Origin of the sequence: Erythrobacter tepidarius (genome assembly GCF_002155695.1) — a bacterium.
GTDB classification, from domain to species: Bacteria; Pseudomonadota; Alphaproteobacteria; order Sphingomonadales; family Sphingomonadaceae; genus Erythrobacter; species Erythrobacter tepidarius.
On sequence record NZ_MUYJ01000006.1, the window covers coordinates 110,070 to 166,008 of the forward strand.

Here is a 55,939-nt window from a genome sequence, read left to right on the forward strand (position 1 = left end):
AACGAATGGCTCGAGAAGATGATCGCCGCGGACGGGGAAGTCGACGAGCTCGAACGCCGCCTGATCGCGCGTCTGGCGGCGGAAATCTGAAGCGGCCCGCGCCGCTTAGACCATGAAGCTCTCGCCGCAGCCGCAGGTGCCCTTGGCGTTGGGGTTCTCGAACACGAAGCCGGCGGTGAAATCGTCCTCGCGCCAGTCCATCGTGCTGCCGACGAGGTAGAGCACGCTCGCCCCATCGATGTAGAACACTCCGCCCGGGGTGACGATCTTTTCGTCGAACTTCGCCTCGGTGGTGACGTAATCGACCGAATAGGCGAGGCCGGAACAGCCGCGCCGCGGGGTCGAGAGCTTGACACCGATGGCATCCGCCGGCGCCTTGCGCATCAGCTCGGCGATGCGGGCTTCGGCAGAAGGCGTCAGGGTGACGGCGGCCTTCGGAGCGGCGCGCGTGGTGGTGGTCGTCTCGGTCATGTCAGCCTCTTCTGCCAGAACAGCGCGTGCCCCGCGGCGGGATCGAGCTGGTAGTCGCCATAGCCGCAAGCGGCGTAAAGGTGCCGCGCCGGATTGCCGCTCAGCACTTCCAATGTGATCTTGCAGGCCCCGCGCTTCAAGGCTTCGGCCTCGATGGCGGCGAGCAAGGCCTTGCCGATGCCCGCACCGCGATGGCCGGGCAGCACCACGAGATCGTGGATATTGACCAGCGGCGCGGCGGCAAAGGTGGAATAGCCCATGAAGCAGTTGGCAAGGCCGACCGCCTCGTCATCGCGCCGCGCGAGCAGCGAGAAGGCGTGGCGGTTGGCTGCCAGATCATCGGTCAGCCGCGCCTTCACCGGCGCGGACAGAGGTTCGCCCCCGCCCATCGGATCGCGCGCATAGGCATCCAGCAGCGCGATCACGTCCGCCGCGTCGCGCGGGTCACGGTAGTCCGCCAAGGCAATCGTCAGGGCAGGCACGAAGTTCACAGCATCCCCAGTTCGAGCCGCGCCTCGTCGCTCATCTTGTGCGGACCCCAGGCCGGTTCCCATACCAGCACCACCTCCGCATCGCGGACACCGGGCACCGAAGTCACGCGCAGCTCGACCTCGCCCGGCATGGACTCGGCCACCGGACAATGCGGGGTGGTGAGCGTCATGGTGATGGTCACATCGGCGTTGTCATCGACCTCGACCCCGTAGATCAGCCCGAGATCGTAGATGTTGACCGGGATTTCCGGATCGTAGATCTCGCGCAGCGCCTCGATCACCGCGGCCTGCAAGTCACTGCCGGCACCGCCGACGGCGTCTTTCGCGGGCTTGGCGGCGAGGAAGCCCTCGAGATAGTCGCGGGTGCGCGGCGCCTCGACATCAGGGTCGATTGCGTCCTCGACGCGGGCGCGGGGGGGCTTGCTGACAGCGGTCTCGGCGTTTTCGGGTGAACGGTCCATCACTCAGGCCTTTCCAAAAATGCGACGGGTGCGGGCGATCCCGGCGAGCAGCGCGTCGATATCGGCGGCGCTCGAATAGAGCCCGAAGCTGGCGCGCGCGGTGGCGGGAACGCCGAGGAAGTCCATCAGGGGTTGGGCGCAGTGGTGCCCGGCGCGGATCGCGACGTTGCTCTCGTCGAGGATCGTGCCGAGATCGTGCGGGTGGATGCCGTCGAGCGCGAAGCTGACGATCCCCGCGCTATCGGCGGGGCCGAATAGCATCACATCGTTCATGGCGCCCAGCTCACGGCGCAGGCGGGCGACCAAAGCGCGTTCATGCGCGTGGATGCGGTCCGGGCCGATGGCGCTGACATAGTCGATCGCGGCGGCGAAGGCGATGGCTTCGGTGATCGCGGGCGTCCCGGCCTCGAAGCGTTGGGGCGGCGGGGCATAGGTGGTGCGCGCGAAGGTGACCCGGTCGATCATCGCGCCCCCGCCCTGCCAGGGGGGCATTTGCGCGAGGATCTCCGCCCTCGCCCACAGCGCGCCGATCCCGGTGGGGCCGTAGAGCTTGTGCGCGCTGAACACATAGAAGTCGCAAGCCAGCGCGGCGACATCGACCCCCATGTGCGGTGCAGACTGGCACCCGTCGAGCAGCAGCTTCGCACCCACCTTGTGGGCCAGCGCCGCCGCGCGCGGCGCGTCGAGCACCGAGCCGAGCACGTTCGAGACATGGGCAAAGGCGACCAGCTTGTGGCGCTCGGTCAGCATCGCTTCGGCAGCTTCCAGATCGATGCAGTGATCGGCGGTCAGCGGGCAGACATCGATCACCGCGCCGGTTTCCGCTGCGATCATCTGCCACGGCACGATGTTGGAATGGTGCTCCAGCTGCGAGAGCAGGATGCGATCCCCAGCCTTGAGGTTGGCGCGGCCCCAGGTCTGGGCGACAAGATTGATCGCCTCGGTCGCCCCGCGGGTGAAGATCACCTCGTCCTCGTGCCCGCCGATGAAGCCCGCGACCTTGCGCCGCGCCGCCTCGTAGGCGAGCGTCATCTCGGCCGAGCGAGCATAGACCCCGCGGTGGACGGTGGCGTAATCCTCGCCCAGCGCGCGGGCCATGGCGTCGATCACCGCGCGCGGCTTGTGCGCGGTGGCCGCAGTGTCGAGATAGTGCCATGGCTTGCCTTGCGCCGTGACCATGCCGGGGAAGTCGGCGCGAAGATCGCGTTCGAGGGTGACAGATGCGTTCACAGCCCCGCCCCCTCCAGCGCCGCCAGCGCAGCATCGAGCAGCGTCCCGCGCTCGGCCTCGTCCTCCAGCGCCACGAAGGCATCGCCGATGAAGGCCTGCACCAGCAGCCGCTGGGCGGTGGCGGAATCGAGCCCGCGCGCCATCATGTAGAAGCGCGCGCCCTCGTCCAGCGCGCCGACCGTCGCGCCGTGGGCGCATTTCACGTCGTCGGCGAAGATCTCGAGCTGCGGCACGGCATTGGCGCTGGCCCCGGCTTCGAGCAGCAGGCCCTTGAAGTCCTGCGCGGCGTCGGTCTTCTGGGCATGGCGCGCGACCTTGATCTCGCCGAGGAAATTGCCGGTCGCCCCGGCCCAGTGGACCGCGCGCACGGTCTGGTTCGAGGTCGCTTCTGGCTCGGCGTGGACAACCTGGGTCACGAATTCGCGGGTCACACCGCTGCCGCCGATGGTCACGCCGCCGAATTCGAAATGCGCGCCCCGCGCGAGCCGCACTTCCAGCTCGAAGCGGGTGTAGTCCGCGCCGCGATTGGTGACGAAGAAGGCGGCTTTGGCGCCCTCGCCGAGCGTCACCCGCATCCGGTGAACTTCGGGCGCATCCGCGCCGACCACAAGGCAGCGCGTCACGCTTTCGCCCGCGGCCACGTCCAGCGTCTGCCACGTATCGAGCGCCGCCGCGCCGAGCCGCGCGAGCGCGTCCATATCGGCATAGCGCCACGCTTCGTCGCGGCGTGTGGGGAGGGTCGCTGTCGTCACGCCATCACCGCGTCATAGCCTTCGGCCTCGAGCCGCAGGGCGAGTTCCGGCCCGCCGGTCTCGACGATGCGGCCGCCGGCGAGGATGCTGACCTTGTCGGGCTTCACCACATCGAGCAGGCGCTGGTAGTGGGTGATCAGCAGCACCGCCTTGCCGGGCGCGCGCATGATCGCGTTGATCCCCGCGCCGACGATCCGCAGCGCGTCGATGTCGAGGCCGGAGTCGGTCTCGTCCAGCACCGCGAAGGCGGGATCGAGAATGCCCATCTGCACCATCTCGGCGCGCTTCTTCTCGCCGCCCGAGAAACCGACATTCACCTGCCGCTTGAGCATGTCCATGTCCATCTTGAGCAGCGCGGCCTTGTCTTTGGCGAGCTTGAGGAAATCGCCACCCGACAGCGGTTCTTGCCCGCGCGCCTTGCGCTGGGCATTGAGCGCCTCGCGCAGGAACTGGACGTTGGAGACGCCGGGAATCTCGACCGGATACTGAAAGCCGAGGAACAGCCCCGCGGCGGCGCGCTCATGCGGTTCGAGCGCGAGCAGGTCCTGCCCGCGAAAGGTGACGCTGCCCGCCGTCACTTCGTAACCGGGCTTGCCGCCGAGCACGTTGGCCAGCGTCGACTTGCCCGCGCCGTTGGGGCCCATGATCGCGTGCACCTCGCCCGCAGGCACGTGCAGCGACAGGCCCTTGAGGATCGGCGTGTCGCCGACGCGGGCGTGAAGATCGGTGATGGTGAGCATTACTGGCTGTCCTTGTCCTGTTCGGCCGCAACAGCGGCACTCGCGTCGGTGCGGGCCTTGACCACGCTGGCGTCATGCAGTTCGATCACCAGTCCCTTGGGGCGACCCGCTTCGTAGGCAGCGCGAGCCGCCTCGGCCCCCGCGAGGCGCTGGCGGAACTGCCGGTCGAGATCGGCGCCGCGAGCGATGTGGATGCGGCCGATAGTGGCGAATAGCTGGTCGACCTCCTCGGGACTCATCGCCGTCTTGGCGCCCGCAAGGGCAGCGTTGGATTCGGCAATCGCCTTGGCGCGGCGTTCGGCGCAGCGGGGCAGATCGGCGGCGTGCTGCGCCTCGAAATTGGCGATGCCGGTGACGGTGCGGTTGGCGACCTTGAGGCAGCGGCGATAGTCCTGCACGAAAGGCTGGATCAGGCGCGGATATTCCACCGTCCAGGTTTCGGGGTTGTCGTTCTTGACCGCGACAACGGCCTCGCCGACGGCTTGGAGCACGAGCAGCGGGGCAATGAGCGTGGCGAACATCAGCTGCGGCTCCGGGGTTTGGGGCGGGAATAGGTCTGCTTGGGATTGGCCGCCTTGTGCGCGCGGGCGGCCTCCTTCTTCTCGGCGATGCGCTCGCGCATGGCGAGGGTAAGGCGCGCAAGCACCGCGTCGAGGTTTTCGAGGATGTCCCTCGCCGCGATGCGCAACACCTTGATGCCGACGCTTTCGAGGCTCTTGTCGCGGCGCCTGGCGAGGCGATCGTTCTGCCCCTCCTCGTCGATCGCGAGCGCGAGGCCAAGGTTGTGGCAATTGAAATCGACGATCGCCGAGCCGACCACGGCGTGGCGCTTGAAGCTGTAGCGGCCCAGATCAGCCTTGCTGAACTTCTCGGCCAGCGCCTTGTGCGCCGCGGTCGAATGACGGCGCAGCTCGCGCGCCTGTTCGTGCAGCGCATCGAGCCGCTTCGCCGAAATCTCCCACCCGCGCCCCTTCCGCTTGAGCGCGGGGGCTTGGGCAATGGCAGCTTCGGGGTTGAGGGCGAGGGTTTTGCGGGTAGTCACTTCAGCTCCTCCTCTCATGGGGAGAGAATCTGGCGCGCTTTGGCGCATCGCTCAGTGTCAGGATCATCCCACGCTCCCCTCAAGCGAAATCGCCAGCAGCTTCTGCGCCTCGACCGCAAACTCCATCGGCAGCTCTTTCAGCACGTCCTTGGCAAAGCCGTTGACGATCAGCGCCACCGCCTCCTCTTCGCCGAGGCCGCGCTGCATCGCGTAGAACAGCTGTTCGTCGCTGATCTTGCTGGTGGTCGCCTCGTGCTCGATCTGCGCGCTGGGGTTCTTGACCTCGATATAGGGCACGGTGTGCGCGCCGCACTGGTCGCCCAAGAGCAGGCTGTCGCACTGGGTGAAGTTGCGCACGTTGTCGGCGTTCGGTCCGACGCGCACCAAGCCGCGGTAGGTGTTGCTGCTCTTGCCCGCCGAAATCCCCTTGGAGATGATCGTCGAGCGGCTGCCGCGCCCGTTGTGGATCATCTTGGTGCCGGTGTCGGCCTGCTGGTAGTTGTTGGTGACCGCGACCGAGTAAAACTCGCCGACGCTATCCTCGCCATTCAGCACGCAAGAGGGATACTTCCACGTCACCGCCGAGCCGGTTTCGACCTGCGTCCAGCTGACCTTGCTCCGGTTCCCCTGGCACAGCGCGCGCTTGGTGACGAAGTTGTAGATCCCGCCCTTGCCCTCGGCATTGCCGGGATACCAGTTCTGCACGGTCGAATATTTGATCTCGGCATCGTCCAATGCGACCAGTTCCACCACCGCGGCGTGAAGCTGGTTTTCATCGCGCATCGGTGCGGTGCAGCCTTCGAGGTAGCTGACATAGGCGCCCTTGTCGGCGATGATCAGCGTGCGTTCGAACTGGCCGGTGTTCTCGGCATTGATGCGGAAATAGGTCGAAAGCTCCATCGGGCAGCGCACGCCTTCGGGGACATAGACGAAGGTGCCGTCGGAGAAGACCGCCGAGTTGAGGCAGGCGAAGAAGTTGTCGCGCATCGGCACGACGCGCCCGAGCCACTTCTGCACCAGATCAGGATATTCGCGGATCGCCTCGGAGATCGAGAGGAAGATCACGCCGGCGCGCTTCAATTCCTCGCGGAAGGTGGTGGCGACGCTGACAGAATCGAACACCGCGTCCACCGCGACCTTGCGCGCGCCTTCGACCCCGGCGAGCACTTCCTGCTCCGCCACGGGGATGCCGAGCTTGTCATAGACCGCCTTGATCTCGGGATCGAGTTCATCGAGGCTGGCGATTTTGGCCTTCTTCTTGGGCGCGGCGTAGTAATAGGCGTCCTGATAGTCGATCGGCGGATAGCCGACCTTGGCCCAGTCCGGCTCCTCCATCGTCTGCCACAGGCGGAAGGCCTTGAGACGCCATGCGAGCATCCATTCGGGCTCGCTCTTCTTGGCGCTGATGAAACGGATGGTGTCCTCGTTCAGCCCCTTGGGCGCGAACTCGGTATCGATATCGGCCGACCAGCCGTGCTCGTAATCGGCAACCTTCGCCGCAGCCTCGCGGGCTTGCCGGTCGAGTTCGGGGCGATCCTGGATTTCGATGTCTTCGCTCATGCCGGGTGTTCCTCGACGGTTTGGTGACTCGGGGCGGGGCTGCGCAGCTGGGCGAGGGTAACGCTGGCCAGCGCGCGACGCAGCGCGTCGTTGATGATCGGCCAGTGCGGCTTCATGCTGCATCCGGCCTCGAAATCGCACGGCGCATGATCGACGCAGGCGGTGAGCGCGATCCGGCCTTCGACCGCCTCGACGATATCCGCCACGGTGATCGCTGCCGCGGGCCTGCCGAGCTGCAGGCCGCCATGCGCCCCGCGCACCGAACGCAGCAGACCCGCCGCGGTGAGGCGCGAGACGAGCTTTTGCACGGTCGGCACGGGCAGGCCCGTTTCCGCCGCCAACTCGGCCGCGCTGACACGCCCGCTGCCGCAGTGGAGCGCAGCCTGGCTCATTGTAATCACTGCATAATCAGCAAGGTTCGAGAGGCGCATTGCGAACGGTTCTCAAATCGGACAAAATCGTTCCGATTTGTAATTACGAGCGAATCGTTCGGATTTCAACCGCTATCCCTCGCGCCTCCCGCGCAGCAGGCTTGCCGCATCGCCGTGCCCGTTGGGATCGAGCAGCCCGGTAGAGAGCGAGTTACCCCGCAACTGGGTCGGTGTGCGCCCGGTATAGCGCCGAATATCGTGGATCAGATGCGCCTGATCGAAGAAGCTTGCCAGCATTTCGTCGCGCAAGCCATCGGGCAGCGCCGGGTTGGCGAGCACCATCGCCGCGCGGATCGCCCGGAAGCGCTTGAGCACCTGCGCCGGTGGCACTCCGAAATAGCGGCGCGAGAGGCGTTGCAGCTGGCGCGGCGAAATGTCGACCATGGCATGGAGTTCTTCCAGCGAGGGATCGAACCCGCTGCCGAGCCAGCGCATGATCACCTCGATCACCGCGACATGCTCCGGGCGCAACCGGTAGCGGGGTACCGACAATATGGCCGCAAGCTCGGCACACAGATCGCGCACCGTCCTGCGACCGGCAGCGCAATCGGCGGCCATGGCTTCGAGCTTCCTGATATCGGCAACCGAAAGGACGGTGTCGGCCGGCAGCAGCCGATCATGCACGATGTCGGCCGGGAGATTGGCGATCGCTTGCCAGCCGGCCTGGGTCAGCGAGGCGCCGACGAGCAACGCCGGCCCTTCCAGAACACAAGGCGCGATGCCGAGCTGCGGGGCATTGATGGCCACGCGGCCGGCTGCCACGGGTGCATCATCGGGCCGGTCGAAGATCAGTCGCCCGCGGATCATCACCACCAGCTGCGCCGAATAGGCCGGTACGATCTCCTCGATCCGGGCATCCTGCGTCTCGATCACATAGAAGGTGTTGACCGGCGCGGCTGCCTCTGGCGGGGGCGCGATGATCTCAAGCTCGAACTGCAACTGTGCCCTGCCCGCTTGCGCGGCCCCCCTGCCATGCGGCGCGATACCTAGTTCTTGAGGCGGGCAGCGATCCACTGCCCGACATTCTCCTCCATGATCGACAGCGATACCGGCCCGCTTGTCAGGATCACATCGTGAAATTCGCGTATGTCGAATTTCGTTCCCAGTTCGGCCCGCGCCTTGTCACGCAGCTCCATGATCTTGAGCTTGCCGATCATGTAAGCCGTCGCCTGTCCGGGATAGACGATATAGCGCTCGACAGCCTTTTCGATATCTCCCTGCGGATTGGGCGTGTTCTCGGCGAGCCAGGCGATCGCCTGCGCGCGGCTCCAGCGCTTGTGATGGATGCCGGTGTCAACCACCAGTCGCCCGGCCCGCCACAGTTCCATCGCGAGCCGTCCGAAATCGGAGTAGGGATCGGTGTAGAAGCCCATGTCCTTGCCCAGTTCCTCGGAATAGAGGCCCCAGCCTTCCGAATAGGCCGTCACCCCGCCGAAGCGGCGGAAAGCGGGCAGATCGCCGAGCGCGCCCTGGATCGAGCGTTGCAAATGATGCCCGGGCAGGCCTTCATGATAGGCCAGCGCCTCAAGCTCATTTCTGCTCATGTCATTGAGATTGTAGAGGTTGACATAATAGGTGCCAGGGCGCGAACCATCGGGCGCGGGGCTCTGGTAGAAAGCCTTGCCGGCGCTCTTCTCGCGGAAGGCTTCGACCGGCTTGATCACCAGCGGGTCCTTGGGAAGCGTGTTGAAGAATTCGGACAGCTTGGCCGTCATCCGCGCCAGATGGCCTTCGGCCTCGGCGAGATAGGCCTCGCGGCTGGTGTGGAAGAAACGCGGATCGGTGCGGGTGTATCGGAAGAATTCCTGCAAAGTGTCGGTAAAGCCCACCTTGGCCATGATCGCGCGCATCTCGCCATGGATGCGGGCAGTTTCCTTGAGGCCGAGCGCGTGGATCTCGTCGGCGGTGAGATCGGTGGTGGTATAGCTCTTGAGCAGCGCGGCGTAGTATTTGTCGCCCCCGGCAAAGCGCCAGATGCCATCCTCGGTGGACGCGAGCTGCTGCTGGCGCTGCATTTCGGCAAGTAGCCGCGCATAGGCGGGGGCAGCCGATGCCTGCCATGCCGCAGCCGCCCGCGTCGCGAGCACGGCCTTGTCCTCATCGGCGATGTCGAGCGCGGCGAGCTTCTTGGCCAAGTCCTCCAGCACGGCGTTGGTCTTGCTGGCATCCAGCAGGTTCGCGATATCCGAGATGACGTAGGGATAGACCCATTTGGGCGGCATCACCCCCTTCTCCGCTTGGGCGCGCGACTGCGCGGTGAGCGCGTCGAGCAACGGGCCGAGCCCGGCGATCCGCGACACATAGGCTTCGGCATCGGCCGCGCTCGCAACCCGGTGGATGTTGATGAGGAAGGCGGGCAGATCGCTCTGCGCACCGTTCATCTGGTCGAAGATATAGCCGTAGTCGCGGTAGGGGCGCAGGCTCGCGCTGCGCGCGGCCAGCTGTTCGAACAGGCGGTAGGACAGCGCCTGCTGCGGCGCGAGCGAGGCCGGATCATAGCGCGCCCGCATCGTCGCCAGCGTCGCGTCGAGCAGGGCGTCGGCCCGGGCTTCGGCCTCGGCGGAAGGGTCGTTCCACTTACCGTAATCCGCATCGCGGATGCCGCGATAGGCCTTGCCTTCGGGCGACTGGGCAAGGCTGGCGGCATCATAGGCGGCGAAAAGTTCGTCAATGCCAGCCTCGGGCGCAAGATCGAGGACGGCCGGGGCCGGCGCAGGAGCCGCCGGCTGGGCGGCGAGCGGCACGCACCACGCGCTCGCCACTGCCAGCACGGATATTGGTTTGGCAAGCAAGCGGATGGATTTCATGATATTTCCCTGATTGCTCATGCATTGGCGACAGCCCTGAGGAAAGGGTTTAGCCCTGCCCGTGGCGGTCTGACAACTGCCGCAAGGGGGAGGAGGGATCGGGGCAAAAAAGGGGCGGCGATCCGAAACCGAACCGCCGCCCATCTGAGTTGAGGAACTCTTAGCATTGCTGCTCCGAGCCCTTCGGGTCGCACGCCATCCTATAAAGAGCGAATCGCCCAATGGATTGTATGCAAGCGACATGCCCAATCCCCGCGCAGGCCAAGCGATCAAGTGCTTGGAAGATATGGCTGATCGACCGCCAGCAAAGGTTTGCAAGGGAGCGATGCTCGACAGCGCCGCCCGCCTGCCATAGGCGCTGGTGACATGATCTTCCGCCTGCTCAAGCCCGCCCTGTTCGCGCTCGATTCGGAGACCGGACACCGTCTTGCCCTCACAGCGCTCAAGGCCCTGCCCCTGCGCGGTCCGAGGCCGCAGCCCGCATCGCTGGCGATCCGCGTGGCCGGGCTCGATTTTCCCAATCCGGTCGGCGTGGCGGCGGGCTTCGACAAGGATGCCGAGGTGGCCGACGCGCTGCTCGGCCTCGGCTTCGGCTTTGCCGAGGTCGGCTCGATCACTCCGCTGCCGCAAGCGGGCAATCCCAGGCCGCGCCTGTTCCGGCTGATCGAGGACGAGGCGGTGATCAACCGCATGGGGTTCAACAACAGCGGGAGCGAGGCGGCGCTGGCGCGGCTGCGGGCGCGCGCCGGGCGGCCGGGCATCGTCGGGGCCAATATCGGGGCGAACAAGGATTCGGCCGATCGCATCGCCGATTATGCGGTGATGGCGCGGCTGATGGCGCCGGTGGCAAGCTATCTGTGCGTCAACATTTCCAGCCCCAACACTCCGGGCCTGCGCGCGCTGCAGGACGAAAGCGCCTTGACCGGCTTGCTCGATGCGGTGATCGCCGCCCGCGACGCAACCGGAAGCGCCGCTCCGATCTTCCTCAAGGTTGCCCCCGATCTTGCACCTGCCGACATCGACGCGATCGCCCGCATTGCGCTGGACAAGGGCCTGGGCGCGCTGGTGGTTGCCAATACCACGATTACCCGCCCCGCCTTGCGTTCGCGCCATGCGGGGGAGACCGGGGGGCTTTCGGGCGCGCCCTTGCGCGCGCTGGCCACCCAGCGCCTGCGTGACTTCCGCAAGGCGACCGGCGGCGGGATTCCCCTGATCGGCGTGGGCGGGATCGCCAGCGCCGAGCACGCTTGGGAGCGCATCCGCGCGGGCGCGAGCCTCGTCCAGCTCTACTCGGCGATGGTCTATGAAGGGCCGGGCCTCGGAGCGCGGATCGTCAAGGGGATCGAGGCGCTGATGCAGCGTGACGGCTTCGCCAGCATTGCCGAAGCGGTGGGAAGCGGATAGCACGCCGGCCCATGCGCATCTTCCCTGCCCTGATCGCCTCGCTGGCGCTGACCCTTTCGGGCTGCGCGACCAGTCAGACCCTTTCGCGCGTCGAACCGGCTCCGGCGGCTGCGGTTGGCGCCGTCAGCAGCGCCGATCCGCGCGCGAGCGCAGCAGGCGAGGCGATTCTCGCGGCGGGCGGCTCGGCCACCGATGCCGCCATTGCCGTGATGCTGGCGCTGACCGTGGTCGAACCGCAAAGCTCCGGAATCGGCGGCGGCGGGTTCATGCTGCGCGCAGACGGCACGACGGGCGCACTGGTCAGCTATGACGGGCGCGAGACGGCCCCGGCGGCCGCCACGCCGAACCGCTTCCTCGACGAGAGCGGCACGGTGCTCCCGCGCGAGCCGCGCGTCTATTCGGGCCTCAGCGTCGGGGTCCCGGGCAATATCGCGCTGGCCGCCAAGGCCCATGCCGAGCACGGCACGCTGCCTTGGGCCAAGCTGTTCGAGCCCGCCATTGCGCTCGCCGAAGATGGCTTCGTGATGAACCGGCGGCTGTATGATTCGCTCGCAGGCAACAAGGGGCGCGCCGACAAGTCCGACACCGCGCGCACGGTGTTCTTCGGCGCGGATGGGGAACCCTTGCCGGTGGGAACCACCATCAGGAACCCGCAGCTCGCCCATACCCTCCGGGCGCTCGCGGCTGAAGGTCCGAAGGCGATGTATGGCGCCGCGCCCGCCGCCGCGCTCGCCGCCCATGTGGCAGCGCAGACCCCGCAGGACGGGCGCATGACTGCGGCCGATATTATTGCCTACCAGCCAAGGCAGCGCGATCCGGTCTGCATCCGTTATCGCATTTACCGCGTGTGCGGCATGGGTCCACCATCCTCGGGCGGAATCGCCGTGGCGCAGATGCTCGGCCAGCTCGAGCGCTTCGATCTCGCCGCGCTCGGGCCAGACAGCCCGGTGTTCTGGCACTTGCTGATCGAGAGCCAGCGCCTCGCCTATGCCGACCGCGAACTTTATACGGGCGACGCCGATTTCGTCAGCGTGCCGGTGGCGGGGATGGTGGACAAGAACTACCTCGCCGCCCGCTCGGGCCTGATTTCGCCCGATACGAGCCTCGCCAAGGCCGAGCCGGGCGTGCCGCCCGGCGCTCCGCTGGCGCGCGGCGACGGGCCGGAGGAGCCGGAGCACGGCACCACCCATTTCGCGGTGGTGGACGCGGTCGGCAATGCCGTGAGCTACACCTCGACCATCGAGGGCGCCTTCGGATCGGGCCTGTTCTTCGGCGGCTTCTACCTCAACAACGAGCTGACCGACTTCACCCTCATCCCCGAGGCCGGCGGCAAGCCGGTGGCCAACCGGGTCGAAGGCGGCAAGCGTCCACGCTCGTCGATGGCACCGACCATCGTCTATGACCAGAACGGCAAGGTGATGCTGGTGATCGGCGCGGCCGGGGGGCCGACCATCCCGGTCACCGTCACTCGCGCGATCATCGGCGTGCTCGATTTCGGCCTCGGCGCGCAGGAGGCACTCGCGCTGCCCTTCGCCATGGCTTTCGGCGACGCGCTGCTGATCGAGGAAGGCACCGCGCTGGTGGCGATGAAGGCGGATCTGGAACGGCTCGGTCACAAGGCAATCCGCATCGCTCCGGCACCGATCAAGGCCAACGCGCTGGGTCGCGGCGCCGATGGGACCTGGCAAGTCGCCACCGAACCGCGGCTCGCCAGCCTGGTTACGCCCTGATCCGGAGGCGGGGAACAGGTGCTCCCCGCTTGCCGCTACGGCACTGAGCCTCTAATCAAGCCCGATACGGGGTCGCACCTCAACCCCGCAAGACATGCTCGAAGGGATCAGGAGCCTTTGCCAGTGCATTCCCCCAGCCTGCCGCACGCCGGCCGCGCCGTGGTCAATCCGGCGGATGATCCGCTGCTGCAGGACATCGATGGCGCGCAGAACCTTGTCGAACTGTTCCTGAAGCGCGCCGATGCCAAGGGCGATGCGCCCTTTCTCGGCCACAAGACCGGCGGGCAATGGGTGACGCAAAGCTGGCGCTCCGCGGCCGAGCAGGTGTGCCTGCTGGCCGAATCGCTGCGCCGGATGGGGCTGCAAGCGGGCGACCGGGTCGCGCTGATCAGCGAAAACCGCCCCGAATGGTGCATCGCCGACCTCGCCATCATGGCCGCAGGCTGCATCACCGTGCCGACCTACACCACCAACACCCGCCGCGATCATGCGCACATCCTCGACAATTCGGGCGCGCGCGCGGTGTTCGTCTCGACCGAGAAGCTGCTGGTGCCCGTGGTCGGCGCGATCGGGCAGACCGGCATGGTCGAGCACGTGATCGGATTCGACGATCTCAAGCGCCAGCAATCGGGCAGCTTCGAATATCACGACTGGCGCGCGCTGATCACCGGCGATGCCGCGGCCGCGCGCGCGGCGGTGGACGCGCGGATCGCGCGCATCGATCGCGCGCAAACCGCCTGTCTGATCTACACCAGCGGCACGGGCGGCGCGCCGCGCGGGGTGATGCAGCATCACGGCGCGATCCTGTGCAACGTTGCCGGCGCGGCGGACATTCTGGTGAGCGATTTCGGGATCACCGACGAGCGCTTCCTGTCCTTCCTGCCCCTCAGCCACGCCTATGAGCACACCGGCGGGCAATTCCTCCCGATCGGGGTGGGCGCAGAGATCTTCTATTCCGAAGGGCTGGAAAAGCTCGCCTCGAATATCGAGGAGACCCGCCCCACCATCATGGTCGTCGTCCCGCGCCTGTTCGAGGTGCTGCGCACCCGCATCATGAAACAGGTCGAAAAGCAGGGCAAAATCGCCAATTTCATGATGGATGCGGCGCTCAAGATTTCCGAGCACACCAAGGAAGGCAAGAAGCGCCTGCGCGACAGGCCGCTGGATTTCCTCGTCGAAAAGACCCTGCGCCCCAAGATCCGCCAGAAATTTGGCGGGCGGATCAAGGCGATGGTCTCCGGCGGCGCGCCGCTCAATCCAGACGTCGGCAATTTCTTCGACGCGATGGGGCTGACGATGCTCCAGGGCTACGGCCAGACCGAGGCCGGCCCGGTGATCAGCTGCAACCGCCCGAAGGTGGGCCTCAGGATGGACACGGTCGGCCCGCCGATGCGCGGGGTCGAGGTCAAGATCGCGGAAGATGGCGAAATCCTCGTGCGCGGCGAGCTGGTGATGCACGGCTATTGGCGCAACGAAGCCGAGACCGCACGCACGCTCCAGCATGATCCGGCCGACCCCGAGGGCGCGCCGTGGCTTCACACCGGCGACATCGGTCACCTCGATCACAAGGGCCGGATCGTCATCACCGACCGCAAGAAGGACATGATCGTCAACGACAAGGGTGACAACATCGCCCCGCAGAAGGTGGAAGGGATGCTGACGCTCCAGCCTGAAATTGCGCAGGCGATGGTGAGCGGGGACAAGCGCCCCTATGTGGTCGCCCTGATCGTGCCGGATGCCGAATGGGCGCTCGAATGGGCGCGCGCCAATGGCGAGAAGTTCGATCTCAAGGCGCTGCAGGACTTGCCCGCCTTCAGGAACGCGGTGCGCGCCGCGATCGATCGCACCAATGCCGATCTCTCGGTGATCGAAAAGGTCCGCCAGTTCGCCTTCGCAGACGAGGCCTTCACCATCGAGAACGAGGAAATGACGCCGTCGATGAAAATCAGGCGGCACAAGATCCGCGAGCGCTACAATCAGCGAATCGACGCTCTCTATCGGGCCTAGAGCCCGCCCGCTCGATCACGCCCCACTTGCTGCGGGGGTCGGCGGCTTGAGCTGGGCCAGTACCGTCCGGTTTTGCAACAGATTGCGGATTTGATCCGCAATCGAACGCCCGTCATTGTTTGCAACTCTGAGCAATTCCCGACATTCCGCTTCGGTCCAAAGCCTGTCCGGTGTCACGTCGTAACGGTCGAGGGGCAGGTGGCGCGTCACTATGAACCGATTGCCGGCAACGTCATGCACGGTCATGATCGAAGCATGGGCAAGCAGATGGCGCAAGGGACGCAATGAGCGCCAACGTTCGATCCGCCTGAGCAAGGCCTGGCTTCTTCTGTCGCTGCTTCGGGCCAGGATGTCGCAAAGTTCTTGCAGGCGCGACAGCGGGCCTTTGTCGACCGGCAGATCAAGCGCGATGCACAATTGCCCGATGGCCCGCTCTGCTGTCGCAAAATGCGTCAGCACCCGGCCCAGCCAATCGAACGGTTCGATCGGCATCAGCGCGGTGGGGGCCGGGATGACGGGAAGCTGCGCGGACACAAATCCTTCTTGGCGACAAGCCCTTAAGCTTTCGTCACCGGCTCACGCCGCCTCGAAATCATCGACATATTCAGGATAGAAACCCGGTTCGCGCTCCGACCAGCCTGCGGCGGTGGCGGCGGCTTCAGAGAGGCTCTGGAGCAGCATTTTGCGGCGCTCCGGGCGGATCGCGGGCAGGGCGCTCGCGGCGCAGAAAGCGGCCGGAAGATAGGGGCGCACCTTCGCGCCGAGCAGGCGTTCGTAGAGGAAGCGGAAGGCGGAGAAACTCGCCAGCCGTTCCTGCTCCAGATCGAAGACGGCCAGACGCACCAGCTTGCCAAGGAAGCGCTCCACCTCGTTGGGGCTGCCCTGCATCGGGATCAGCGTGCGCAGCGCCTTCAAATCCTGATAGGCGACATATTGGCGGCGGATCGCGGTGTTCTCCGCCTCGCTGCGGCCCCAGCGGCGGAAGGCATCGCAGCGGGCAAGGCCGATATCGAGGCTGCGCTTGATGTAACGCTGCTCGGCCGGAGCGAACCCGGCAAATTCCCGCATTTCGGCAATGGGCATCATCATCGCGCCTGTCTCCTCCAGACCGGGAGAAGGTCGCATCACATGGTTAATTTAGCGTTAGGCAGGAGAAATGCGGCGCTGAAAGGCAATGCTTCGGCCCGCCGAAGGACGGACCGCAAGGGCGACCGCCCGCCCGAAGGGGTGGCCCGCAGGGCCGGGCCCCGGAGAAAAGCCAAGCGCGCGGATGCGCGCGCCGGCGACTGAGGCCAAATCAAATAAGCCCCGCCAGCGGCGAGGAGGGATCGGCATACATCCGCCGCGCCATGCGGCCGGCGAGATAGGCCGCGCGCCCCGCTTCCACCGCCAGCTTCATCGCGCGGGCCATGCGGACCGGGTCTTTCGCTTCGGCGATGGCGGTGTTCATCAGGATGCCGTCGCACCCAAGCTCCATGCCGACCGCGGCATCGGACGCCGTGCCGACCCCCGCATCGACCAGCACCGGCACCTTCGCGGCCTCGACGATCAGGCGGATAGTGACGCGGTTCTGAATCCCCAGTCCCGAGCCGATCGGCGCCCCCAGCGGCATGATCGCGACCGCACCGGCATCTTCCAGCTGCTTGGCGGCAATCGGATCGTCGGTGCAATAGACCATCGGGTGAAAGCCTTCCTTGGCGAGCACCTCGGTCGCGCGGATGGTTTCGACCATGTTGGGATAAAGCGTGCGCGCTTCGCCCAGCACCTCCAGCTTGACCAGATCCCAGCCCCCCGCCTCGCGCGCCAGACGCAGCGTGCGGATCGCGTCATCGGCGGTGAAGCAGCCGGCGGTGTTGGGCAGATAGGTGATTTTCTTGGGGTCAATGAAGTCGGTCAGCATCGGCGCCTTGGGGTCCGAGATATTGACCCGCCGCACCGCGACCGTGACGATCTCGGCCCCCGCTGCCGCGACCGCCGCGGCGTTCTGCTCGAAGCTCTTGTACTTGCCGGTGCCGACGATCAGCCGCGAACGGAAGGTGCGGCCCGCCACGGTCCAGGTGTCCTCGCCCGCATGATCGCCCCCGCCGACGAAGTGGACGATCTCCAGCGTGTCGCCCTCGGCCAGCGCCGCCTCGCCCAGCGTCGAGCGCGGGACGATCGCACCGTTGCGCTCGACCGCGACCTTTTCGGGCACGAGTTCCAGCTCGCGCACCAGATCTGCGATCGTGTCGGCTGCGGTGCGATGCGGGGCACCGTTGAGGGTGATGGTCTTGCTCATGGCGCGTGACATAGGGCCTTGCGCCGCGGCTGCAAGTTCGCGTTTTGCGCGGATCAGCGCACGGCGCGCAGGTTCAGCACATGGCCGAGCGAGACGAGCGTGACGCCCGCCAGCGTCAGCAGCAACTCGTCCGATCCGTGCCGCACACCCAGCGCGGCAGCCATCAACACCAGCCCGGTCAACGCCAGCACGAAAGGCAGCATCCGCCGGTGCCGCAAGACACCCCAGCCGATTGCGACCGCCGCCACGCCCACCGCCAGGGCGAGGCCGACGCGGTGGATGTTTTCCTCGAGAAGGAGCTGCCCGCCAAGGCCAAGCACCCAGACCGCCACCAGCGTCACCATGCAATGCAGCGCACACAGGCCGGCCAGCCCGATTCCGAACTGGTCGAGCCGACGGCGCAGCGAGGTTCGACTCGGGGCAGAGGCTGGGTGGAGATCCATGCTGGCACGCGACATATGTAATGTTGTCACATTCTGCAAGCGCGATGTGGCGGGAGAATGGCCCGGGCTGCGGCCGTTTGCGCCGCGGGGCTTGCGCCTCAGGCACCTGCGCTTGCGCCAAATGGGCTTGCGCAAGCAGGCGCGCAGGCACAAAGAGCAGGCCGCTATGGCCACATCTGCCTCCTCGAGCCTGTTGCAAAGCGCCCCGCGCGGGCGCGCGCGGCCGCGCGCGATTGCCCGCTGGCTCGAGCTGGTCGCGGTGCTGGTGGTGCTGATCGTGGTGGTCGGCGGGATCACCCGCCTCACCGAAAGCGGCCTGTCGATCACCGAATGGAATGTCGTCAGCGGCATTCTCCCGCCGCTGTCCGAAGCCGCATGGCAGGCCGAATTTGCCAAGTACCAGACGACCGCCGAGTTCCGCTACGAGAGCGGCCCTGCGGGCATGGATTTGGCAGCGTTCAAGTTCATCTTCTTCTGGGAATGGTTCCACCGCATCCTGGGCCGCGTGATCGGCCTTGCCTTCCTCGTTCCGCTCGTGGTGTTCGCGTTGCGGCGCGCGGTGCCGCTGGGCTATGGCTGGCGGCTGACGGCGATCTTCGCTCTGATCTGCGGGCAGGGGGCGCTGGGCTGGTACATGGTGTCCTCGGGCGTGGGCGAGACCGACCTGACCGACGTGAGCCACTTCCGCCTTTCGGCGCACCTGCTCACGGCGCTGTTCCTGCTGGCTGGCCTTGTATGGACCGCGCGCGACCTGCGCCAGCTGGCGCGCGATCCGGCGGCGCGCCCGGCGCGGCTCACCCCGGCAGCGGCGGTGGCAGGCTGCGTGCTGTTCATCCAGCTCCTGCTCGGGGCATGGGTGGCGGGGCTCAACGCCGGGCATGCCGCCTATGACTGGCCGCTGATGAACGGGCAGTTCCTGCCCCAAGCGGACTGGTCGAAGGGGGCCTTGTGGGCCTTCACCAATGATCCCTTCCTGCTGCAATTCCTGCACCGCTGGTGGGCATGGGTGGCGGTCGCCGCGCTGGTGTGGCTGGCGCGGGTCGTGCGCCGCAAGGATCGCTTCGCCAGCGTCGCGGTGCATACCGCCTTCGGCACGATGGTGCTGCTCGGCATCGCCACGGTGATGAGCGAGGTCTCGCTGTGGATCGCCGTCTCGCACCAGCTGTTCGGCGCGCTGACGGTCGCCGCCACGGCACGGGCGATGCACAGTGCCGGAGTCGCGGAGTGACGAAGGCTTCCGGGGAAAGCGCAGCGCTGATCTGGTGCCCCTTCCCCGACCGGGAGAGCGCACGTTCAATCGCCGGCGCCTTGCTGGACGAGGGCCTGGTCGCCTGCGCCAATATCATCGGCGAAGTGGAATCGCTTTTCATCTGGCAGGGCGCGCGTGACAGCGCCTGCGAGACCGGCGTGCTGTTCAAGACCACGGCGGCGCGGCTCGATGCGGCTGTCTCGCGGTTGGGCCGGCTGCACCCCTATGATACACCCGCCATCCTGGGCTGGCGGGCAGATGCGGTTTGGCCGGCAACATCGGCATGGCTGGGCGCGATCACGCAGCCGGAGACCCAGAGCGGCGTCGCGGCTGCGAAGACAGGGGGGAAAGAGTGACGACGCCACTGGCGGCGACAGGCGCCCTCGGTGCCCTGGTGCTGCCGACGGTGCGGCGCAGGACGACATGGCCACCGCCCTGCGCGCGGCGAGGGCTGGCGGCTCGCCCGATCTGACCCGGCCGCGCCATGTGGTATTATTTTACCGCATGACGAAACGGCGCTTTTGCTTGACTTTCGCGGGGCCGAAAGACATTTGCGCCCCACTTCTCCCGCCGGGCAAGCGCGCGGCGGGTGATTCTCCTGCCGGACAATGCCGGCACGGACTGTTTCGAACCAAGGACACAAGCCATGAAGGCGCTCAGCAAGCAGACCCGGTCGATCAAACCGGCCGAGGTCGAAAAGAACTGGCACATCATCGATGCCGATGGTCTGGTGGTCGGCCGCCTCGCCGCGATCATCGCCAACATCCTGCGCGGCAAGCACAAGCCGAGCTACACCCCGCATGTCGATTGCGGCGATCACGTGATCGTCATCAACGTCGACAAGGTGAAGTTCACCGGCAACAAGATGAACGACAAGGTCTATTACAAGCACACCGGCCATCCCGGCGGGATCAAGGAAACCACCCCGGCCAAGGTGCTCGGCGGTCGTTTTCCCGAGCGTGTGCTGGAAAAGGCTGTGGAACGCATGATTCCGCGCGGGCCGCTCGGCCGTCAGCAGATGAAGGCGTTGCACCTCTACGCCGGCGCCGAGCATCCGCATGACGGCCAGAAGCCGCAGGTGCTCGACGTCGCTTCCCTGAATCGCAAGAACAAGGTCACCGCATAATGGCTGACGAAACCACCACCGTCTCGGATCTCGCCGATCTCAAGGACATCGCCGCCGGCGTCCCGCAGGGTGACGCCGCCGAAATCGCCCGCGTGTCCGCGCCGCTGCGTCAGCAGGAACTCGACAAGCAGGGCCGCGCCTACGCCACTGGCCGCCGCAAGGATGCGGTCGCCCGCGTGTGGGTCAAGCCCGGCACCGGTAAGATCACCATCAACGGCCGCGATCAGGAAGTTTATTTCGCACGCCCGACCCTGCGTCTGATCATCAATCAGCCCTTCGCGATCACCGATCGCGCCGGCCAGTATGATGTCGTTGCCACGGTGCGCGGCGGCGGCCTGTCGGGCCAGGCAGGTGCGGTGAAGCATGGCATCGCTCAGGCGCTCAGCAAGTACGAGCCCGCGCTGCGCAGCACGGTCAAGGCGGCCGGCTTCCTCACCCGCGACAGTCGCGTGGTCGAGCGCAAGAAGTACGGCAAGGCCAAGGCCCGCCGCAGCTTCCAGTTCTCGAAGCGTTAAGACGAACCTTCGAATTTCGTCAAGAATTCAAGGGGTTGCGAGAAATCGCAGCCCCTTTTTTGTAGCACTATCCTAGCAGCTTCTTGGGATCGTTGGCGATCTGGGTGCTCGGATATAGCAGTTTCGTAGCATTCAGGGCATCTTCACGGGCCTAGGCTCAGGACCTATTGAACTGCTTGCCTTGGCGGCGAAGCCTTGATTCACTTGCGGCACCAAGGCGGTGCTGCTGGTGTCGGAGCTTTGGTTGTTGAGCGAGGCGCAGATGCGCCGGATTGAGCCCTATTTTCCGCTGTCGCATGGGATTCCACGGGTCGATGACCGGCGCATCGTGAGCGGCATTATCTTCGTGATCAGGAATGGCCTGCGCTGGCGCGATGCACCGGCAGGTTATGGCCCGCACAAGACGATCTACTACCGCTTCATCCGCTGGAGCCACCTGGGCGTGTTCAACCGTATTTTCGCCGAGCTGGCCGCCAAGGGCGGCAAGCCCAATCAGCTGATGATCGATGCTACCCACCTGAAGGCGCACCGGACGGCGGGGAGCCTGCTAAAAAAGGGGGCTCTACCCCGACGTATCGGGCGCACCAAAGGCGGCCTGAACTCCAAGCTCCACGCTGTCTGCGATAGCAAGGACCGCCCCCTGATCATGCTGCTCAGCGAAGGGCAGATGAGCGACTACAAGGGCGCTGCGCTGATGATCGATGCCTTCCCCAAGGCCAAGGCCTTGCTCGCCGACCGGGGCTATGATGCCGCCTGGTTCCGCCATGCCCTGGCCGAGCGTGGCATCACCGCCTGCATCCCATCAAAGGCAAACCGCAAGGCGCCCATCCCGCACGACACCGCCCTCTACCGCCAGCGCCACAGGATCGAGAACATGTTCGGCAAGCTCAAGGACTGGCGACGCATGGCTACCCGCTACGACAAACCCGCCCGCAACTTCCTATCCACCGTAAGCCTCGCCGCTGCCGTCGCCTTCTGGCTGTGATGGAGTCTCGACCCTAGGCTCTTGGTCGGTGAGCACCGCGTGCGGCTCGCAACGGGTCGTGCGCGGGGCCGATTGTTACACCTCGGGGAAACATGGCAGTGGAATCTTGAACCCTTTGCAACTATAGCGTGAACATGGCGACGCCAATCTATGAATTCGCGCAAATTCCCCGGATGGACGCTGCGGTAGCGGCGCAGGCCCGCGCCAGCAGGGCGCGCAGAGCGGGTGAGGCACCCACGGTCGGCGTGATTTACAATCCGCGCAGCCACCGCAATCTTGGGGCCGATTTCGATTGCGGCCTGTCGCCCCATGTCCACATTGCCCGGCCGGGCGACCGTTCGCAGCTCCCCGTTGCGCTTGCCGATTTCGCCGCGCGTGGCATCGATCTGTTGGTAATCAACGGCGGCGACGGCACGGTGCGCGACGTCCTGACCTGCGGGCGACCGATCTTTGGCGACAACTGGCCCGCGATCGCGGTGTTGCCCAAAGGCAAGACCAACGCGCTGACGGTCGATCTCGGGGTTCCCGACAACTGGACGCTGCAAGATGCGATCACCGCGCTCGACCATGGCGGGCGGGTATGGCGCCGGCCGATCGAGGTGACGTCGCTGGGCGAGGGTTCCGGACTCTCGCGGGTGTCGGGCTTTATCCTCGGCGCCGGAGCCTTCACCACCGCCACCCGCGCCGGCCAGAGCGCGCATAAGCTGGGCGCCTTCAATAGTCTCGCGGTTGGCGTGACGGCGCTCTGGGCGCTGGCGCAATCGCTGTTCGCCGGACGCTCGAACCCCTGGCGCCGGGGCGCGCGGATGCGCATTCTGCTCGGCCCGGGCGAAGTGCCGATGGCGCATAGCGGGCTGGGCGATCCCGAATGGCGGCAGGTCTTGTTCGCCTCCACGCTCGAACGTCTGCCTGCCGGCATCCGCCCCTTCGGCTTCCTCAAGAGCGGGCTGAAGCTGGCGGCGCTCGACCAGATCTCCCGCCGCACCACCGCGCTGCTGCCGCTGGTGGTGGCCGGCAAGCTGAACAACGGTCTGCGCGAACGCGGCATCCACCAGATTGCCGCGAGCCAGTTCACGCTGTTGATCGATGATCAGTTCATTCTCGACGGGGAGGCCTTCCCGCCGGGCAATTACCGCGTCGAGCAGGGGCCGGAGCTCGCCTTCGTCAGGCCATGAGCGCCCAAACCGGCGCGCTGGCACAGCGCATCGCGGCCCAGCTGGCCGCGCCCGTCGCACCCGAAGTCACCGCCTTCGCCGCCGCGCTCGGCGCGGCCGCCGGGGCGCGCGCAGTGCTGTTCTATGGATCGAACCTGCGCACCGGCGCGCTTGAAGGGGTGCTCGATTTCTATGTCCTGCTTCCGGGCACGGATGAGCCGGCGATCTGGCCAAGGGTCAGCTATCACGAGCGTGCCCATGACGATCTGACCCTGCGCGCCAAGGTTGCCACAATGCGCCTGGCAACCTTTGCGCGCGCTGCTGGGGGCACGCTTGCCGACACCACCATCTGGGCACGCTTCGTCCAGCCTTGCGCGCTGGCGTGGAGCGCGGACGGCGAGGCGCAAGACGAGGTTGTCGCGGCGATCTGCGCTGCCTGTATCACTGCGGCGCGGCTGGCAGCGGCGCTCGGCCCCGACCGCGGGACGGCTGAGGATTACTGGCGCGCGCTGTTCCGCGCCACCTATGCCGCCGAGTTCCGGGTCGAGAAGAGTGGGCGCGAGAACGATATCCTTGCCGTCAACGCCGCCCATTTCGCCGGCCTCCTGCCGCTGGCATGGGAGGCGGGCGGCATCCCGGTGCAAGCCGAAGGTGAACGGCTCATCCCCGATCTGCCGCATTGGCAGCGCGGCGTCATCCTCAAGTGGTGGGCGAAGCGGCGGCGGCTGGGCAAACCGCTCAATCTGCTTCGGCTCGTCAAGGCCAGCACCACCTTCGCAGGTGCGGCGCGCTATGCCGCGTGGAAGATCGAGCGGCACACCGGCATGGCGGTGGAGGTGACGCCGTTCCGCGAACGCTATCCCTTGCTCGCCGCGCCGCAAGTGTTGTGGGCGCTCTGGCGTCACCGCCGCGGCAAGGCCTAGCTCCGGTATTTCACCTGGATCGCGATCCGGGTCACCCCCGGACCGGCGCTGAACCGCGCCTTGTCGAGCCCCGGAGCGCGGGGGATGCCGAGAAAGGTCTTGATTTCGGGATTGTTCGACATGCCGGCCCCGTCGCTCGAAAAATCCTTCTCACGGTTGCCATTGGCGTCATGCTGGACGACGATCGCGTAGTCGCCCGCCGCCGGCAGCGGCACGCATACCGTCATCGCCCCTTTGCGCGGCGTGGTGTCGATCCGGTGGAGATAGCGGCGGCTTTTGAGCCAGTCGCTCTCCCGCGCGCGGTAGGTGCGCACGAACAGGTTGCCGCTTGATGATCTGATTCCGCTGATTTCCAACCGCACCGCCGGGCCCTTGCCCGGGGCGCACAGGCTCATGTCGTTGTCGATCTTCGCGCCCAGCGCCTGCGCGCCGAGCGGTGCGGCGATGCCGCCAAGGACAAGCGCGGCACCGGCACCGGCAGCCAGCGCGAAACGCGTCAGGCGACGGGCTGGGGCAGGGGCGCAGACAGGAGCGGGCATCGGCAATTCCAGTGCGATAGGAGAGGTAAGGGCGCGACCCGGGTTACGTTCGGTGCCGCTTATCGCCCCGTGATTGGCATGGCGCAATGGCAGAGGGGGTCTGAATTGCGGCTTAACCATGGGCAAATCGCGGATTTCCGATCGATTGCTGCCCATCACCGTGGAAAACGGCGCACCCGCGCTTGTTCCTCGATTCGCGGCGCCCTTATTGCTGAGGATGCACCTTTGCACGGGGGCCACGCGCCGCATCATGCCCACGCCGCTGATTTCGCCATCGATCCTCTCCGCCGACTTCGCCCGGCTGGGCGAGGAAGTGCGCGCGATCGATGCTGCCGGCGCGGACTGGATCCACATCGACGTGATGGACGGCCATTTCGTGCCCAACATCACCATCGGCCCCGATGTCGTGAAAGCGCTGCGTCCGCACAGCACCAAGCCGTTCGACGTCCATCTGATGATCGCGCCGGTCGATCCCTACCTTCAGGCCTTCGCCGAGGCAGGAGCGGACATCATCACCGTCCATCCCGAGGCCGGGCCGCACGTCCACCGCACGCTCCAGGCGATCCGCGCGCTCGGCAGGAAGGCGGGCGCAGTGATCAATCCCGGCACGCCGGTCGAGGTGCTCGACAACCTGATGGATCTGGTTGATCTGATCCTCGTGATGAGCGTCAACCCCGGCTTCGGCGGGCAGAGCTTCATCGCCTCGCAGCTCGCCAAGATTTCCCGCATCCGGGCGATGATCGACGCGACCGGGCGCGACATCCGCCTCGAGGTCGACGGCGGGGTCAATGCCGAGACCGCGAAGCTGTGCGTTGCCGCCGGGGCGGATGTGCTGGTCGCCGGCTCGGCGACATTCAAGGGCGGGCCAGATCATTACGCGGCCAATATCGCCGCATTGAAGGGGCAAGGCTGATGGCGACATTGCTGCGCACCCCTGCCGGCCGCCGCGCCGATGCGCTGGTGGAGCGGGTGGGGGATGGCCCGGTGCTGGTGCTGGCCGCACAGACCGAACCACAGGCCGCTCCCGCCTCGCCGCCACCCGAGCAAACCGGTCGCGCGCTGGCGCTGAGCGATGTCATTGCCGTGCCGAGCGGTCCGGGCGCGGCGCTGATTCGCTGGGCCTATCGCCTTGGCGTGCCTGGCCATGCGATGGCCGCTCCTTTCCGCCGCCCACAGCCGCTGCGGGTGCTGGCGACGGTCGAAAGCCCCAATCGTGGTGACCGCGCCGCGGGCACGGCGCTGCGCGCCGGGCATTTCCTCGTTCACGGGGTGCGACTGCCGATCAGCGGCCTTGATTTCACCGGTTCGGCACGGCCAGCGCCTGGCGTGGAGCGGGTGCTGCATTCCTTCGCGTGGCTGGCCGATCTCGCCGCCGCCGCTCCGCGCGCCGAAGCGACGCCGCTCGCCGAGCGCATCACCGCGCTGTGGCTCGATGCCCACCGCGAACCGGGCAAGGGACCCGCTTGGGATGTCGAATTTGCCGGCCTCAGGCTGGTGGCATGGCTGGTTCACGCCCCGCTGGTGCTGTCCGGCAATGACAAGCGCCTGAAATCGAAAATTCTCGCCGCGATTGCCGATACTGCCCGATGGCTCGACAAGCGCGCTCCGCGCGAGACCGCAGGGCTGGGACAGGTCGCGGGCTGGGCGGGCGTGGTCGCCGCGGGGCTGCTGCTGCCCCATGGCAAGCCGCGTCGGCTGTTCGGCGAGGCGGGCCTCGTCAAGGCATTGGGCGACATGGTGGGCGAGGATGGCGGGGTGCTGTCGCGCTGTCCTGCCGCCCAGCTCGATGCGATCCGGCTGCTGACCGATCTCATCGCCTGTTACGCGGCGGTCGCGATCGCGCCCCCGCCCGCGCTGATGGTGATGCGCGAGCTGCTGGTGCCGCCGCTGCTGGCGCTGCGGCATGGCGACGGCGCGCTGGGCAGCTGGCAGGGGCAGGCGGCGATCCCGGCCGACCGCGTCAATGCCGTGATCGAGGCTTCGGGCGTACGCACCCGTCCGCTTTCGGCCGTGCAGGGCTGGGGCTATCAGCGCATCAAGGCCGGCGACACGCTGGTGCAGTTCGACGCCGCCCCCCCGCCGCGCGCACGTCATGCCCGCACCGGCTGCGCCTCGACGCTGGCGTTCGAGCTTTCGGACGGACCGGCGCGGGTGATCGTCAATTGCGGCGGCGCAGCGCTGGCGGGCGGGCAGGTGCCGGCGCGGATCGCGCAAGGTCTGCGCGCCAGTGCCGCCTTCTCGACGCTGGTGCTCGACAATGCCAATTCCACCGCGGTGCTGCTGCACGGCCAGCTCGGCAAGGGGGTCGAGACCGTCGAGCTCGAACGCCGCCAGATTGCAGGGCGCGGACGCGAGGCGACCCGGATCGAGGCCGCGCATGATGGCTATGCCCAGCGATTCGGCCTGATCCACCAACGCATCCTGACGCTGAGCGGCGACGGCACCGAGCTGGCGGGCGAGGACATCCTGATCCCGACTTCAAGCAAGGGCAAGCGCGGCAAGATCGGCTTTGCGATCCGCTTCCACCTCGGGCGCGGGGTCGAGGTGCAACTGTCGGGTGACAAGCGCGGGGCAAGCCTGCTGCTTCCCGGTGGCAGGCTCTGGCAATTCCGGCTCGGCGGCGATAGGGCGGGCACCGGCGAGATCACCCTGTCTGCCGAAGACAGCCTGTGGGTCGACGGCGACGGCCGCCCGCACGCCACCGAGCAGCTGGTGATCGAAGGACTGGCATTGCGCAGCGGGGGCCAGTTCTCCTGGCTGCTGAAGAAGACAGGATAGGTTATCCATGAGCGACAAGGCGATCACCCGGGCGCTGCTTTCGGTGTCCGACAAGACCGGCTTGGCCGACCTCGGCCGTGCACTGGCGGCCATGGGGGTGGAACTGGTCAGCACCGGCGGCACCGCCAAGGCCTTGCGCGATGCCGGCCTTGCCGTGCGCGACATTGCCGATCTCACCGGCTTTCCCGAGATGATGGACGGGCGAGTCAAGACCCTGCACCCCAAGGTGCATGGCGGCCTGCTCGCCCTGCGCGACAATGCCGAACACGTCGTCGCGATGGAGGCGCATGAGATCGGGGCGATCGATCTGGTGGTGGTCAACCTCTACCCCTTCGAGGCGACCGTCGCCAGGGGCGCGAGCCGCGAGGAGATCATCGAGAACATCGACATCGGCGGGCCGGCAATGGTGCGCTCGGCCGCCAAGAACCACGGCTTCGTGACAATCCTCACCGATCCCGCCGACTACCCGACGCTGATTGCGGAGATGCAGGCCCATGGCGGCGCGACCAGCCCGGCATTCCGCACCCGGATGGCAGGCAAGGCCTATGCCCGCACCGCCGCCTATGATTCGGCGATTGCCAACTGGTTCGCCTTCTCGCCCGCCGCTTCGGACGAGCCGACGCTGCTGCCCGACACGCTCCCGCTCGCCTTCACACGGGCCGAAACGCTGCGCTATGGCGAGAACCCGCACCAGCAGGCGGCGATCTATGTCCCGCAGGTGGCGGGCAGCGCGGGCGTCCCGCAGGCGGCGCAGCTGCAGGGCAAGGCGCTTTCCTACAACAACCTCAACGATGCCGACGCGGCGCTCGAACTGGCGGCGGAGTTTGCCGGGCAGGCGCCGGCGGTGGTGATCGTCAAGCACGCCAACCCTTGCGGCGTGGCGCAAGCGCCAGCGCTGCTGGCGGCGTGGGAAGCGGCGCTGGCGTGTGATTCTGTCTCGGCCTTTGGCGGGATCGTCGCGGTCAACACCGAACTCGACGCCGCCACCGCCGAAGCCATCAGCGCGATCTTCACCGAGGTGGTGATTGCCCCCTCGGTGAGCGAGGAGGCCAAGGCGATCTTCGCCAAGAAGAAGAACCTGCGCCTGCTCGAATGCGGGGCTTTGCCGAACCCGCGCCGCGGTGGCCTTGCGCTCAAGACCATCGCCGGGGGTGTGCTGATCCAGTCGCGCGACAATGGCGCGATCTCGGCCGATGATCTCAAGGTGGTGACCAAGCGCGCACCCACAGCGCAGGAGCTGAAGGACTGCTTGTTCGCCTGGACGGTGGCGCGCCATGTGAAGTCCAACGCCATCGTCTATGCCAAGGACGGGGCCACTGCCGGAATCGGTGCGGGGCAGATGAACCGCCGCGATTCGGCCCGGATTGCCGCGATCAAAGCGAAGGAAGCCGCCGAAACCCATGGCTGGGCCACCCCGCGCACCGTGGGCAGCGCGGTCGCTTCGGACGCTTTCTTCCCCTTCGCCGACGGGCTGCTGGCCGCGGCCGAAGCGGGTGCGACCGCGGTGATCCAGCCGGGTGGCTCGATCCGCGACGACGAAGTGATCGCCGCTGCCGACGAAGCCGGCCTCGCCATGGTCTTCACCGGGATGCGGCATTTTAGGCATTAATTCTTGTCCTACCGCTTCGCTACTTGAGGACGTGAATTCTTGTCCTACCGCTTCGCTACTTGAGGACGTGAATTCTTGTCCTACCGCTTCGCTACTTGAGGGCGGGATTTGCTTTGCGAAGGCGCCTGTGCGCCTTCCTCCTCGGTGCTGTTCCTTCGCTTCGCTCCGCGCCCCCGCGAGCGGCCGGGCGGCCTTGCGGCGCTGCGGGTCGGTTGGCTTGCTCCGCGGCAACGGGTGCGAGGGCTGCAACCTTTTCTTGCGGCGTGCGTAACTTCACGCGCGCGCAGTTTCGAAACTTCACCTGACCGGAGCGTTCATCGTCAGGCAATTCGGCCTCGGGCATGGGACGAACGCACCGAAAGAGCACTTACTTCGAGCCAGTCCGATGCGCCTTTTCTCTTCCGACCTCGTCCGCAATTTCTCGATCGGCTTCCTGCTCGGCGCCTTGCTGGTGGCCGGGGCCAATGCCGAGAGGCTGAGCGAGCAGATCGCTTCGCCTGCGCTTGCCGCGCCGATGGTGGAGACGCCTCAGCCCACCGCCGAATTCGTGATCGCCCCTGCGCAGCACGGCGAATGAACCGTCTTGCCGCCCTTCTCCTTGCCGGTTCGCTGGCACTTTCGGCCTGTGCCGGCCCTGCTACCGCCGCCGAGGATGCGGTCGAGGCGCCCGCCGCCACCCGCATCGCCAAGGAAAAGCCCGGCCTCAAGACCGCGATCTTCGCGGGCGGGTGCTTCTGGGGGGTCGAGGGGGTGTTCAGCCATGTGAAGGGCGTGACCTCGGCGGTTTCGGGCTTCCACGGCGGCAGCGCGGCAACCGCGCAATACGACACCATCACCGCCGGCGGGACGGCCCATGCCGAATCCGTCAAGATCACCTATGATCCGACGGTGGTGCGCTACGACCAGCTGCTGCAGATCTTCTTCTCGGTGGTGGCCGACCCGACGCTCAAGAATCGTCAGGGGCCGGACGTCGGCAGCCATTATCGTAGCGCGATCGTGCCGATGAACCCCGAACAGGCCGCGGTGGCCAAGGCCTATCTCGTCCAGCTCGGCAAGTCCGGCCTGTGGTCGAAGCCGATCGTCACCCGGATCGAGCCCTACAAGGCCTTTTACCCGGCAGAAGCCTATCATCAGGACTTCATGGCCAACAATCCGCGCCACGGCTACATCCTCCGCTGGGACGCACCCAAGGTCGCGGCACTCAAGGCGATGTTCCCGACGCTCTACCGCGCCAGCTTCCTGAGGGATGCCAGCTAAAACCGGCTTTGCGAAGCACCGCTCTCCGACTATAGTTGCGCGCATGGGACAGCACGCGCACCGTCACCTTGAACATTGCGGTGCCGAACTGGTTGCCGAAGCCGCCCGCGCGCTGACAGCCGCGGGCGAGCAGTGGACCGCGATGCGCGAGGCCGTGTTTGCCGAGCTTGCGCGGCATGATCGGCCGGTCTCAGCCTATGACATTGCCGACAACCTTTCGGCAGCGCGCGGCAAGCGGGTGGCGCCCAATTCGATCTACCGCATTCTCGATGTGTTCGTGAGCAACAATCTCGCGATGCGGGTGGAAAGCGCCAATGCCTACCTTGCCAACACCCATCCGGGCTGCGCGCATGATTGCATCTTTCTGGTCTGCGACGAATGTGGCGAGGCTGCCCATGTCGATGACGAGGAAGTGAGCCGCGCGGTGCGCGCCATCGCGGCGCGCCGCCAGTTCAAGGCGGAACGGCCGGTGCTGGAAATAAGGGGTCTGTGCAAGTCCTGCGCGTGAGGCTGCTCGTGCCTGCGCATTGATCTGCCTCAACCCTTCATCGACAGGCGCATTTACAATGTGTAAAGCTGGCCGGATGAATCAACCGCCGCACACGCCTTTGCTCGATCAGGTTGACACGCCTGCCGATCTGCGCCGCCTCAAGCCCGAACAGCTGCGCCAGCTGGCCGATGAACTCCGCGCGGAGATGATCGACGCGGTGAGCACCTCGGGCGGTCATCTGGGTTCAGGCCTCGGCGTGGTCGAACTGACGGTCGCGATCCACTACGTGTTCAACACGCCGGAGGACAAGCTCGTCTGGGATGTCGGGCACCAATGCTATCCGCACAAGATCATCACCGGCCGGCGCGACCGGATCCGCACCCTGCGTCAGGGCGGAGGCCTGTCGGGCTTCACGAAGCGATCCGAAAGCGAATATGATCCCTTCGGCGCGGCGCACTCCTCGACTTCGATCTCGGCCGCGCTCGGCTTTGCCATCGCCAACAAGCTCCAGAACAGGCCGGGGCGCGCGATTGCGGTAATCGGCGACGGCTCGATGAGCGCCGGGATGGCCTACGAGGCGATGAACAACGCGGCCCAGGCTGGCAACCGCCTGATCGTGATCCTCAACGATAATGACATGTCGATCGCCCCGCCTGTGGGCGGGCTGTCGGCCTATCTTGCGCGAATGGTGTCGTCGAGCGAATATCTCGGCATCCGCAGCCTTGCGAGCCGCGCGGTCAAGAAGATGAGCCGCCGCCTGCACGACACCATCGGCAAGGCCGAGGAATTCACCCGCGGCATGGTGACCGGCGGAACCCTGTTCGAGGAGCTGGGATTCTATTATGTCGGCCCGATCGATGGCCACAACCTCGATCACCTGCTTCCGGTGCTGGAAAACGTGCGCGATACGTCCGAAGGCCCGGTGCTGATCCACGTCGTGACCGAAAAGGGCAAGGGCTATGCCCCGGCGGAAAATTCGGCCGACAAGTATCACGGCGTGCCCAAGTTCAATGTCATCACCGGCGAGAAGGCCAAGAGCGCGCCCAGTGCGCCAGCCTATCAGGACGTGTTTGGCGAAACGCTTGCCAAGCTCGCCAATGACGATCCGCGCATTGTCGCGATCACCGCGGCGATGCCATCGGGCACCGGGGTGGACAAGTTCGCCAAGGTGCACCCGGCGCGCAGTTTCGATGTCGGCATCGCGGAACAGCACGCGGTGACCTTCGCGGCCGGCCTCGCGGCGCAGGGGATGCGCCCCTTCGCGGCGATCTATTCAACCTTTCTCCAGCGCGCCTATGATCAGGTGGTGCACGACGTGTGCATCCAGAACCTGCCGGTGCGCTTCGCAATCGACCGCGCGGGTCTGGTGGGTGCCGACGGTGCGACCCATGCGGGCAGCTTCGACATCACCTATCTTGCGACGCTTCCCAACATGGTGGTGATGGCCGCCGCCGACGAGGCCGAGCTGGTCCACATGATCTACACCGCCGCCGAGCACGATTCCGGCCCGATCGCCTTTCGCTATCCGCGCGGCAGCGGCACCGGCGTGCCGCTGCCCGAGGTGCCGGTGAAGCTGGAGATCGGCAAGGGCCGGTTGGTGCGCGAAGGCACCAAGGTCGCGATCCTCTCGCTGGGTGCGCGTCTGGCCGAAGCGCTCAAGGCCGCCGACCAGCTCGAAGCCAGAGGGCTTTCGACCACGGTTGCCGACCTGCGCTTTGCCAAGCCGCTCGACGAAGATCTGATCGCCCGGCTGATGCGCAGCCACGAAGTGATCGTGACCGTCGAGGAAGGCGCCATCGGCGGGCTGGGCGCACATGTGCTGACCTTCGCTTCGGATCAGGGGCTGACCGATGGCGGCCTCAAGGTGCGCACCATGCGCCTGCCCGATATCTTCCAGGATCAGGACGATCCGGTAAAGCAATATGACGAGGCGCGGCTCAACGCCCCGCACATTGTCGAGACCGTGCTCAAGGCGCTCAAGCACAACAGCGCGAGCGTCGAGATCGAGGGAGTGCGGGCCTGACCTAGCGCGTCACCGGGGCGGTGCGCGCGGTGATCTGCACCTGCTCGATCAGCGACAGCGGCGGAGCGTCCGGTGCGGGCGGCTCGGGCGCAGGTTCGGGCGCAGGGGTTTCCTCGTCCACCACCTCGCCCTTGAGCGCCGCGATCTCGCGTTGGCGCTTGGCGAGGTAGGTATCGCGCCGCATCGCATAGGGATCGTCCGAGGCCGCGATCTCGGCCAGTTCGGCATCGAACTCCAGCCGCTGGTCCAGCCCGTTCACCACGAAATAGGTCACCGCATATTCGGGCTGGTTGAAGGGCTTGCCCACCGCGAGGGGCAGCAGCGCCTGATCCAAGGTGCTGCCCACCAGATCGCGCACGGTGGTCGCGCCGCTCACCGGCAAATAGAGATAGGCCCCCGGCCCGACCCCGTAATAGCCCATGGTATTGGCAAAGCCGTTGCGGCGATAGGGAATGCCAATGCCCGGCTTTCCCGCCACGTCGATCAGTCCACCAATCCCCAGCGTCGAATTGATCGCCATCCGCCCGAGCGCACCGAAGGCCTTGCCAACCTTGCCTTGCAGCAGGAAATTGAGCGCATTGCTCGGCTCGCCAAGGTTCTTGACGACATTGCCGAGCCCGTCGCGCAGCGGCTCGGGCAGCCCGTCGCGGTAGGCATAGGCAACCGGCTCGATCACCGCTTCGTCCACCGCCTGCGTGATGCGGTAGCTTTCGGCGTTGAACTTTTCGACCGGATCGCCGGCGGGCGGGCCATATTTGCCCTCGACCACGATCTCGCCGCTGTCTTCGTCAGGCGGGGTCTCACCGGCCTCGGGCGGAGTATCGGCGGCGGCGGCTTCCTGGAGCGACCAAGCCACTGCCGCAACCCGGACTGGTTCGGGCGCAGGGGCAGGCTCCGGTGCTACCGCCAAGGCGGCGCCGAGCAAGGGCTGCGAGACTGTCAAAAACGCAAGGCTGGGCATGGTAATCCTCGGTTTTCTCCTTGCACCCCCACGCCTATACGCAGGGTGAACCTGCCATAGACTCAAGGCCAAGGCGTCCATGTCGCTGCTTCACATCCTCCGCGAAGGCCCTGTCACCATTCTCACCATCAACCGCGCGGAGACGATGAACCCGCTCGGCGCGCCCGGCGACGGGGACGCGTTCACCAGTGCAATCAATGCGATAAACCGCGATCTGGCGTGCCGGGCGGTGATCCTCACCGGCGCGGGCCGCGCCTTCAGCGCGGGCGGCGACATCAAGGCGATGCGTGACAAGACCGGCACCTTCGGCGGCACCGCCCCGGCGATTTCGGATGGCTATCGCGACAATATCCACCTGATGCTGCGCGCGCTCTACGGCTTGCGCGTGCCGCTGATCGCGGCGGTCAACGGCCCGGCGATCGGCTTGGGGTGCGATGTCGCCTGTCTTGCCGACATCCGCATCGCCAGCGAGACCGCCAAGTTCGGGGTGACCTTCCTCAAGCTCGGCATCATTCCTGGCGATGGCGGAACCTGGATTCTCCCGCGGGTGATCGGGATGAGCCGCGCGGCCGAGCTGTTCTACACCGGCGACGTGATCGATGCGGCGACCGCGCTGGACTGGGGACTCGTCAGCCGGGTCGTCGCGCCCGAGGCATTGATGGACGAAGCCCGCGCGCTGGCAGGCCGGATCGCGCAGCAGCCTCCACACGCGCTGCGCCACACCAAGAACCTGCTGCGGCAGGGGCAACAGGGGAGCTACGACTCCGCGCTGGAGATGGCGGCGAACACGCAGGCGATGATGCACACCACCGCCGACCATGCCGAGGGCGTGGCCGCGCTGATCGAAAAGCGGCCGGCGCATTTCACCGGGGCGTGATCAGCCCAGCCACTTCCACACGCCCGCCGGGATCCCGGCCTGCCACAGATGGAGCCAGCTGCCTGCCAGCCACAGCACCGTCCCCGCCACCAGCGGCACCGCGCCCACCACCGGCAGCTTGTGAAGCTGCGGCCAGTAGCTGGTCTTGCGCTCCCATTCGGCCCAGGCCTCACCCATCAGGGCTTCCTTCTTCCCGTCCTGCAACTTCGCCCCGACCAGCGCGAGGATGCCCATGGCGAGCGCGGTCACCATCGTTCGGGTGCTCCACAAGAGCGCCATGTGCGAGAGCGCCCACAGCCCGATCCCCCACATCATCGGGTGGCGGGTGAGTTTGAACACGCCCTTGGGCTGGCTCCGGGCCTGGGCTTCGGCCATCGGGGTCGGCAGCGCGGGATTGCCGATCAGCGAGCCGGCCAGCAGCACCATCGCAGGCCAAGTCAGGACAGTGGCGATGATCCAGCCGAAATCGCCCGATCCGCCAAGATCGGCAGGGGGCGCGGCCTTGAAAGCGACATAGACCCAGCCCAGCGTCGCGAAGCTGACCACGCTGTAGGCCGCGCTGAAGCCCCCTGCCCCGAGCGCCTTCACCATCGCTGCGCGCAAGGGATGCGACATCGCGAAATGGGTGCCGACAAAGGCGGCATTGGCCGCGACGAGAGTAACGATTGCGCCGTCCATGCTGAGGTCCCCCAAGGCCTGACAGCCTAGCCTTCGATGCCGATCAGTTCTACCTTGAAAACCAGCGTCGCATTGCCGGGGATCGGCCCACGCCCGACCGGGCCATAGGCCATGTCAGCCGGCATCGCGATCTCGATCGTCTCGCCCACACCCATCTTCGGGATCGCGACCTGCCAGCCTTTCACCAGCCGCCCGAGCGGGAAGGTCGCCGGCGCGCCGCGCGCATAGGAGCTGTCGAACACGGTGCCGTCGATCAGGCGCCCCTCGTAATGGACAGTGATCTGGTCAGTGACCTTGGGCCGCTTGTCCGAGGCGAGATATCTGACCCAGCGCCAGCGCACTCCGCCCTGTTCCAGATGCCAGCCGTCCGCCGCGGTCAGCCCGAGCAGATAGAGCTGCTGCTGCGAATGCCACGCCCGGTCTTGCCCGGCGGTGGTGCTCGGGGCCTCGCGCGCTTGCGCCTGCGCCCCCGATGCCGGGAGCGCAAGCATCAGCGAGGCCGCAAGCGCGGCACCGAACGGCCTTTGCATCGCCATCCTCACCAGTCGTAGGCCTTGGGCAGATCGCTCTCGTCAAGGTCACGATAGCGGTTGCGCAGCCGGCTCTGGTGGCTTTCCAGGCTCTGTTCGACACCGCCGATGAACACCTTGGTTGGCACCGACCCAACTTCAAGCGGATCGCCGTCCCACAACACCACGTCACCAAGCGCACCGGGCTTGAGCACGCCCGCCTTGCCGCCCAGTCCGCTGATCTCGGCGGGGACCGAGCTGATCGCGGCGAAGGCCTGGTCCCATTCCATGCCGCTCGCACCCGGCACACGGGTCAGCGCGACGAGATTGCCCGCCACCTGCTGCAACCGGCGCGGATCCTGCATCGTGGCGGCGTTGATCGCCACCTTGACCCCCGCCCGCGCCAGGCGGCCGGCGTTGGACTGGGTCGCGCCGAGTTGCTCGAAGCTTTCGGGCAGATCGGTCAGACCATTGGCGATTACCGGAATGCCAGCGGCAGCGATTTCTTTGGCTACCAGCCAGCCCTCGCTCGCGCCGACCAGCACCAGATCGAGCTTGGGGTATTCGGCCTTGAGCGCCAGCACCGCGCGAATATCCGCCGCCCGGTCAACCGCGATGTAGAGCTTCTGCTGCCCCGTCACCACCGGCACCAGGGCCTCGGCATCGAAGCGGCCAAGGAACAGCGCGTCATCCTTGGCGATCTCGGTGGTCTGCGGCGTGCCAGCCTTGCCGATCAACGCCTGCGCCTCGCGCAGGGCTGCGCGCAGCAGCACATGGGCCGCCACTCGGCTGCCTCCGGCACGGGTACCGCCGTTTTCGCCGAGGACGATCATCTGGAACGCGCGCGCCTGCATCACCGGCTTGGCATCGCCATCCAGATCGATGATCGCGCCCTGCCCGCCGAAGATCGAACCCGACGGCAGGGTGGTGGTTGCTGCTCGGGTGATCCCCGCTGCGCGGTGCACGAGGATGTGCTGCGAGGTGGGGTTGATCGCTGCCGAGGCATCAAGCGCCGCGCTGAACGGGCTGCCGTTCGCGGTGATGTCGTTCGATTCGCCCACCGCCGCGACATCGGCGAGACCGAGGGTTGTGACGGTGGCGAACAGGCCGGGCGTGACCCAGGCCCCGCCCGCATCGATTGTCATGCCGCCCGCAGGCGCGCCGCTTGCCGGGCCGGCATAGACCACTCTGCCGCCGCGCACGACGACAGCGCCGCCCTCGATCGGGGCGGAGCCGTCGCCGATCACCAAACGGGCGTTGGTGACGGTGACATCCTGCGCCAGCGCGGGCGTGGCGGTGAGCGCGAGGCCGGAGAGGGCGAGGGTGAGCAGGCGCTTCATTTCACGTCTCCTTCCCCGGGCTGGCCGAGCTCGAAATCGCTCACCGGACGGCGCTTGGGATCCATGGCGTCGAACATCAGCGCACCATCGATCCACACCTTCTCAGGCCGCGAATAGACGCTCAGCGGGTTGCCATTCCACAGCACTACATCAGCCATCTTGCCTTCCTCGAGGCTGCCGGTCATCTTCTCGATCCCCATCGCCTTGGCGGCATTGTAGGTGATCCACTGGATGGCCGTGCCTTCCGAGATGTCGATCCCCATGCGCAAGCCCGCCGCGCGCGCCTTGGCCGCTTCCTGGTTGAGCCGCTGGATGTCATTGGCATCGTCCGAATGGATCACCACGCAGGCACCCTCGCGCTGGAGGAAGGCGGCGTTTTCGAGAATGCCGTCATAGCTTTCCATCTTGAAGCCGTACCAGTCGGCCCAGATCGCGCTGCACACGTCGTTCTCGCGCAGCAGATCGCCGATCTTGTAGGCTTCGACCGCATGGTGGAAGGCACTGACGCGGTAGCCCATCTCCTTGGCCATATCCAGCACCAGCGCCATCTCGTCGGCACGGTAGCAGTGGTTGTGGACGAGGATTTCGCCCTTGAGCACGCCGACCAGCGTCTCCTTGCCGAGATCGCGTTTGGCCTTCTCGTCATTGGCGTAGTCGATCGCGGCGAGCCAGGTCTCGCGGTTGACGGCGAGATTGCCCATCCGGGTCGATGGCATCCGCCCGCGGCTGCCGTAAACACGCTTGGGGTTCTCGCCGCAGGCCATCTTCAAGCCATAGGGCGCGCCGGGGAATTTCATCGCCTGCGTGGTGCGCGCCGGCACGTTCTTGAGCGTCACCGAGCGCCCGCCCATCAGGTTGGCCGAGCCGGGGAGGATCTGGAGCGCGGTGATCCCGCCATTGACGAGCGCGCGGGTAAAGCCCGGATCCTGCGGCCAGACCGAATGTTCGGCCCACACCTCGGGCGTGGTCGGAGCGGTCGCCTCGTTCCCGTCCGAATGGGCCTCTACACCCGGCGAGGGGTAGTCGCCGAGGTGCGAGTGGATGTCGATGATGCCGGGTGTCACGAACTTGCCGGTGCCATCGAGCACCGCGATGTCGGCGGGGATCGGGGTATCCGGCCCGCCGACCGCGACGATCTTGCCGCCCGACATGAACACCACGCCGTTGTCGATCCGGTTGCCGCGCCCGTCGAAGATGGTCGCGCCGCGGATCGCGGTGGCGATGCTGGGAAAGGGCTTGTAGGTCGAAGCGAACACGCCCTCGCCCGGCTTGGCGGCGGCAAGGGTTGATGCCGAGGTTTCCTCGTCCTTGCCCTGCTTGCGGTCCTTGCCGCGCGCCCTGGCGTCAGCGACGGTGACAGAGGCGATCAGCGCCAGCGCGCTGACCAGTGCGGCAAGCCTGCCCAGCCGGGCAGGCACAGTCTTGTCTGCGAACATTCAAACCTCGCGTTATTCCGGTTTGCCGTTGGAACGGAAAACGCGAGGTTTGTCCATGCCGCTTGCCGATTTATCGCCCGCGGGGGCTTACTCGGCCGGACGGGCAGTCGCCGGATAGGCCTCGTCCACGCCATCGGCAGCCGGTGCATCATCCTTGAGCGTGTCGAGGTGCATCCACTTCTTTACCATCGGGCTGACCAGCAGCACCGCCACGGCCGCACCGATCGCGATCCAGCCGAACAGCTCGTAGATGTCGAGCAGGCCCTGCTTGGTCATCTCGCCATCATGCCCGCCGGTTGCCTCGCCGATCTTGCCGGCGACGAAATTGCCGACCGCGGTCATGTAGAACCACGCTCCCATGATGAGCGAGGCGAGGTGTCTGGGCGCCAGCCGGTTCATCGCCGACAGGCCGACGGGGCTGAGGCACAGCTCGGCGGTGGTGGCGAAGAAGTAATAGGCGAACACCAGGAACACCGGGGTCATAGCGGCGACGCCATAGGCCTCGGCACCCCACACCAGGACGAGATTGGCAAAGCCCATCTGCGCGAGTGCCAGCCCGAACTTGGCCGGGGCCGAGGGCTCCTTGCCCTTGTTGCCGAGCCACTGCCACAGTCCCGCAAACACCGGGGCCATCAGGATGATGTAGATCGGGTTGATCGACTGGAAGATGCCCGCAGGCACCCCGGCCCGGTCGACGAAGCGATCGGTGAACAGGTTCATCGATCCGCCCGCCTGCTCGAACAGGCCCCAGAACAAAGGGTTGAGACTGATCAGGAACAGGATCGCGAACATCCGCTCGCGCGGTTCCTTTTCGAGCTTGAAGCTTTCGAACAGCACATAGCCGAGCAGCGCCACGCCCGAGATCGTCAGCAGGTTCTGGATCACGTCCTGATATTGCACCAGCCCCCAGATCACCGCGACCGCGGCAAAGCCGAGGCCATAGAGCGAATATTCGAGACCCTTGCCGATCGGCCGCGGCGCCTCGCCCGCGCCGTTGAGCGTGGCCTTGCCGAGCACGAAGACGATGAGGCCGAGCAGCATCCCGATGCCCGCCAGACCGAAGCCATAGCCCCAGCCGAGCGTCTGACCGAGATAGGCAACCAGGATCGTCCCCAGCGCCGCGCCGACGTTAATGCCCATGTAGAAGATCGTGTAGGCCCCGTCGCGGCGGGTGTCGGTCATCTTGTAGAGCTGACCGACCATCACCGAGATGTTCGCCTTGAGGAAGCCTGAGCCAACGATGATGAAGGCGAGCGCGGCCCAGAACACGTTGATCGTCGGATCGTCCTGCCCGCCGGTGCCCTCCACCGCCATCAACGTGTGGCCCGCCGCCAGCAGCAGCCCGCCGAACAGCACCGCCTTGCGCTGACCGAGATAGCGGTCAGCCAGCCAGCCGCCGAGAACCGGGGTGATATAGACCAGCGAGGTGTAGGCCCCATAGATCAGGTTCGACTTGCCGTCGCTGAACAGCCAGTGCTGGGTGAGGTAGAAGATCAGGATCGCGCGCATGCCGTAGTAGGAAAAGCGCTCCCACATCTCGGCGAAGAACAGCATGTAAAGGCCCTTGGGGTGGCCTGCGAATTCAGGATCCTTCTGGACCGCGATCTTGCCGCCGATCGCCAGGAACACGATCAGGACGGCCACGGCGATGGCCGCAATCCATTCGGCCTCCGCCCACTGCGAGATTTCCATCATGTATTCGATCCCCATCGAATGGTTAGGGGGAGGTGCCTCACCACACCGCCGCAATGGAGGCGCACCCTAGCGCCTTGTGCGCGGGTGTGAAGCTTTTGTTGCGCTCGGGCGCAACGGAAAGCGCGCTCCAGAATATTGGCCGCGCAGTTCATCGGCCCGCCGAAGGGCAGGCCGCAAGGCGCAATGGCCGCCCGCAGGTGCTCGATCCTGAAGCGATCGAAACGCACCGAAGACATGCTCGCGCGGGCGGGCACGCAAAAAAATTGACCGCATGGCTGTATTATGGCACTGATGCACCTCATGGCCACCAACCCCAATCGTCCCGTCTATCTCAAGCTGCGCGACCAGATCGCGGCAGCGATCATCGACGGGGTCTATCCCGAAGGCGAAATGCTGCCCTCGGTACGGGCACTGGCGGCGGAGCATGGGGCCAACCCGCTGACCGTCGCCAAGGCTTACCAGCAGTTCCAGAACGACGGGCTGGTCGAAGTGCAACGCGGCGTCGGGATGTATGTGGTCAAGGGTGCCGCCGAACGCCTGCGCGCGCGCGAACGCGAAGCCTTCCTGCGCGACGAATGGCCCGAAATCCGGGCACGCATGGCACGCCTTGGCCTCGATCCGGCCGATCTTGCGATTTTCACCTGATAAAGGCGGGCACTGACAATCGTAGTCGTTGCGCGTGAAACCAATTTCTGACAGAGTGTTAGAGTAGCCGCGTCGCCGGATTGAGTCTTGCGGGGGGCTACGAAATGGGGGGCGCCTCACGGGTCGGAGGCGAGTTGAGGAAACGACGGGGCAACCCGCATTGACGGCGCGATATGGCGGCTTGACCTCCGTGCGCGCCGGGAGATCGCCATGATCAGATCCGAGTTGTTGCAGGAATTGCATAAAGACAATCCCGACCTGCGTGCCGAGGAAATCGAGCAGGTGGTGGATATCTTCTTCGACGAAATCGCCCAGCGTCTGGCCGAAGGTGGCCGAGTGGAGTTGCGCGGCTTCGGTGCCTTTTCCACCCGCAAGCGCGAGGCCCGCAGCGGCCGCAACCCGCGCACCGGCGAAACGGTGAAGGTGCCCGCCAAGCGCGTGCCCTATTTCAAGGCCGGCAAGGAAATCCGCGAGCGCCTGAACAGCGGTTGATGCCCCGCGCCGCGGCTCAGGCGGCAGTGCTCAGTCCTCCTCCGTCCGCCCAGCCCGGCACCGGGAGCCTTTGCTCGCGCCCGAGCGAGGCGAACACCAGATCGGCGAGCCGCTCCACCAAGGGCGAGTAGCAAGTTCGATCGGCGTCTTGCCGGGCGCGATGGCCCCCTCGATTGTCTCTGCGCCGCCCTCCGGCGCGATCACCTGAGCCATGCCGGGTAGCTCATGCGCGAGGGAGTAGCACCCGCCTGCGGGCAAGTTCTGGCAATTGCCTGCCGATCTGTGGCAAGGGCGCTTGCCATGCGGGCGTGGCGGAATGGTAGACGCCGGGGACTTAAAATCCCCTGAGCTTGGCTCGTGCGGGTTCGAATCCCGCCGCCCGTACAGCGTGCCATCGCCCACCGCGAGGGGGTGCCTCCCAATCAAGGATCACAGTCCGCGCATTATCCACCCCTTAACCTGTGGCACATACATTTTTCCGGGCAATCATGGGATACGCGCGCCCCGTTGTCCCCATCGCCAGGAGAGGCGCGGCGCGCAGGGCGATAAGGGCATGGACAAAGCTGCGGGTTTCGCGCGAGCGGGGAACAGGCCGGATCGGGATGGCGCGGAACAACGCATGGCGCCGCGCTTCACCCTGCTGATCCGTGCTGCCAAGCTGGTGTCGGCACAGGGCGAATTCGTCTGCGTGATCCGCGATGTCTCGGAAAGCGGCGTGAGCGTGCGCCTGTTCCACGCCCTGCCGGGCTGCCGCGCTTTCGAGCTGCACATGCCCGGCGGCGCGGTCTACCCGATCGCGCGGGTGTGGAACCGCGACAATGAAGCCGGCTTTGCCTTCGCGCAACCGGTCGATGTCCAGCAGCTGATCAACGAATCCGGCGACTATCCCAAGCGCGGGCTGCGGCTCGGCCTGTGCTTCCCGGTGCGGGTGCACACGCTGACACTGTCCTGCGAGGCGGTGGTGGAGAACCTGTCGCAGCAGGGCGCGCGCATCGAATGTCACGCACGGCTGGCAATCGACCAGACGCTCCGGATCGCAGCACCCGATTTCCGCGGCACAATGCGCGAGATCCGCGCCAAGGTGCGGTGGCGCCGCGGGCAGCACTACGGGGTAGTATTCGACGACACCTTCACCCTCGGCGATTTCGCGCGGCTGGCGGCGCGGCTTCAGGCGCCGGCCTTGCTAGAGGGGTAGGCGCGCCCGCTCACGCCGGCACGAATCTCAGCGCAAGGCCGTTGATGCAGTGCCGCTGGCCGGTCGGCTGCGGGCCGTCGCCGAAGATATGGCCAAGATGGCCGCCGCAATCGGCGCAATGCACTTCGGTGCGGGGATAGCCGATCTTGTAGTCGGTGCTGGTTCCCACTGCCCCCCAATCGATCGCGCGCCAGAAGCTCGGCCAGCCGGTGCCGCTGTCGTATTTGTGCGCCGAGGCATAGAGCGCATTGCCGCAGCCTGCGCAGATGAAGGTGCCCTTGCGCTTCTCCTTGTTGAGCGGGTGGCTGAAGGCACGTTCCGTCCCTGCCTCGCGCAAGATGTGGTATTGGTCGGGAGTGAGGATGCGGCGCCATTCGGCTTCGGTCTTGGTGATGCGGAAGCTCTTTGCCGCGGCGGGCGAGGCGCCGCAGGCGGCGAGCAGCGGCATCACCGCGCCGATCCCGGCAGCGGCAAGCACGGTGCGGCGGTCGGCAGCAGGCAGAGGCATAGGCGTATCCTTCCGTGTTGTCCGGGCAAGATACGCGCATGGCACCGGCGCGGTTGCAGCGGCTCAGAAGGTCGTTATCTCGACTTCGAGCTTGCGGAAACCGTGGACGAAGTTCGCCCGCACCCGCTCGACATTGCCGGCAACGTGGACGCGCATCCGGCGCCGGTGCATTTCCTCCAGCAGGACGCGCAGCTGAAGTTCGGCCAGCCTAGCCCCGACGCAGCGGTGGATGCCATAGCCGAAAGAGAGGTGGCGGCGGGCATTCTCGCGGGTGATGTCGAGCTTGTCGGGGTTGTCGAATACCTCCTCGTCGCGGTTGGCGCTGATGTACCACAGCACCACCTTGTCGCCCTGCCTGATGGTCTGCCCGAACACCTCGGTGTCCGCGGTGCAGGTGCGGCGCATGTGGGCGAGCGGGGTCTGATAACGCAGACATTCCTGCACCGCGTTGGGGATGAGCTCGGGGTTATCCTCGAACAGCTTTCGCTGGTCGGGGAATTTGTCCATCGCGTGGATGATACCGCTCATGGTGTTGCGGGTCGTGTCGTTGCCGCCGACGATAAGCAGCACCAGATTGCCCATGAATTCCTCGGGGCTCATCTGGTTCATCGCGGGCGAGTGGATCATCATCGAGATGAGGTCGTCACCCGGCTCCTTGTCCATCGTGCGCTCGATCCACAGCGACTGGAAATAGGCCGCCATCTCCTGGAGGATGCTCCAGCGCAGATCGTCGAGCGCACGCACCGAGCCAAGCTCGGTATCGCCCGACCAATCCGACCAGAAGGTCAGCAAACGACGGTCTTCCCAAGGGAAGCCGAACAAGATAGCCAGCATCCCGGTGGTCAGCTCGATCGATACGGCATCGACCCAGTCGAACACCTTGCCGCGCGGCAGTGAATCGAGCAGCTCGCCGGTGCGGGTGCGGATTTCCGCTTCCATCTCCTCGACCGCGCTCGGGGTGAACTTGGGTGCGACGGTGCGGCGCTGACCGGTGTGCTGCGGGCGATCCATGGCGATGAACATCGGCAACTCGCGCCGCTCGATATTCTGGGCCGCCAACTCCTCTTCGGACAGGCGGTTGAGGATGGTGATGCCGCCATATTCCCAGCTCGACGAAAAGATCTCCGGCAGGGCCTCAATATGCTGGATCGCCTTGTGGCCGACCACCGCCCAGTAAGGTCCATAGGGACTTTCCGGAATCCAGTGCAGCTGACCGGCCTTGCGCATCTCGGCGAAGATCGGCTGCCACTTGTCCTCGAAATAGATGTCCGAGCGGCTCACATCCCACGGATGCGTGTGCTGCAAACGCTCTTCCGGGTGAGTTTCGAGGTGCTGCTTGAGCGCTTCATAGGCAGTCGGTTCACGGCGCACCTGCGGGCGCTTTGGCGGGGCAATCGTTGCCATGTCTCTCTCCCATCCGGCGCGCTCCTGCACAGGCAAGGGACCGCGCAGATCCGATTCGCATCCTGCCTTAACTGACAGCGATGTCAATAGTGGGTTTCGATTTGGAACCTATTGCCCTGCTTCGACCCGGCGGGAGGCGCGACGGGCGCGCCAGCCAAGGCTTCCTCCGCCGCGCGGCGCGCGTCCGGCCCCGCCCGACTTCATCACCCGCTTGCGGAACAGCACTGCGCCGCCCTTGACCAGTGCCAGCACCCCCAGCCCCTGCCATGCCAGCGCCAGCGCATGGGTCCACAGCTGCGGCTCCATCGCCGCGCGCGCCAGCATTGCGAAGGGGGAGGATAGCGGGAAGATGATCGCGGCCAGCTCCAGCTGCGAACCGGGCTGCTTGATGGTGTAGGCGGCAAGGAAGAACACCATGAGCTGCATCATGGTGACAGGCATCGAAAGGGTCTGCACCTCGCGCACCGTGTTCGCCATCGCGCCGATGGTGAGGAACAGCGCGCCGAGCAGCAGATAGGCCATGGCGAAATAGACTACGCCCAGCAGCAGGAACAGCGGCCAGCCCACCGCCGGGGCGGGCAGGCGGGCGATGTCGAACCCGCTCGCCGCGGTGAGCGCATCGCTGCCCAGGCTCCACAAGCCATAGGCCGCCAGCCCCCAGACGCCGATGCCGACGAAGGACACCGCCAGCATCGCGAACAGCTTGCCCATGAACACCGCGTCCATCGGGATCGCGGCAGCAAGGATTTCGATGATCTTGTTGGCCTTCTCCTCGACGAGGTTGGACAGCACCATGCCCGCCAGCAGCATCGTCAGCAGGAACAGCACCATCTGCGCGACCTGCGCGGTCTGGATGCGGCTGGAGCGTTCGGCCGCAGCGCTGGTGGTCACCACCGCGCTGCCCACCGTGGGGAAGGCGGCCGCTTCGGCGCTGGTGGCATGGCCCGCGAGCAGGCCGACCGGCCCTTGCCAGCGGCGCAACTGCCCCTCGGTGCCCACCAGTTGTGGACTGGCCAGCGTGCCGGTGAGGATCGCCGCATAATTGCCGCGCCGCGCTTCCATGAAGGCCCGCGCATCGAAGGCGGGATCGCCCTTGGCCTCGGGCACTTCGCGCAGCGACGGCAGCGCGCTGCCGAGCTGGGGGGCGAGGCGTTTGCCCGCCGCGATCATGGCAGCATTATCCTGCGGCGACATGGCGAGGCCGATCTCCACGCTCACCGCCTCACGCTGCACCTCGCCGCCGATCGCGCCGGCCAACCCGCCGACGATCACCGGGAACAGCGGCCCGAGCAGGAAGAACAGGAAGGCGCGCGAGAACAGCACTGCGACGAAGTCCCGCCGGGCGATAACCCATGCAGCTTCAAGCGCGGAAAGGTGGGGGCGGATGGCGAGGTCGGTCATGCTGCGGCCCCTTCGCTGTCGGCCTGCAATTGGCGGGCGGCGGCCTCGCCTGCGATCGCGACGAAGGCATCGTGCAAGCCCGCCCGCTCGATCGAAAGCGAGAGGATCCCCGCATCGCCTTCGATCAGCTGCCGCAGCAGCGGCTCAATCCCGCTTTCGGGCAGGGGGAAGTGGAAGAAATCGCCGTTACGGCGGGTTTCGGGGGGCAGCGCGGCCATCCACGCGCCCTCGCGCGCCCGCGTCTCCAGCCGCACCTGCGCCGGGATGCGGTCTCGCGCTGCCTCGACGCTCCCTGCATAGGGCACCTTGCCCCCGGCGATGATCGCCACCCCTTCGCACAGCCGTTCGGCATGGTGAATGACGTGGGTCGAGAAGATCACCGTCACCCCGTCATCGGCAAGTGTGCGGATCGTCGTTTCGAGCTTGCCCTGATTGATCGCATCAAGGCCCGAGAAAGGCTCGTCGAGCACCACCAGACGCGGCTGGTGCACCAGCGTCCCGAGCAGCTGCACGGTCTGCGCCATGCCCTTGGAGAGCTGACGGATGGTGCGGTTGGCGACATGGCCGAGGCCGTGGCTTTCGAGCAGCTCGAGCGCGCGCTTGCGTCCTTGCCTGAGCGGCAGGCCCCTGAGCGCGCCCATGAAGGCGATCGCCTCGACGCATTTCATCGCCGGGTATAGCCCGCGTTCCTCGGGCAGGTAGCCGATCAGCCGGCCGATATCGTGCGGGCGATCATGCCCGAACACGCGGCGCACGCCGGCGTCGGGATCGATGATGCCGAGCAGCATCCGCAGCGTCGTGGTCTTGCCCGCGCCGTTGGGGCCGAGAATGCCGTAGATCGCGCCCTCGGGCACCAAAATGTCGACCCCGTCGACCGCGCGTGTCCCGTCGAAGCTCTTGACCAGCCCGCGGGCCTCGATCGCCAGCGGGCGTGCATCATCGGGAATGGCGCTGAAGCCATCACCGCGATTGCCCGTCCGGCTCTGTTCGCTTACCGCCATGTCCATGGCCTAGGCGGTTAGCGGTCAGGATTGAACGGGAGCCTCTCCAACCATGGTTAACGCCCCGGCAACCGGTGATCTGGCGGCGCGCATTGCCGCAAGGGCCGAGGCGCTGGGGTTTGCCGCCTGCGGGATTGCTGCGGCGGAAGAAGATCCGCTGCGCGCCGATCGGCTGGAACAGTGGCTGGGCGAGGGCCACCACGGGTCGATGGAGTGGATGGCGACGCGGCGCGATCACCGTCGCTCGCCGCAGGGGCTGTGGCCCGCCGCGAAAAGCGTGATCGCGCTGGGCATGAGCTATGCCCCAGGGCATGATCCGCTGGCGCTGGAGGGCTCGGCCACCCATGCGCGGATTTCGGTCTATGCGCAGGGACGCGACTATCACGACGTCGTGAAAAAGCGCCTCAAGGCGCTCGCCCGCTGGCTGGTCGAAACGGTGCCGGGGGCTGAGGTCAAGGTCTTCGTCGATACCGCGCCGGTGATGGAAAAGCCGTTGGGCGAGGCGGCGGGAATCGGCTGGCAGGGCAAGCACACCAACCTCGTCAGCCCAACCCATGGCAGCTGGCTGTTTCTGGGCGCAATCTACACGACGCTGGAACTCGCATCCGCCGAGGGCCACCGCGACCGCTGCGGCAGCTGCCGCGCGTGCATGGACGCCTGCCCTACGCAAGCCTTCCCCGCGCCCTACCGGCTCGATGCCCGGCGCTGCATTTCCTACCTCACCATCGAGCACAAGGGGCCGGTTCCACATGATTTGCGTGCGGCGCTGGGAAATCGCATCTACGGCTGTGACGATTGCCTTGCGGTCTGTCCGTGGAACAAGTTTGCCAGCAACGCGCAGGCGATCCGCGAATTTCTTCCCCGCGCCGAACTGGTCGCGCCGCGGCTCGCCGAGCTGCTGGCGCTGGACGATGCGGGTTTCCGCGCGCTGTTTGCCGGTTCGCCAATCAAGCGCATCGGCCGCAACCGTTTCGTGCGCAACTGTCTCTACGCGGCGGGCAACAGCGGCAATCCGGCGCTGGCGGCACAGGTTGAGCCACTGACGGGCGATCCCGACCCGGTGGTTGCCGAGGCGGCCCAATGGGCGTTGGCGCGGCTCAGATCAGATCCTTGAGGGCCACTTGCGGATCGGCCAAGAGCGCCGGATCGATCCGGCCGACCCCGCTTTCCAACAATTTGCGCGCCTGCACGTAATCCCTCATCGTCCCCACGCAGTCGAAGGCGATCGGTACGCCGTTCTTCAGATAGACAAGGGTGAACTTGCGCTCCGAGGGATCGCCGCGCAGCACGGTCTGGTCATATCCGAGGTTCAGTCCTGCGGTTTGCAGTTTGAGATCATACTGGTTCGACCAGAACCACGGCAGCGCGTTGTAGGGTTCTTTGTGGCCCATGATCGCCTTGGCGACGGTGTTGGCCATGTCGTGCGCGTTCTGCACCGATTCCAGGCGGATCACCGCATTGTCGGCGTAAGGGTTGGCGTGGGCGGCGCAGTCGCCGATGGCATAGATGTCGTCGAGCGTGGTGCGGCAACAGAAATCGACATCGACCCCGTTCGAACCTGCCGCACCGGCTGCGATCAGCGGCCCGACCGCGGGGACGATGCCGATGCCGACCACCACCATATCGCAGGCGACTTGCGTGCCGTTGTCGAGGCGCGCGCCGGTCACCTTGCCCTGATCTTCGCCGAGCACCGCCTGAATGCCGGTGTTGAGCCGCACATCGACGCCCTGACGGCGGTGTTCTGCCGCATAGAAGGCCGAGATCTCTTCGCCCGCCACGCGCGCAAGCAGGCGCGGCAGCATTTCGACCAACACCACCTCGCAGCCGAGCTTGCGCAGCACCGCGGCGGCCTCGAGGCCAATATAGCCCCCGCCGACCACCAGCACACGCTTCGGCCCATCGGCGAGCGCGGCCATCATCGCGTCGGCATCGGATTTGTCGCGCACGTAGAACACCTGCGGCAGCACCGCACCCGGTACCGGCAGGCGGCGCGGATCGCCCCCGCCCGACCAGATCAGCTTGCAATAGGCGACCTGGCTGCCGTCGCTGAGGGTGAGGCGATGGGCGTGCGGGTCGATCGCCGTCACCGCCGCGCCGAGCTTGAGGTCGATGCCCTTCTCGGCCCAGAACTTCTCGGGCCGGATCATGATCCGCTCGAACCCCTTCTCCCCGGCCAGATATTCCTTCGAGAGCGGTGGGCGTTCATAGGGCGGGGCATCGTCGCGGCCGATCATCAGGATCGAGCCTTCATACCCATGTTGGCGTAGTGCAATCGCCGCCTGCGCGCCGCCATGGCCGGTGCCGACGATCACCACGTCGGCGTGCTGATTGGGTGATGTCATGGCCTGCCTTTGCCCCTCCGGCGCTGTGCGGCCCTTGCCTTGCCGCAAATTGCCCTAGGGTCAAGCCGCTCATGCAGCAGAGCGGCAAAGCGCCCCGCCTACCTCTCCAGCAGGTTCCGCGCCTGACTGGCGATCTGGGCGAGCATGACCGCACCGACCGGCGGCTGGGCCTGGGCACGGGCGATCATCGCGCGCAGCTGGCTCACGCCCGTCTCGTTGCGCGTCGCCCAGTCATTGACGGCTGCAAGCGGATCGGACTTGCCGAGCCGGGTGCGCATCAGCCGCCGCAGGAACTCGATTCGCATCTGCTGGAAATCACGCGCCAGGCCCGATACCAGCAGCCGCTCCCACACGTCCGAGGGAATCATGTGCGCCGCCGTGCCCTGCGCCCAGTCGAGGCCGAGCCGCGTGCCGATGGCGGTGAAGGCGTGGGTCAGCTGCTTGGCATCGATCCCGGTATCCCGCGCGGTCTGGGCAAGGCCCACCGCCCCGTCGAAATCGAACAGGTTGGCAACCCGGGCCGCCAGCGCTTCGGAAGCGCCGAGGACCACAAAGCTGTCGCGCAGCGCCAGCGAGCGCGCGCGCGGCTCGGCGGTGAGCAATTCCTCGCGTCCCGCCACAAGTTCGGTCACCGCACCCGACAACGCCGCGACCATCGCTCCGGCAGCGACCTTGCCGGCCGCAGTGCGCAGCACATCGGACATGAGATTGCCGACCGCCGCCGCCAGCCGGTCGAACAGCGCAAGCCGCGCCGCTTCCGGGATCGCCGCCTCGTCGAGCTCGCGCCACAGCGCATCCAGCCCGAACAGCTGCTCGGCCACCACGAAGGCGCCCGCGACCTCGGCCAGGCCCACGCCTTCCTCCTCGGCCAGTTCGAAGGGATGAACCATCCCGACCCGGTTGACGATGCGGTTGGCAAGGCTGGTCGCGATCATCTCGCGGCGCAACCGGTGGGTGCGGATCTCGGCGGCATAGGGCTTGCGCATCGCCGAGGGGAACCGCGCGATGAGCAGCGGTTCGAGCACCGGATCGTCGGGCAGGGCGCTCGCCTCGATGGCCGACTGGAGCGCCAGCTTGGCCGAGGACAGCAGCACCGCCAGTTCGGGGCGGGTCAACCCCTGCCCGTCGGCAGCCCGGCGCAGCAGCGTCTCGCCATCGGCAAGGCCTTCGGTGCGACGGTCGAAATCGCTCACTTCCTCCAGCCGCTCGATCAGGCGGACATAGGAGGCGCTCGCCGCCGGCCCGCCGGTTTCGGCGACCGACAACGCCAGCGCCTGCAGGCGGTTGTCCTCGAGCACGAGCCGGCCCACCTCGTCGGTCATCGCCGCCAGCAGCGTGTTGCGCTTCTTGCCCGACAGCTTGCCCTCGCGCAGCGCGGCGGCCAGCGCGATCTTGATGTTGACCTCGTTGTCCGAGCAGTCGACCCCGGCGGAATTGTCGATGAAGTCGGTGTTGATGCGCCCGCCCTTCAGCGCAAAGGCGATGCGCCCGGCCTGGGTCACGCCGAGGTTCGCGCCCTCGCCGATCACCCGCGCACCGACTTCGTCCGCATCGACGCGGATCGCGTCATTGGCCGGATCGCCCACCTGGATGTTGTTTTCTTGCGGGGCCTTCACATAGGTGCCGATCCCGCCGAACCACAGCAGATCCACCTTGGCGCGCAGGATCGCGGAGATCAGCGCCTCGGGCTCGATCTCCTTTTCGGCGATGCCGAGCAGATCGCGCGCCTGCTTCGACAGCTTGATGCGCTTGGAGGCGCGGGAGAACACTCCACCGCCCTTCGAGATCAGCGCGGGATCATAGTCCTCCCAGCTCGAACGCGGCAGTTCGAACAGGCGCTTTCTTTCCTTCCAGCTTGCCAGCGGATCGGGCGAGGGATCGAGGAAGATGTTGCGGTGATCGAAGGCGGCCACCAGCTTTATCGCCTGGGACAGCAGCATCCCGTTGCCGAACACGTCGCCCGACATGTCGCCGCAGCCCGCGACGGTAATGCTGTCCTTCTGGACATCGATCCCCATCTCGCGGAAGTGGCGCTGCACGCTTACCCACGCGCCGCGCGCGGTAATGCCCATCGCCTTGTGGTCATAGCCGTTGGAGCCGCCGCTGGCGAAGGCATCGTCGAGCCAGAAACCGCGCGACTGGGCGATGCGGTTGGCCACGTCGGAGAAGGTCGCGGTGCCCTTGTCGGCGGCGACCACGAAATAGGGGTCTTCCCCGTCGAGCACCTGCACCGCCTCAGGGTGCACCACGCGCCCCTCGACGATGTTGTCGGTGACCGACAGCAGCGCGCGGATGAAGATCTCATAGGACGCGCGGCCCTCGGCGGCCCAGCCCTCGCGATCCAAGGCGGGCGAAGGGAGCTGCTTGGGATAGAAACCGCCCTTGGCACCGGTTGGCACGATCACCGCGTTCTTGACGCGTTGGGCCTTCATCAGGCCGAGGATCTCGGTGCGGAAATCGTCACGCCGGTCCGACCACCTCAGGCCACCGCGCGCCACTGCGCCGGAGCGCAGGTGGATCCCCTCGACGCGGGCGCTGTAAACGAAGATCTCGCGCCACGGCACCGGCTTGGGAAGATTGGGGACCAGGCTCGAATCGATCTTGAACGCCAAGGCCTCCGCAGCCGCAGGGGCGAAGGCATTGGTGCGCAGCACCGCGTCGATCACCGCGCGGTAGAGCCGCAGCAGGCGGTCATCATTGATCGCGGTGACCTTGGCAAGGCCACGGGTGAAGGCGCCTTGTGCGGCCGCGACGGCTTCCCCGCGGTCGCCCTTGAAGGCGGGATCGTGGCGGGCGGTCAGCAGATCGATCATCGCCCGCGTCACCGAAGCCGCGCCGGCGAGCGCATCGACCACGGTGTAGATCGTATAGCTCACCCCGGTCTGGCGCAGGTAGCGATAGATCGCCCGCAGCCAGTTGGCCTCGCGCGGGGTCAAGCCGATGGCGGTTATCAGGCGGTTGAAGGGATCATCCTCGGCCACGCCATTGAGCACGTCGGCGAGCGCATTCTCGATCAGGGTGGCGCGCGTCAGCAGCGTGCTGGCGTCGAACCCGGCGGGGACCGCGAGCTGGAAGTCGTGGATCGATCCGAGTGCCGGATCGGTCAGGAAGGTCGGGATTTCGGCGGTCACGCGGAAGCCGAAATGCTCGAGCGCCGGCACCGCATCGGACAGCGCGAGGCGGCCGCGCGCGACGTAGATCTTGAGCCGCAGTGCATCCGCGCCGTCGCTGTCCATCCGGTAAAGGCGCGTCGCGCGGTCGGCCGCGGGGTGGGCTGCATCGCCCCCGCGCTCGCTATCGCCAAGCGCCAGGGTGCGCAGTTTGGCGATGTCGCGCGCGGCTTCGAGAGGGCCGTAGTCGAGGCGGTAGCCGGTCGGGAAGGCAGGGGCGTAGCGCACGGCCAGCATCGCGGCGCGGCCCTCGTCCCCGTCGGCGGCGAGGTGGGTCTCGACCGCCTCGTTCCAGCCGCGCAGCATGTCCACCAGCTGCGCCTCGATCCGCGCCGGATCGGGAAGATGATCGCAGGCGCGCACGTCGATCAGGAAGCGCAGCAGCGCAAGGTTGCTGCCCTCGACCTGAAGGCTCCAGTCGAGCAGGGCCGTGCCCGGCGTCGCCAGCAGCATCGCCTGCACCCGCAGGCGGACATCGGTGGAGAGCTGGTCGCGCGGGAGCCACACGAAGGCGAACAGGTGACGCTCGAGCGTTCCGGGCAGCATCACCAGTCGCGGGCGCGGCCGGTCGATCAGCGCCATCTTGGTGGTGGCGAGTTCGGCGATGCGTCGCGGGCCGAAGGCGATCAACAGGTCATTGGGCAGCGAGGTAAAGGCGTGCACCAGCGCCTTGCCGTTGTGGCCTGATGGATCATAGCCCAGTTCGGCGGTGAGATCGGCGAGCGCGCGGCGCAGCACCGGGACTTCGCCCGGCGGCGCGTTGAGCGCGGCGCTGGTCCACAGCCCGGCGTGGATCGAAAGCGCGGTGATGCCCCCCTCCTCGCGCACCGGGACGACGAACAAGTCGAGCGGGCTGGCGCGGTGGACGCGCGACTGGATGTTGGCCTTGATCACCAACAGCGTCCGCGGCCGGCCCTCGGCCTCGTGGCGATCGAACCAGTCGAAAGCGCGCGCGATCGAGGCTTCGGCCAGCAATTCGCGGGCCGAGCCGCGGCAGATGCCGAGCACGGCGTCCTCGTGCTTGTCGCGGTAGCGGGTGAGGTGGCCGAGCTGGGTCAGCATCCCGCCACCCAGCCAGGAGAGCAAGGCGCCCGCTTCGGGATCGAGCCGGGCGGCGCGTGCGGCATCCTCGGCCATCACCGCCTGCATCGCCCCCCAGTCGCCGACAGCGGCGCGCACGTCGGCAAGGGTGGTTTGGAGGGCTTCATGCAGCTCGCGGCGCTGGCGTGCATCGGCGCGCGGGGTTTCGACATAGATCAGCGATTCGCGCGCGCCCGCGGCGTTCTTGCCTTCCGACCTGCCCAGCGCGGTGATCACCCCTCCGGCGTCGCGGGTGACAGGCACGACGGGGTGCAGCAGACGGTCAATCGCCAGCCCCTGCGCCGCGATGGTGGCCGCGACCGAATCGACCAGAAAGGGCATGTCGTCATTGATCACCGCGATCCTGAGGCGGCGCTCGCCGGTGTCCGATGCGATGTGGACCAGCGATCCGCCTTCAGCGCGCGGGCTGGCGACACCAAGCAGGAACCGGGCGGCATCGTCCAAGCTCGCCTTGTCGGACGGGCCGTCGCCGGGCAATAGCGAGGCTTCGAGATGTAGGCGCAGGGCCTTGATCAGCGCGGTTTGCGCCGCTGCTGCAGCGGTCTTTGACCCCATATTCGGCTCCTGCCCATCCTGCCTGACCGGCTTGCTCGTCTGTAATTATATTGTGCCGGTTTATTGTAATCGTGTTTTGCGCGATACGCCTTTCGCTTCGTCCTGCCAAGCGTGACGATAAGGTTAGCTCTAGCCAACCAGCGCCTTTTCGCACGCCTCCAGCGTCAGTTCGAGGCTGCGGATGCGCGCTTCGGGTTCGTAGGTCGCGCCGCACAGCATGATCTCGTCGGCCCCGGTGCGGGCGATAAGCGCCGCGATGCCTTCGCGCACCTGCGCCGGGGTGCCCACCGCGCTCGCCTGCCCCAGATGGGCGAGCATCGCTTGCGCGCTGGCGGGCAGGGTGTCGGCATAGCCCGCGACCGGCGGCGGCAGCTTGCCCGGATTGCCGCTGCGCAGCCGCACGAAGCTCTGCTGCTGGGAGGAGGCGAGCAGCCGCGCCTCCGCTTCGGTGTCGGCAGCAAAGACGTTCATGGCGACCATCACCTGCGGCCTATCCAGCGCCGCGGACGGCTGGAAGTCGCGGCGATAGAGAGCGAGCGCTGCGTCGAGATGATCGGGCGCGAAATGGGCAGCAAAGGCATAGGGCAGGCCGAGCCTCGCAGCAAGTTGCGCGCCGAACAGGCTCGATCCCAGCATCCACAGCTCCACCTTCGCACCCAGCCCCGGCGTGGCGGTGATCGGCAGGGCGCAGTCGCCGGTCAGAAGCGCGCGCAGTTCGATCACGTCCTGCGGGAAATATTCGGCGGCCTGATGGAGGTTCTTGCGCAAAGCGCGCTGCAATTCCGGCCCCGCCCCTGGCGCGCGGCCCAGGCCGAGGTCGACCCGCCCCGGGAACAGCGCGTCGAGCGTGCCGAATTGTTCGGCAATCTGGAACGGGGTGTGATTGGGCAGCATGATCCCGCCCGATCCGATGCGAATGGTGCTGGTGGCATGGCCGACATGGGCGAGCACCACCGCGGTCGCCCCGCCGGCGATTCCGTCCATCGCGTGATGCTCGGCCACCCAGAAGCGTTTGCAGCCGATGCGCTCGGCAGCGCGCGCCAGTTCGGCGGTGGCGGCAAAGGCTTCGCTGAGCGTGCCGCCCTCGCGCACGGGAACGAGATCGAGCACGGAAAAACGGGTCATACAGGCGGCTCCTGTTCCTCGGGCGCAGGTTGCGCGGGGGCGGGCGTTTCGGGCGGCGGCCCGAGCTGGGCCAGATAGTCCCTCGCCAGCGTGGCCGCGCGGCTTTCGGGCTGGAGGTTGAGCACCGATTGCCAGCTTGCCCGCGCGGCCTCGTCACGGCCGGAGAGCACGGCGATGACCCCCGCTTCCAGCCCGACTTCGGGATTGGTCGGGGTGAGCTTCGCCGCCGCCTCGATCGCTTGCTGCGCCAGCCCGAGCCGGTCGAGCCGCCGCAGCAGCGTGGCCTTGAGCAGCCAGCCTTCCGCGTTCTCGGGCGCGCGCGCGGTCGCCGCATCGAGCGCCGCGAGGCCTTCCTCGCTGCGCCCGAGGCTGACCAGCGCGCGGGCGCGGTCGATCGCCGCAATCGCTTCGAGCGGGGCTGATCCCGCGGCGCGGGCCTCGGCCTCGGCCTGGGTCAGCAGCCCCACGGCACCGGCCGCATCGCCGCCGGCCAGCGCCGCATTGCCCGCCAGCGCGGCGAACCGGGCGCGGGCGCGCGGCTCGCCCTGCGGCGTCTCGTCATGCGCGGCGAGAAAGGCGATGCGGGCGTCCTCCCACCGGCCCAGCGCGCTGGCTGCGGTGCCGAGGCAGTGGTTGGCAAGCACCCGATCGGCCCCGCTGGTTTCCTGGCGCCGGATCTGCGCCATGGTGTGCGCGCGGGCGGGATCGGCGGCGAGCTGATCGAGGCAGGTCTGGAGCCAGGCGCTGGTTGGGCTGACAACTTCTTGCTCGGCCCTGTCCCGGCGCGCGGGCCGGCTGCGCACCAGATCATCGTCCGGCATCGCCCCGCCGGTGGGATCGGGGCCAACCTGAAGCAACAAGGCGAGCAACAACGACACGCTTGCGTCCTATTCGTAGAAGCCGGCCACGATGGCCTTGAGAGTGGCAATATCGCTGTCACGCGACAGGCGATGATCGCCGTCCTCTATCAGCGTCACCTGAACGTCAGCCGACCGGAGCGCGGCCTTGA

The 55,939-nt window shown here is 66.7% G+C and carries 55 protein-coding genes and 1 tRNA gene (2 of these 56 only partly in view); 24 read left to right on the top strand and 32 right to left on the bottom strand.

What is annotated here, in order from left to right:
- Window positions 1-90, top strand: partial view of a hypothetical protein gene (locus BZF61_RS07460; protein ID WP_086618168.1) — the final stretch only. The gene continues 852 nt to the left of window position 1, outside the view; only the last 90 of its 942 coding nucleotides appear in the window; its start codon lies off the left edge, out of view; it ends in the stop codon at window positions 88-90.
- A gap of 15 nt (window positions 91-105) precedes the next feature.
- Here the strand turns inward: BZF61_RS07460 and BZF61_RS07465 are convergent, their stop codons facing one another.
- From BZF61_RS07465 to BZF61_RS07520, 12 genes are all read right to left on the bottom strand, one after another.
- A complete protein-coding gene (locus BZF61_RS07465; RefSeq protein WP_086618170.1) occupies window positions 106-471 on the bottom strand; it encodes a HesB/IscA family protein in 366 nt (121 codons plus the stop codon).
- Window positions 468-962 (bottom strand): GNAT family N-acetyltransferase, encoded by a 495-nt coding sequence (locus tag BZF61_RS07470; RefSeq protein WP_245804539.1) that lies wholly within the window; start codon window positions 960-962, stop codon window positions 468-470. Before BZF61_RS07470 ends, BZF61_RS07465 begins: the two co-directional genes overlap by 4 nt.
- Complete coding sequence (locus tag BZF61_RS07475) at window positions 959-1,423, bottom strand: SUF system Fe-S cluster assembly protein (RefSeq protein WP_086618173.1); 465 nt, start codon at window positions 1,421-1,423, stop codon at window positions 959-961. Before BZF61_RS07475 ends, BZF61_RS07470 begins: the two co-directional genes overlap by 4 nt.
- A 3-nt stretch (window positions 1,424-1,426) precedes the next feature.
- Window positions 1,427-2,653: an aminotransferase class V-fold PLP-dependent enzyme gene (locus BZF61_RS07480; RefSeq protein WP_086618174.1), complete on the bottom strand. Its 1,227-nt coding sequence runs from the start codon at window positions 2,651-2,653 to the stop codon at window positions 1,427-1,429.
- Window positions 2,650-3,405: a SufD family Fe-S cluster assembly protein gene (locus tag BZF61_RS15880; RefSeq protein WP_086618176.1), complete on the bottom strand. Its 756-nt coding sequence runs from the start codon at window positions 3,403-3,405 to the stop codon at window positions 2,650-2,652. Before BZF61_RS15880 ends, BZF61_RS07480 begins: the two co-directional genes overlap by 4 nt.
- Window positions 3,402-4,145, bottom strand: a complete 744-nt coding sequence (gene sufC / locus BZF61_RS07490; protein WP_086618177.1) for a Fe-S cluster assembly ATPase SufC — start codon at window positions 4,143-4,145, stop codon at window positions 3,402-3,404. Before sufC ends, BZF61_RS15880 begins: the two co-directional genes overlap by 4 nt.
- Window positions 4,145-4,666 carry a hypothetical protein gene (locus BZF61_RS07495; protein WP_086618179.1) on the bottom strand — a complete coding sequence of 174 codons (522 nt, stop codon included), beginning with the start codon at window positions 4,664-4,666 and terminating at the stop codon, window positions 4,145-4,147. Before BZF61_RS07495 ends, sufC begins: the two co-directional genes overlap by 1 nt.
- The gene (locus tag BZF61_RS07500; protein ID WP_086618180.1) at window positions 4,666-5,187 is read right to left on the bottom strand and encodes an endonuclease domain-containing protein; all 522 of its coding nucleotides are present in this window, start codon (window positions 5,185-5,187) and stop codon (window positions 4,666-4,668) included. The genes BZF61_RS07495 and BZF61_RS07500 overlap by 1 nt, the downstream gene beginning before the upstream one ends.
- Before the next feature lie 63 nt (window positions 5,188-5,250).
- Window positions 5,251-6,747, bottom strand: coding sequence for a Fe-S cluster assembly protein SufB (gene sufB / locus BZF61_RS07505; RefSeq protein WP_086618182.1), 1,497 nt, complete (start codon window positions 6,745-6,747; stop codon window positions 5,251-5,253).
- Complete coding sequence (locus tag BZF61_RS07510; RefSeq protein WP_086618183.1) at window positions 6,744-7,178, bottom strand: SUF system Fe-S cluster assembly regulator; 435 nt, start codon at window positions 7,176-7,178, stop codon at window positions 6,744-6,746. Before BZF61_RS07510 ends, sufB begins: the two co-directional genes overlap by 4 nt.
- 72 nt (window positions 7,179-7,250) lie before the next feature.
- A complete protein-coding gene (locus tag BZF61_RS07515) occupies window positions 7,251-8,117 on the bottom strand; it encodes a helix-turn-helix transcriptional regulator (protein ID WP_086618185.1) in 867 nt (288 codons plus the stop codon).
- 47 nt (window positions 8,118-8,164) lie between these two features.
- Window positions 8,165-9,985 carry a DUF885 domain-containing protein gene (locus tag BZF61_RS07520; RefSeq protein ID WP_086618306.1) on the bottom strand — a complete coding sequence of 607 codons (1,821 nt, stop codon included), beginning with the start codon at window positions 9,983-9,985 and terminating at the stop codon, window positions 8,165-8,167.
- Window positions 9,986-10,351: 366 nt separating this feature from the next.
- On the opposite strand from BZF61_RS07520, the gene BZF61_RS07525 reads away from it, so the two are divergent.
- The 3 genes from BZF61_RS07525 (at window position 10,352) to BZF61_RS07535 (ending at window position 15,126) form a co-directional block, all read left to right on the top strand.
- Window positions 10,352-11,389, top strand: a complete 1,038-nt coding sequence (locus tag BZF61_RS07525; RefSeq protein WP_086618186.1) for a quinone-dependent dihydroorotate dehydrogenase — start codon at window positions 10,352-10,354, stop codon at window positions 11,387-11,389.
- 11 nt (window positions 11,390-11,400) lie between these two features.
- Window positions 11,401-13,119 carry a gamma-glutamyltransferase gene (gene ggt / locus BZF61_RS07530; RefSeq protein ID WP_086618187.1) on the top strand — a complete coding sequence of 573 codons (1,719 nt, stop codon included), beginning with the start codon at window positions 11,401-11,403 and terminating at the stop codon, window positions 13,117-13,119.
- 183 nt (window positions 13,120-13,302) lie between these two features.
- Window positions 13,303-15,126, top strand: coding sequence for an AMP-dependent synthetase/ligase (locus BZF61_RS07535; RefSeq protein WP_086618307.1), 1,824 nt, complete (start codon window positions 13,303-13,305; stop codon window positions 15,124-15,126).
- A gap of 15 nt (window positions 15,127-15,141) precedes the next feature.
- On the opposite strand, the gene BZF61_RS07540 is transcribed toward BZF61_RS07535, so the two are convergent.
- The 4 genes from BZF61_RS07540 to BZF61_RS07555 form a co-directional block, all read right to left on the bottom strand.
- A complete protein-coding gene (locus BZF61_RS07540) occupies window positions 15,142-15,660 on the bottom strand; it encodes a hypothetical protein (protein ID WP_086618189.1) in 519 nt (172 codons plus the stop codon).
- A 42-nt stretch (window positions 15,661-15,702) separates the two neighbouring features.
- Window positions 15,703-16,215: a hypothetical protein gene (locus BZF61_RS07545; RefSeq protein WP_086618190.1), complete on the bottom strand. Its 513-nt coding sequence runs from the start codon at window positions 16,213-16,215 to the stop codon at window positions 15,703-15,705.
- 208 nt (window positions 16,216-16,423) lie between these two features.
- Window positions 16,424-17,404: a sulfur carrier protein ThiS gene (gene thiS, locus BZF61_RS07550; protein ID WP_086618192.1), complete on the bottom strand. Its 981-nt coding sequence runs from the start codon at window positions 17,402-17,404 to the stop codon at window positions 16,424-16,426.
- A 53-nt stretch (window positions 17,405-17,457) separates the two neighbouring features.
- Entirely contained in the window at window positions 17,458-17,847 is a 390-nt protein-coding gene (locus BZF61_RS07555; RefSeq protein ID WP_086618194.1) for a MerC domain-containing protein, read from the bottom strand.
- 166 nt (window positions 17,848-18,013) lie between these two features.
- Here BZF61_RS07555 and BZF61_RS07560 point away from each other — a divergent pair, with 166 nt between their 5' ends.
- The 7 genes from BZF61_RS07560 (at window position 18,014) to BZF61_RS07590 (ending at window position 23,799) form a co-directional block, all read left to right on the top strand.
- Complete coding sequence (locus tag BZF61_RS07560; protein WP_086618309.1) at window positions 18,014-19,075, top strand: COX15/CtaA family protein; 1,062 nt, start codon at window positions 18,014-18,016, stop codon at window positions 19,073-19,075.
- Window positions 19,072-19,452, top strand: coding sequence for a divalent-cation tolerance protein CutA (gene cutA / locus BZF61_RS07565; RefSeq protein ID WP_086618195.1), 381 nt, complete (start codon window positions 19,072-19,074; stop codon window positions 19,450-19,452). Before BZF61_RS07560 ends, cutA begins: the two co-directional genes overlap by 4 nt.
- A 290-nt stretch (window positions 19,453-19,742) precedes the next feature.
- A complete protein-coding gene (gene rplM, locus BZF61_RS07570; RefSeq protein WP_086618197.1) occupies window positions 19,743-20,222 on the top strand; it encodes a 50S ribosomal protein L13 in 480 nt (159 codons plus the stop codon).
- Window positions 20,222-20,737, top strand: coding sequence for a 30S ribosomal protein S9 (rpsI, locus tag BZF61_RS07575; protein ID WP_086618199.1), 516 nt, complete (start codon window positions 20,222-20,224; stop codon window positions 20,735-20,737). Before rplM ends, rpsI begins: the two co-directional genes overlap by 1 nt.
- A gap of 229 nt (window positions 20,738-20,966) precedes the next feature.
- Window positions 20,967-21,722 carry an IS5 family transposase gene (locus BZF61_RS07580; RefSeq protein WP_086618310.1) on the top strand — a complete coding sequence of 252 codons (756 nt, stop codon included), beginning with the start codon at window positions 20,967-20,969 and terminating at the stop codon, window positions 21,720-21,722.
- Between the two features lie 134 nt (window positions 21,723-21,856).
- Entirely contained in the window at window positions 21,857-22,897 is a 1,041-nt protein-coding gene (locus tag BZF61_RS07585) for a diacylglycerol/lipid kinase family protein (RefSeq protein WP_086618200.1), read from the top strand.
- Window positions 22,894-23,799: a hypothetical protein gene (locus BZF61_RS07590; RefSeq protein WP_086618202.1), complete on the top strand. Its 906-nt coding sequence runs from the start codon at window positions 22,894-22,896 to the stop codon at window positions 23,797-23,799. The genes BZF61_RS07585 and BZF61_RS07590 overlap by 4 nt, the downstream gene beginning before the upstream one ends.
- Here the strand turns inward: BZF61_RS07590 and BZF61_RS07595 are convergent.
- Entirely contained in the window at window positions 23,796-24,338 is a 543-nt protein-coding gene (locus BZF61_RS07595; protein ID WP_086618204.1) for a DUF2141 domain-containing protein, read from the bottom strand. The two genes, BZF61_RS07590 and BZF61_RS07595, sit on opposite strands and share 4 nt — an antisense overlap.
- A 250-nt stretch (window positions 24,339-24,588) precedes the next feature.
- Between BZF61_RS07595 and rpe the strand changes: the two genes are divergently transcribed.
- The 7 genes from rpe (at window position 24,589) to dxs (ending at window position 32,495) form a co-directional block, all read left to right on the top strand.
- Window positions 24,589-25,251: a ribulose-phosphate 3-epimerase gene (rpe, locus tag BZF61_RS07600; protein WP_086618312.1), complete on the top strand. Its 663-nt coding sequence runs from the start codon at window positions 24,589-24,591 to the stop codon at window positions 25,249-25,251.
- Window positions 25,251-27,116, top strand: a complete 1,866-nt coding sequence (locus tag BZF61_RS07605) for a heparinase II/III family protein (RefSeq protein ID WP_086618205.1) — start codon at window positions 25,251-25,253, stop codon at window positions 27,114-27,116. Before rpe ends, BZF61_RS07605 begins: the two co-directional genes overlap by 1 nt.
- Window positions 27,117-27,123: 7 nt before the next feature.
- The gene (gene purH / locus BZF61_RS07610; RefSeq protein WP_086618207.1) at window positions 27,124-28,725 is read left to right on the top strand and encodes a bifunctional phosphoribosylaminoimidazolecarboxamide formyltransferase/IMP cyclohydrolase; all 1,602 of its coding nucleotides are present in this window, start codon (window positions 27,124-27,126) and stop codon (window positions 28,723-28,725) included.
- A gap of 385 nt (window positions 28,726-29,110) precedes the next feature.
- Window positions 29,111-29,302, top strand: coding sequence for a hypothetical protein (locus BZF61_RS07615; protein ID WP_086618208.1), 192 nt, complete (start codon window positions 29,111-29,113; stop codon window positions 29,300-29,302).
- A complete protein-coding gene (msrA, locus tag BZF61_RS07620) occupies window positions 29,299-29,982 on the top strand; it encodes a peptide-methionine (S)-S-oxide reductase MsrA (RefSeq protein WP_086618210.1) in 684 nt (227 codons plus the stop codon). Before BZF61_RS07615 ends, msrA begins: the two co-directional genes overlap by 4 nt.
- A gap of 43 nt (window positions 29,983-30,025) precedes the next feature.
- Window positions 30,026-30,490, top strand: coding sequence for a Fur family transcriptional regulator (locus BZF61_RS07625; protein WP_086618212.1), 465 nt, complete (start codon window positions 30,026-30,028; stop codon window positions 30,488-30,490).
- A 76-nt stretch (window positions 30,491-30,566) separates the two neighbouring features.
- The gene (gene dxs, locus BZF61_RS07630; protein ID WP_086618213.1) at window positions 30,567-32,495 is read left to right on the top strand and encodes a 1-deoxy-D-xylulose-5-phosphate synthase; all 1,929 of its coding nucleotides are present in this window, start codon (window positions 30,567-30,569) and stop codon (window positions 32,493-32,495) included.
- Between the two features lies 1 nt (window position 32,496).
- On the opposite strand, the gene BZF61_RS07635 is transcribed toward dxs, so the two are convergent.
- Entirely contained in the window at window positions 32,497-33,351 is an 855-nt protein-coding gene (locus BZF61_RS07635; RefSeq protein WP_158094072.1) for an MlaA family lipoprotein, read from the bottom strand.
- Window positions 33,352-33,535: 184 nt separating this feature from the next.
- Here BZF61_RS07635 and BZF61_RS07640 point away from each other — a divergent pair, with 184 nt between their 5' ends.
- Window positions 33,536-34,333: a crotonase/enoyl-CoA hydratase family protein gene (locus tag BZF61_RS07640; RefSeq protein WP_086618216.1), complete on the top strand. Its 798-nt coding sequence runs from the start codon at window positions 33,536-33,538 to the stop codon at window positions 34,331-34,333.
- On the opposite strand, the gene BZF61_RS07645 is transcribed toward BZF61_RS07640, so the two are convergent.
- The 5 genes from BZF61_RS07645 to BZF61_RS07665 form a co-directional block, all read right to left on the bottom strand.
- A complete protein-coding gene (locus BZF61_RS07645; protein WP_086618218.1) occupies window positions 34,334-35,011 on the bottom strand; it encodes an NnrU family protein in 678 nt (225 codons plus the stop codon).
- Between the two features lie 26 nt (window positions 35,012-35,037).
- On the bottom strand, window positions 35,038-35,547 hold the full coding sequence (locus BZF61_RS07650; protein WP_245804540.1) for an FKBP-type peptidyl-prolyl cis-trans isomerase: 510 nt from the start codon (window positions 35,545-35,547) through the stop codon (window positions 35,038-35,040).
- Window positions 35,548-35,549: 2 nt separating this feature from the next.
- Window positions 35,550-36,860, bottom strand: a complete 1,311-nt coding sequence (locus tag BZF61_RS07655; protein WP_086618219.1) for an amidohydrolase family protein — start codon at window positions 36,858-36,860, stop codon at window positions 35,550-35,552.
- A complete protein-coding gene (locus BZF61_RS07660; RefSeq protein ID WP_245804541.1) occupies window positions 36,857-38,296 on the bottom strand; it encodes an amidohydrolase in 1,440 nt (479 codons plus the stop codon). Before BZF61_RS07660 ends, BZF61_RS07655 begins: the two co-directional genes overlap by 4 nt.
- An 87-nt stretch (window positions 38,297-38,383) precedes the next feature.
- A complete protein-coding gene (locus BZF61_RS07665; protein WP_086618316.1) occupies window positions 38,384-39,991 on the bottom strand; it encodes a peptide MFS transporter in 1,608 nt (535 codons plus the stop codon).
- Window positions 39,992-40,291: 300 nt separating this feature from the next.
- Between BZF61_RS07665 and BZF61_RS07670 the strand changes: the two genes are divergently transcribed.
- The 4 genes from BZF61_RS07670 to BZF61_RS07685 all read left to right on the top strand — a co-directional run bounded on the left by BZF61_RS07670 (window position 40,292) and on the right by BZF61_RS07685 (window position 42,323).
- Complete coding sequence (locus BZF61_RS07670; protein ID WP_169711950.1) at window positions 40,292-40,636, top strand: GntR family transcriptional regulator; 345 nt, start codon at window positions 40,292-40,294, stop codon at window positions 40,634-40,636.
- Window positions 40,637-40,846: 210 nt separating this feature from the next.
- Window positions 40,847-41,128: an integration host factor subunit beta gene (locus BZF61_RS07675; RefSeq protein ID WP_086618223.1), complete on the top strand. Its 282-nt coding sequence runs from the start codon at window positions 40,847-40,849 to the stop codon at window positions 41,126-41,128.
- A 302-nt stretch (window positions 41,129-41,430) separates the two neighbouring features.
- Window positions 41,431-41,512: transfer RNA gene (locus BZF61_RS07680), tRNA-Leu, on the top strand.
- A 235-nt stretch (window positions 41,513-41,747) separates the two neighbouring features.
- Window positions 41,748-42,323, top strand: a complete 576-nt coding sequence (locus BZF61_RS07685) for a PilZ domain-containing protein (RefSeq protein ID WP_245804542.1) — start codon at window positions 41,748-41,750, stop codon at window positions 42,321-42,323.
- Between the two features lie 10 nt (window positions 42,324-42,333).
- Here the strand turns inward: BZF61_RS07685 and msrB are convergent, their stop codons facing one another.
- From msrB to BZF61_RS07705, 4 genes are all read right to left on the bottom strand, one after another.
- A complete protein-coding gene (msrB, locus tag BZF61_RS07690) occupies window positions 42,334-42,831 on the bottom strand; it encodes a peptide-methionine (R)-S-oxide reductase MsrB (protein ID WP_086618226.1) in 498 nt (165 codons plus the stop codon).
- 63 nt (window positions 42,832-42,894) lie between these two features.
- Window positions 42,895-44,235, bottom strand: a complete 1,341-nt coding sequence (locus BZF61_RS07695; RefSeq protein WP_086618227.1) for a cytochrome P450 — start codon at window positions 44,233-44,235, stop codon at window positions 42,895-42,897.
- Window positions 44,236-44,343: 108 nt separating this feature from the next.
- A complete protein-coding gene (locus tag BZF61_RS07700) occupies window positions 44,344-45,636 on the bottom strand; it encodes an ABC transporter permease (RefSeq protein ID WP_086618229.1) in 1,293 nt (430 codons plus the stop codon).
- Window positions 45,633-46,643 carry an ABC transporter ATP-binding protein gene (locus BZF61_RS07705; RefSeq protein ID WP_086618230.1) on the bottom strand — a complete coding sequence of 337 codons (1,011 nt, stop codon included), beginning with the start codon at window positions 46,641-46,643 and terminating at the stop codon, window positions 45,633-45,635. The genes BZF61_RS07700 and BZF61_RS07705 overlap by 4 nt, the downstream gene beginning before the upstream one ends.
- Before the next feature lie 46 nt (window positions 46,644-46,689).
- Between BZF61_RS07705 and queG the strand changes: the two genes are divergently transcribed.
- Complete coding sequence (queG, locus tag BZF61_RS07710; RefSeq protein WP_086618233.1) at window positions 46,690-47,751, top strand: tRNA epoxyqueuosine(34) reductase QueG; 1,062 nt, start codon at window positions 46,690-46,692, stop codon at window positions 47,749-47,751.
- Here queG and BZF61_RS07715 read toward each other — a convergent pair.
- From BZF61_RS07715 to BZF61_RS07735, 5 genes are all read right to left on the bottom strand, one after another.
- On the bottom strand, window positions 47,735-48,979 hold the full coding sequence (locus BZF61_RS07715) for an NAD(P)/FAD-dependent oxidoreductase (protein WP_086618318.1): 1,245 nt from the start codon (window positions 48,977-48,979) through the stop codon (window positions 47,735-47,737). The genes queG and BZF61_RS07715 overlap by 17 nt on opposite strands.
- Window positions 48,980-49,077: 98 nt before the next feature.
- Window positions 49,078-53,805, bottom strand: coding sequence for an NAD-glutamate dehydrogenase (locus BZF61_RS07720; RefSeq protein ID WP_086618234.1), 4,728 nt, complete (start codon window positions 53,803-53,805; stop codon window positions 49,078-49,080).
- Between the two features lie 129 nt (window positions 53,806-53,934).
- Window positions 53,935-54,930: an LLM class flavin-dependent oxidoreductase gene (locus BZF61_RS07725; protein WP_086618236.1), complete on the bottom strand. Its 996-nt coding sequence runs from the start codon at window positions 54,928-54,930 to the stop codon at window positions 53,935-53,937.
- Complete coding sequence (locus BZF61_RS07730) at window positions 54,927-55,808, bottom strand: tetratricopeptide repeat protein (RefSeq protein ID WP_245804543.1); 882 nt, start codon at window positions 55,806-55,808, stop codon at window positions 54,927-54,929. The genes BZF61_RS07725 and BZF61_RS07730 overlap by 4 nt, the downstream gene beginning before the upstream one ends.
- 9 nt (window positions 55,809-55,817) lie before the next feature.
- A protein-coding gene (locus BZF61_RS07735; RefSeq protein ID WP_169711951.1) for an alpha/beta fold hydrolase crosses the window boundary here: on the bottom strand, window positions 55,818-55,939 show its final stretch. 613 nt of this gene lie beyond the right edge of the window; the window shows 122 of its 735 coding nt (coding positions 614-735); its start codon lies off the right edge, out of view — the gene reads right to left on this strand; it ends in the stop codon at window positions 55,818-55,820.

What these genes read in the sequence shown, in the direction of transcription:
- BZF61_RS07555 (WP_086618194.1), bottom strand. Translation starts at nt 17,847, where the DNA reads ATGGATCTCCACCCAGCCTCTGCCCCGAGTCGAACCTCGCTGCGCCGT.
- BZF61_RS07625 (WP_086618212.1), top strand. Translation starts at nt 30,026, where the DNA reads ATGGGACAGCACGCGCACCGTCACCTTGAACATTGCGGTGCCGAACTG.
- purH (WP_086618207.1), top strand. Translation starts at nt 27,124, where the DNA reads ATGAGCGACAAGGCGATCACCCGGGCGCTGCTTTCGGTGTCCGACAAG.
- BZF61_RS07655 (WP_086618219.1), bottom strand. Translation starts at nt 36,860, where the DNA reads ATGAAGCGCCTGCTCACCCTCGCCCTCTCCGGCCTCGCGCTCACCGCC.
- ggt (WP_086618187.1), top strand. Translation starts at nt 11,401, where the DNA reads ATGCGCATCTTCCCTGCCCTGATCGCCTCGCTGGCGCTGACCCTTTCG.
- BZF61_RS07715 (WP_086618318.1), bottom strand. Translation starts at nt 48,979, where the DNA reads ATGACATCACCCAATCAGCACGCCGACGTGGTGATCGTCGGCACCGGC.
- BZF61_RS07645 (WP_086618218.1), bottom strand. Translation starts at nt 35,011, where the DNA reads ATGGACGGCGCAATCGTTACTCTCGTCGCGGCCAATGCCGCCTTTGTC.
- msrA (WP_086618210.1), top strand. Translation starts at nt 29,299, where the DNA reads ATGAACCGTCTTGCCGCCCTTCTCCTTGCCGGTTCGCTGGCACTTTCG.
- BZF61_RS07670 (WP_169711950.1), top strand. Translation starts at nt 40,292, where the DNA reads ATGGCCACCAACCCCAATCGTCCCGTCTATCTCAAGCTGCGCGACCAG.
- BZF61_RS07605 (WP_086618205.1), top strand. Translation starts at nt 25,251, where the DNA reads ATGGCGACATTGCTGCGCACCCCTGCCGGCCGCCGCGCCGATGCGCTG.
- BZF61_RS07685 (WP_245804542.1), top strand. Translation starts at nt 41,748, where the DNA reads ATGGCGCCGCGCTTCACCCTGCTGATCCGTGCTGCCAAGCTGGTGTCG.
- msrB (WP_086618226.1), bottom strand. Translation starts at nt 42,831, where the DNA reads ATGCCTCTGCCTGCTGCCGACCGCCGCACCGTGCTTGCCGCTGCCGGG.
- BZF61_RS07650 (WP_245804540.1), bottom strand. Translation starts at nt 35,547, where the DNA reads ATGGCGATGCAAAGGCCGTTCGGTGCCGCGCTTGCGGCCTCGCTGATG.
- BZF61_RS07700 (WP_086618229.1), bottom strand. Translation starts at nt 45,636, where the DNA reads ATGACCGACCTCGCCATCCGCCCCCACCTTTCCGCGCTTGAAGCTGCA.
- BZF61_RS07705 (WP_086618230.1), bottom strand. Translation starts at nt 46,643, where the DNA reads ATGGACATGGCGGTAAGCGAACAGAGCCGGACGGGCAATCGCGGTGAT.
- BZF61_RS07545 (WP_086618190.1), bottom strand. Translation starts at nt 16,215, where the DNA reads ATGATGATGCCCATTGCCGAAATGCGGGAATTTGCCGGGTTCGCTCCG.
- BZF61_RS07595 (WP_086618204.1), bottom strand. Translation starts at nt 24,338, where the DNA reads ATGCCCGCTCCTGTCTGCGCCCCTGCCCCAGCCCGTCGCCTGACGCGT.
- BZF61_RS07510 (WP_086618183.1), bottom strand. Translation starts at nt 7,178, where the DNA reads ATGCGCCTCTCGAACCTTGCTGATTATGCAGTGATTACAATGAGCCAG.
- BZF61_RS07640 (WP_086618216.1), top strand. Translation starts at nt 33,536, where the DNA reads ATGTCGCTGCTTCACATCCTCCGCGAAGGCCCTGTCACCATTCTCACC.
- BZF61_RS07560 (WP_086618309.1), top strand. Translation starts at nt 18,014, where the DNA reads ATGGCCACATCTGCCTCCTCGAGCCTGTTGCAAAGCGCCCCGCGCGGG.
- BZF61_RS07525 (WP_086618186.1), top strand. Translation starts at nt 10,352, where the DNA reads ATGATCTTCCGCCTGCTCAAGCCCGCCCTGTTCGCGCTCGATTCGGAG.
- dxs (WP_086618213.1), top strand. Translation starts at nt 30,567, where the DNA reads ATGAATCAACCGCCGCACACGCCTTTGCTCGATCAGGTTGACACGCCT.
- BZF61_RS07520 (WP_086618306.1), bottom strand. Translation starts at nt 9,985, where the DNA reads ATGAAATCCATCCGCTTGCTTGCCAAACCAATATCCGTGCTGGCAGTG.
- rplM (WP_086618197.1), top strand. Translation starts at nt 19,743, where the DNA reads ATGAAGGCGCTCAGCAAGCAGACCCGGTCGATCAAACCGGCCGAGGTC.
- BZF61_RS07660 (WP_245804541.1), bottom strand. Translation starts at nt 38,296, where the DNA reads ATGTTCGCAGACAAGACTGTGCCTGCCCGGCTGGGCAGGCTTGCCGCA.
- BZF61_RS07665 (WP_086618316.1), bottom strand. Translation starts at nt 39,991, where the DNA reads ATGATGGAAATCTCGCAGTGGGCGGAGGCCGAATGGATTGCGGCCATC.
- BZF61_RS07720 (WP_086618234.1), bottom strand. Translation starts at nt 53,805, where the DNA reads ATGGGGTCAAAGACCGCTGCAGCAGCGGCGCAAACCGCGCTGATCAAG.
- BZF61_RS07585 (WP_086618200.1), top strand. Translation starts at nt 21,857, where the DNA reads ATGGCGACGCCAATCTATGAATTCGCGCAAATTCCCCGGATGGACGCT.
- BZF61_RS07615 (WP_086618208.1), top strand. Translation starts at nt 29,111, where the DNA reads ATGCGCCTTTTCTCTTCCGACCTCGTCCGCAATTTCTCGATCGGCTTC.
- BZF61_RS07465 (WP_086618170.1), bottom strand. Translation starts at nt 471, where the DNA reads ATGACCGAGACGACCACCACCACGCGCGCCGCTCCGAAGGCCGCCGTC.
- BZF61_RS07475 (WP_086618173.1), bottom strand. Translation starts at nt 1,423, where the DNA reads ATGGACCGTTCACCCGAAAACGCCGAGACCGCTGTCAGCAAGCCCCCC.
- rpe (WP_086618312.1), top strand. Translation starts at nt 24,589, where the DNA reads ATGCCCACGCCGCTGATTTCGCCATCGATCCTCTCCGCCGACTTCGCC.
- BZF61_RS07590 (WP_086618202.1), top strand. Translation starts at nt 22,894, where the DNA reads ATGAGCGCCCAAACCGGCGCGCTGGCACAGCGCATCGCGGCCCAGCTG.
- queG (WP_086618233.1), top strand. Translation starts at nt 46,690, where the DNA reads ATGGTTAACGCCCCGGCAACCGGTGATCTGGCGGCGCGCATTGCCGCA.
- BZF61_RS07695 (WP_086618227.1), bottom strand. Translation starts at nt 44,235, where the DNA reads ATGGCAACGATTGCCCCGCCAAAGCGCCCGCAGGTGCGCCGTGAACCG.
- BZF61_RS07495 (WP_086618179.1), bottom strand. Translation starts at nt 4,666, where the DNA reads ATGTTCGCCACGCTCATTGCCCCGCTGCTCGTGCTCCAAGCCGTCGGC.
- BZF61_RS07675 (WP_086618223.1), top strand. Translation starts at nt 40,847, where the DNA reads ATGATCAGATCCGAGTTGTTGCAGGAATTGCATAAAGACAATCCCGAC.
- rpsI (WP_086618199.1), top strand. Translation starts at nt 20,222, where the DNA reads ATGGCTGACGAAACCACCACCGTCTCGGATCTCGCCGATCTCAAGGAC.
- thiS (WP_086618192.1), bottom strand. Translation starts at nt 17,404, where the DNA reads ATGAGCAAGACCATCACCCTCAACGGTGCCCCGCATCGCACCGCAGCC.
- sufC (WP_086618177.1), bottom strand. Translation starts at nt 4,145, where the DNA reads ATGCTCACCATCACCGATCTTCACGCCCGCGTCGGCGACACGCCGATC.
- sufB (WP_086618182.1), bottom strand. Translation starts at nt 6,747, where the DNA reads ATGAGCGAAGACATCGAAATCCAGGATCGCCCCGAACTCGACCGGCAA.
- BZF61_RS07725 (WP_086618236.1), bottom strand. Translation starts at nt 54,930, where the DNA reads ATGACCCGTTTTTCCGTGCTCGATCTCGTTCCCGTGCGCGAGGGCGGC.